This is a genomic window from Sphingobium limneticum, from assembly GCF_008710165.1.
Lineage (GTDB): Bacteria > Pseudomonadota > Alphaproteobacteria > Sphingomonadales > Sphingomonadaceae > Sphingobium > Sphingobium limneticum.
In genome coordinates this window covers 227009-282470 of the sequence record NZ_VYQA01000003.1, presented here as the reverse complement: position 1 = coordinate 282470, position 55462 = coordinate 227009, and the positions used below count along the sequence as shown (strand labels likewise).

61 protein-coding genes and 1 tRNA gene (2 of these 62 cut by a window edge) are annotated in these 55462 nt (G+C 64.3%); 42 read left to right on the top strand and 20 right to left on the bottom strand.

Translation table 11 applies throughout. The features are described from left to right. From mdoH to F4U95_RS06025, 3 genes are all read right to left on the bottom strand, one after another. Positions 1-159 carry the beginning of a glucans biosynthesis glucosyltransferase MdoH gene (gene mdoH / locus F4U95_RS06035; RefSeq protein WP_150424959.1) on the bottom strand. Its footprint begins 1731 nt before the window's first position, so the window shows 159 of its 1890 coding nt (coding positions 1-159); the start codon lies at positions 157-159; its stop codon lies off the left edge, out of view. A 62-nt stretch (positions 160-221) separates the two neighbouring features. After that, positions 222-1715, bottom strand: coding sequence for an OpgD/OpgG family glucan biosynthesis protein (locus F4U95_RS06030; protein ID WP_150424958.1), 1494 nt, complete (start codon positions 1713-1715; stop codon positions 222-224). A 345-nt stretch (positions 1716-2060) separates the two neighbouring features. Next, the gene (locus F4U95_RS06025) at positions 2061-2888 is read right to left on the bottom strand and encodes a flagellin N-terminal helical domain-containing protein (RefSeq protein WP_150424957.1); all 828 of its coding nucleotides are present in this window, start codon (positions 2886-2888) and stop codon (positions 2061-2063) included. Positions 2889-3244: 356 nt separating this feature from the next. Here F4U95_RS06025 and F4U95_RS06020 point away from each other — a divergent pair, with 356 nt between their 5' ends. From F4U95_RS06020 to queE, 25 genes are all read left to right on the top strand, one after another. Beyond that, on the top strand, positions 3245-4516 hold the full coding sequence (locus tag F4U95_RS06020; protein WP_120251855.1) for a sigma-54 interaction domain-containing protein: 1272 nt from the start codon (positions 3245-3247) through the stop codon (positions 4514-4516). A gap of 21 nt (positions 4517-4537) precedes the next feature. Continuing rightward, a complete protein-coding gene (gene fliE / locus F4U95_RS06015) occupies positions 4538-4894 on the top strand; it encodes a flagellar hook-basal body complex protein FliE (protein ID WP_120252319.1) in 357 nt (118 codons plus the stop codon). A 3-nt stretch (positions 4895-4897) separates the two neighbouring features. Continuing rightward, on the top strand, positions 4898-6655 hold the full coding sequence (gene fliF, locus F4U95_RS06010; protein WP_120251856.1) for a flagellar basal-body MS-ring/collar protein FliF: 1758 nt from the start codon (positions 4898-4900) through the stop codon (positions 6653-6655). Beyond that, on the top strand, positions 6648-7664 hold the full coding sequence (gene fliG, locus F4U95_RS06005) for a flagellar motor switch protein FliG (protein WP_120251857.1): 1017 nt from the start codon (positions 6648-6650) through the stop codon (positions 7662-7664). The genes fliF and fliG overlap by 8 nt, the downstream gene beginning before the upstream one ends. Further along, positions 7657-8295, top strand: coding sequence for a FliH/SctL family protein (locus F4U95_RS06000; RefSeq protein WP_246171505.1), 639 nt, complete (start codon positions 7657-7659; stop codon positions 8293-8295). Before fliG ends, F4U95_RS06000 begins: the two co-directional genes overlap by 8 nt. Then, on the top strand, positions 8292-9620 hold the full coding sequence (locus F4U95_RS05995) for a FliI/YscN family ATPase (RefSeq protein ID WP_150424956.1): 1329 nt from the start codon (positions 8292-8294) through the stop codon (positions 9618-9620). The genes F4U95_RS06000 and F4U95_RS05995 overlap by 4 nt, the downstream gene beginning before the upstream one ends. Beyond that, positions 9617-10042, top strand: coding sequence for a hypothetical protein (locus tag F4U95_RS05990; protein ID WP_120251859.1), 426 nt, complete (start codon positions 9617-9619; stop codon positions 10040-10042). The genes F4U95_RS05995 and F4U95_RS05990 overlap by 4 nt, the downstream gene beginning before the upstream one ends. An 8-nt stretch (positions 10043-10050) precedes the next feature. After that, positions 10051-12246 carry a flagellar hook-length control protein FliK gene (locus F4U95_RS05985; RefSeq protein ID WP_246171504.1) on the top strand — a complete coding sequence of 732 codons (2196 nt, stop codon included), beginning with the start codon at positions 10051-10053 and terminating at the stop codon, positions 12244-12246. Positions 12247-12274: 28 nt separating this feature from the next. Next, complete coding sequence (locus F4U95_RS05980; protein WP_150424955.1) at positions 12275-12949, top strand: flagellar basal body-associated FliL family protein; 675 nt, start codon at positions 12275-12277, stop codon at positions 12947-12949. A 148-nt stretch (positions 12950-13097) separates the two neighbouring features. Then, a complete protein-coding gene (locus F4U95_RS05975; RefSeq protein ID WP_150424954.1) occupies positions 13098-13982 on the top strand; it encodes a flagellar motor switch protein FliM in 885 nt (294 codons plus the stop codon). After that, a complete protein-coding gene (gene fliN, locus F4U95_RS05970; RefSeq protein WP_056691458.1) occupies positions 13979-14314 on the top strand; it encodes a flagellar motor switch protein FliN in 336 nt (111 codons plus the stop codon). The genes F4U95_RS05975 and fliN overlap by 4 nt, the downstream gene beginning before the upstream one ends. Before the next feature lie 101 nt (positions 14315-14415). Then, on the top strand, positions 14416-14679 hold the full coding sequence (locus F4U95_RS05965; RefSeq protein WP_120251863.1) for a FliO/MopB family protein: 264 nt from the start codon (positions 14416-14418) through the stop codon (positions 14677-14679). 73 nt (positions 14680-14752) lie between these two features. Further along, entirely contained in the window at positions 14753-15529 is a 777-nt protein-coding gene (gene fliP / locus F4U95_RS05960) for a flagellar type III secretion system pore protein FliP (RefSeq protein WP_150425043.1), read from the top strand. A gap of 105 nt (positions 15530-15634) precedes the next feature. Further along, positions 15635-15907, top strand: coding sequence for a flagellar biosynthesis protein FliQ (gene fliQ, locus F4U95_RS05955; RefSeq protein ID WP_056691450.1), 273 nt, complete (start codon positions 15635-15637; stop codon positions 15905-15907). Further along, a complete protein-coding gene (gene fliR / locus F4U95_RS05950; protein ID WP_120251864.1) occupies positions 15904-16686 on the top strand; it encodes a flagellar biosynthetic protein FliR in 783 nt (260 codons plus the stop codon). Before fliQ ends, fliR begins: the two co-directional genes overlap by 4 nt. A gap of 4 nt (positions 16687-16690) precedes the next feature. Further along, positions 16691-17827 carry a flagellar type III secretion system protein FlhB gene (gene flhB, locus F4U95_RS05945; protein WP_120251865.1) on the top strand — a complete coding sequence of 379 codons (1137 nt, stop codon included), beginning with the start codon at positions 16691-16693 and terminating at the stop codon, positions 17825-17827. 248 nt (positions 17828-18075) lie between these two features. After that, entirely contained in the window at positions 18076-18537 is a 462-nt protein-coding gene (locus tag F4U95_RS05940) for a hypothetical protein (protein WP_150424953.1), read from the top strand. Positions 18538-18695: 158 nt separating this feature from the next. Then, on the top strand, positions 18696-20090 hold the full coding sequence (fliD, locus tag F4U95_RS05935; protein ID WP_120251867.1) for a flagellar filament capping protein FliD: 1395 nt from the start codon (positions 18696-18698) through the stop codon (positions 20088-20090). 18 nt (positions 20091-20108) lie between these two features. Continuing rightward, positions 20109-20507 (top strand): flagellar export chaperone FliS, encoded by a 399-nt coding sequence (locus F4U95_RS05930; RefSeq protein WP_150424952.1) that lies wholly within the window; start codon positions 20109-20111, stop codon positions 20505-20507. A gap of 153 nt (positions 20508-20660) precedes the next feature. After that, positions 20661-21857 (top strand): aspartate aminotransferase family protein, encoded by a 1197-nt coding sequence (locus tag F4U95_RS05925; protein ID WP_150424951.1) that lies wholly within the window; start codon positions 20661-20663, stop codon positions 21855-21857. 101 nt (positions 21858-21958) lie between these two features. Beyond that, a complete protein-coding gene (gene argF, locus F4U95_RS05920; RefSeq protein WP_150424950.1) occupies positions 21959-22885 on the top strand; it encodes an ornithine carbamoyltransferase in 927 nt (308 codons plus the stop codon). A gap of 123 nt (positions 22886-23008) precedes the next feature. Beyond that, a complete protein-coding gene (gene hslO / locus F4U95_RS05915; protein ID WP_150424949.1) occupies positions 23009-23914 on the top strand; it encodes an Hsp33 family molecular chaperone HslO in 906 nt (301 codons plus the stop codon). A 146-nt stretch (positions 23915-24060) separates the two neighbouring features. Next, positions 24061-24486 (top strand): DUF3617 domain-containing protein, encoded by a 426-nt coding sequence (locus F4U95_RS05910; protein WP_425505038.1) that lies wholly within the window; start codon positions 24061-24063, stop codon positions 24484-24486. Positions 24487-24546: 60 nt separating this feature from the next. After that, positions 24547-25239, top strand: a complete 693-nt coding sequence (gene queC, locus F4U95_RS05905) for a 7-cyano-7-deazaguanine synthase QueC (protein WP_120251872.1) — start codon at positions 24547-24549, stop codon at positions 25237-25239. 13 nt (positions 25240-25252) lie between these two features. Next, positions 25253-25900 (top strand): 7-carboxy-7-deazaguanine synthase, encoded by a 648-nt coding sequence (queE, locus tag F4U95_RS05900; protein WP_150424948.1) that lies wholly within the window; start codon positions 25253-25255, stop codon positions 25898-25900. A 13-nt stretch (positions 25901-25913) separates the two neighbouring features. Here the strand turns inward: queE and F4U95_RS05895 are convergent, their stop codons facing one another. The 3 genes from F4U95_RS05895 to lipB form a co-directional block, all read right to left on the bottom strand. Further along, positions 25914-26606 (bottom strand): hypothetical protein, encoded by a 693-nt coding sequence (locus F4U95_RS05895; protein ID WP_150424947.1) that lies wholly within the window; start codon positions 26604-26606, stop codon positions 25914-25916. 87 nt (positions 26607-26693) lie between these two features. Then, positions 26694-26981 carry a hypothetical protein gene (locus tag F4U95_RS05890; protein WP_150424946.1) on the bottom strand — a complete coding sequence of 96 codons (288 nt, stop codon included), beginning with the start codon at positions 26979-26981 and terminating at the stop codon, positions 26694-26696. A 59-nt stretch (positions 26982-27040) separates the two neighbouring features. Further along, a complete protein-coding gene (lipB, locus tag F4U95_RS05885; protein WP_150424945.1) occupies positions 27041-27754 on the bottom strand; it encodes a lipoyl(octanoyl) transferase LipB in 714 nt (237 codons plus the stop codon). An 80-nt stretch (positions 27755-27834) separates the two neighbouring features. On the opposite strand from lipB, the gene F4U95_RS05880 reads away from it, so the two are divergent. Beyond that, positions 27835-28650, top strand: a complete 816-nt coding sequence (locus F4U95_RS05880; protein WP_150424944.1) for a DUF7847 domain-containing protein — start codon at positions 27835-27837, stop codon at positions 28648-28650. A gap of 4 nt (positions 28651-28654) precedes the next feature. On the opposite strand, the gene F4U95_RS05875 is transcribed toward F4U95_RS05880, so the two are convergent. The 3 genes from F4U95_RS05875 to F4U95_RS05865 are packed head-to-tail and all read right to left on the bottom strand — an operon-like array spanning position 28655 to position 30602. After that, positions 28655-29245: a GNAT family N-acetyltransferase gene (locus tag F4U95_RS05875; RefSeq protein WP_150424943.1), complete on the bottom strand. Its 591-nt coding sequence runs from the start codon at positions 29243-29245 to the stop codon at positions 28655-28657. Next, on the bottom strand, positions 29245-30135 hold the full coding sequence (gene hemF, locus F4U95_RS05870; RefSeq protein WP_150424942.1) for an oxygen-dependent coproporphyrinogen oxidase: 891 nt from the start codon (positions 30133-30135) through the stop codon (positions 29245-29247). The genes F4U95_RS05875 and hemF overlap by 1 nt, the downstream gene beginning before the upstream one ends. Further along, entirely contained in the window at positions 30132-30602 is a 471-nt protein-coding gene (locus tag F4U95_RS05865; protein WP_120251878.1) for a tRNA (cytidine(34)-2'-O)-methyltransferase, read from the bottom strand. Before F4U95_RS05865 ends, hemF begins: the two co-directional genes overlap by 4 nt. A gap of 194 nt (positions 30603-30796) precedes the next feature. On the opposite strand from F4U95_RS05865, the gene petA reads away from it, so the two are divergent. The 5 genes from petA (at position 30797) to F4U95_RS05840 (ending at position 35333) form a co-directional block, all read left to right on the top strand. Beyond that, on the top strand, positions 30797-31363 hold the full coding sequence (gene petA, locus F4U95_RS05860) for a ubiquinol-cytochrome c reductase iron-sulfur subunit (RefSeq protein WP_120251879.1): 567 nt from the start codon (positions 30797-30799) through the stop codon (positions 31361-31363). A gap of 11 nt (positions 31364-31374) precedes the next feature. After that, positions 31375-32667 (top strand): cytochrome b, encoded by a 1293-nt coding sequence (locus F4U95_RS05855; RefSeq protein WP_150424941.1) that lies wholly within the window; start codon positions 31375-31377, stop codon positions 32665-32667. A 14-nt stretch (positions 32668-32681) separates the two neighbouring features. Continuing rightward, on the top strand, positions 32682-33533 hold the full coding sequence (locus F4U95_RS05850; protein WP_150424940.1) for a cytochrome c1: 852 nt from the start codon (positions 32682-32684) through the stop codon (positions 33531-33533). 168 nt (positions 33534-33701) lie between these two features. Beyond that, positions 33702-34238, top strand: a complete 537-nt coding sequence (locus F4U95_RS05845) for an adenine phosphoribosyltransferase (protein ID WP_150424939.1) — start codon at positions 33702-33704, stop codon at positions 34236-34238. Between the two features lie 18 nt (positions 34239-34256). Then, entirely contained in the window at positions 34257-35333 is a 1077-nt protein-coding gene (locus tag F4U95_RS05840; RefSeq protein WP_150424938.1) for an endonuclease/exonuclease/phosphatase family protein, read from the top strand. On the opposite strand, the gene F4U95_RS05835 is transcribed toward F4U95_RS05840, so the two are convergent. Further along, positions 35285-35950 (bottom strand): 5'-methylthioadenosine/S-adenosylhomocysteine nucleosidase, encoded by a 666-nt coding sequence (locus F4U95_RS05835; RefSeq protein WP_150424937.1) that lies wholly within the window; start codon positions 35948-35950, stop codon positions 35285-35287. The two genes, F4U95_RS05840 and F4U95_RS05835, sit on opposite strands and share 49 nt — an antisense overlap. 108 nt (positions 35951-36058) lie before the next feature. Between F4U95_RS05835 and F4U95_RS24560 the strand changes: the two genes are divergently transcribed. Next, on the top strand, positions 36059-36196 hold the full coding sequence (locus F4U95_RS24560; RefSeq protein WP_161600373.1) for a hypothetical protein: 138 nt from the start codon (positions 36059-36061) through the stop codon (positions 36194-36196). Positions 36197-36278: 82 nt separating this feature from the next. On the opposite strand, the gene F4U95_RS05830 is transcribed toward F4U95_RS24560, so the two are convergent. Beyond that, positions 36279-36353, bottom strand: a tRNA-Val gene (locus tag F4U95_RS05830). 129 nt (positions 36354-36482) lie between these two features. On the opposite strand from F4U95_RS05830, the gene F4U95_RS05825 reads away from it, so the two are divergent. Then, entirely contained in the window at positions 36483-37814 is a 1332-nt protein-coding gene (locus F4U95_RS05825) for a dicarboxylate/amino acid:cation symporter (RefSeq protein WP_150424936.1), read from the top strand. 23 nt (positions 37815-37837) lie between these two features. On the opposite strand, the gene cpdR is transcribed toward F4U95_RS05825, so the two are convergent. Beyond that, complete coding sequence (cpdR, locus tag F4U95_RS05820; RefSeq protein WP_120251886.1) at positions 37838-38224, bottom strand: cell cycle two-component system response regulator CpdR; 387 nt, start codon at positions 38222-38224, stop codon at positions 37838-37840. A 142-nt stretch (positions 38225-38366) separates the two neighbouring features. Here cpdR and F4U95_RS05815 point away from each other — a divergent pair, with 142 nt between their 5' ends. Further along, positions 38367-39260: an N-formylglutamate amidohydrolase gene (locus tag F4U95_RS05815; RefSeq protein ID WP_150424935.1), complete on the top strand. Its 894-nt coding sequence runs from the start codon at positions 38367-38369 to the stop codon at positions 39258-39260. Positions 39261-39262: 2 nt separating this feature from the next. Here the strand turns inward: F4U95_RS05815 and F4U95_RS05810 are convergent, their stop codons facing one another. Together F4U95_RS05810 and F4U95_RS05805 are read right to left on the bottom strand one after the other, a co-directional pair. Next, a complete protein-coding gene (locus F4U95_RS05810) occupies positions 39263-41116 on the bottom strand; it encodes an acyltransferase family protein (protein ID WP_150424934.1) in 1854 nt (617 codons plus the stop codon). Between the two features lie 485 nt (positions 41117-41601). Further along, complete coding sequence (locus tag F4U95_RS05805; RefSeq protein ID WP_150424933.1) at positions 41602-42618, bottom strand: class 1 fructose-bisphosphatase; 1017 nt, start codon at positions 42616-42618, stop codon at positions 41602-41604. 232 nt (positions 42619-42850) lie between these two features. Here F4U95_RS05805 and F4U95_RS05800 point away from each other — a divergent pair, with 232 nt between their 5' ends. Further along, on the top strand, positions 42851-43636 hold the full coding sequence (locus tag F4U95_RS05800; protein WP_150424932.1) for a TerC family protein: 786 nt from the start codon (positions 42851-42853) through the stop codon (positions 43634-43636). 626 nt (positions 43637-44262) lie between these two features. After that, positions 44263-44607, top strand: a complete 345-nt coding sequence (locus F4U95_RS05795) for a DUF2322 family protein (protein ID WP_150424931.1) — start codon at positions 44263-44265, stop codon at positions 44605-44607. A 177-nt stretch (positions 44608-44784) separates the two neighbouring features. Here the strand turns inward: F4U95_RS05795 and F4U95_RS05790 are convergent, their stop codons facing one another. The 3 genes from F4U95_RS05790 to F4U95_RS05780 all read right to left on the bottom strand — a co-directional run bounded on the left by F4U95_RS05790 (position 44785) and on the right by F4U95_RS05780 (position 47913). Next, positions 44785-46155: a class II 3-deoxy-7-phosphoheptulonate synthase gene (locus F4U95_RS05790; protein ID WP_150424930.1), complete on the bottom strand. Its 1371-nt coding sequence runs from the start codon at positions 46153-46155 to the stop codon at positions 44785-44787. Between the two features lie 129 nt (positions 46156-46284). Further along, positions 46285-46632: a Rap1a/Tai family immunity protein gene (locus tag F4U95_RS05785; RefSeq protein WP_150424929.1), complete on the bottom strand. Its 348-nt coding sequence runs from the start codon at positions 46630-46632 to the stop codon at positions 46285-46287. 42 nt (positions 46633-46674) lie between these two features. Then, on the bottom strand, positions 46675-47913 hold the full coding sequence (locus F4U95_RS05780; protein WP_150425042.1) for a YceI family protein: 1239 nt from the start codon (positions 47911-47913) through the stop codon (positions 46675-46677). 257 nt (positions 47914-48170) lie between these two features. Between F4U95_RS05780 and F4U95_RS05775 the strand changes: the two genes are divergently transcribed. Then, entirely contained in the window at positions 48171-48608 is a 438-nt protein-coding gene (locus F4U95_RS05775; RefSeq protein WP_120251895.1) for an acyl-CoA thioesterase, read from the top strand. 177 nt (positions 48609-48785) lie between these two features. On the opposite strand, the gene F4U95_RS05770 is transcribed toward F4U95_RS05775, so the two are convergent. Continuing rightward, entirely contained in the window at positions 48786-49175 is a 390-nt protein-coding gene (locus tag F4U95_RS05770; protein ID WP_120251896.1) for a DUF983 domain-containing protein, read from the bottom strand. Positions 49176-49267: 92 nt separating this feature from the next. Between F4U95_RS05770 and pabB the strand changes: the two genes are divergently transcribed. From pabB to F4U95_RS05750, 5 genes are all read left to right on the top strand, one after another. Further along, positions 49268-50449 (top strand): aminodeoxychorismate synthase component I, encoded by a 1182-nt coding sequence (pabB, locus tag F4U95_RS05765; RefSeq protein WP_150424928.1) that lies wholly within the window; start codon positions 49268-49270, stop codon positions 50447-50449. Positions 50450-50496: 47 nt separating this feature from the next. After that, positions 50497-51120: an aminotransferase class IV gene (locus F4U95_RS05760; protein ID WP_150424927.1), complete on the top strand. Its 624-nt coding sequence runs from the start codon at positions 50497-50499 to the stop codon at positions 51118-51120. Positions 51121-51260: 140 nt separating this feature from the next. Beyond that, positions 51261-52463, top strand: a complete 1203-nt coding sequence (locus tag F4U95_RS05755; RefSeq protein WP_150424926.1) for a pyridoxal phosphate-dependent aminotransferase — start codon at positions 51261-51263, stop codon at positions 52461-52463. A gap of 302 nt (positions 52464-52765) precedes the next feature. After that, on the top strand, positions 52766-52930 hold the full coding sequence (locus tag F4U95_RS24750) for a hypothetical protein (RefSeq protein WP_170267471.1): 165 nt from the start codon (positions 52766-52768) through the stop codon (positions 52928-52930). A gap of 153 nt (positions 52931-53083) precedes the next feature. After that, a complete protein-coding gene (locus F4U95_RS05750) occupies positions 53084-54199 on the top strand; it encodes a zinc-binding dehydrogenase (RefSeq protein WP_150424925.1) in 1116 nt (371 codons plus the stop codon). 214 nt (positions 54200-54413) lie between these two features. On the opposite strand, the gene infC is transcribed toward F4U95_RS05750, so the two are convergent. Next, complete coding sequence (gene infC / locus F4U95_RS05745; protein WP_120251901.1) at positions 54414-54947, bottom strand: translation initiation factor IF-3; 534 nt, start codon at positions 54945-54947, stop codon at positions 54414-54416. Positions 54948-55077: 130 nt separating this feature from the next. Continuing rightward, on the bottom strand, positions 55078-55462 hold the 3' portion of the coding sequence (gene thrS, locus F4U95_RS05740) for a threonine--tRNA ligase (protein WP_120251902.1). Its footprint extends 1598 nt past the window's final position; only the last 385 of its 1983 coding nucleotides appear in the window; its start codon lies beyond the right edge, outside the window — the gene reads right to left on this strand; it ends in the stop codon at positions 55078-55080.

Sequence of the window (55462 nt, the reverse complement as noted above, 5' to 3'; positions counted from 1 at the left end):
GATATTGAGCGGCCGGCGCATGGTCAGCGCCGGCTTCGTGCCGAAATCCTGCTCGGGCATCGCCAGCGGGGTTTCCGCCGGCACATGTTCAAAGGCGCGCGCCAACGGCTCGCCTTCCGCATCGCCGTGCGGCGCTTGAACGCCTCCGTTCCCCGTCATTCAAAAGACCCGTCCCGTTTGACCCAAGGTGATGGAACCGCTGGGCAGGCCGACGGTTCCCTCTACGCACCCATCGGATAATGGACATATTCGCTGAGCGCGCGATCGCCCGACCGCAATTGCAGCCGGACATCAACCGCTTTACCCTGTGGACGCACGACATCAAGCACCGTGCGGAACAGCCGATCCTGCCCCAGCACCGGATAGCCCGCCTGCTTGGCGATCGTGCCGCCGCTCACATCGACCCAGATGTCGGGCTTGGGATCGGCAGCCACGCCGGCAAAGTCGATAACCAGCTTTTCCGCGCCCTTCTGCTCGCTATGGCCGCGCCACACATTCTGGACGATGGCCAGGCCCGCCGATGCCGGCGCGCGAGCGGCCGACCAGTCGAGATGATAGCTGGCGTCTATCCGGCTGCCCGGCCGCGCCGCCACGTCCGGCGTCCAATAGGCGCAGACATTGTCGGTATATTCGCTGTCGGTGGGGAAAGCGTAGAGCCGCACCTGCCCCTTGCCCCATGGCGTATTCGGCGTGGCCCAGAGCGAAGGGCGACGATCGTAGAAGACGCCGTCATCCTGATAATGGCTGAAATCGCGATCGCGCTGCAACAGGCCGAACCCCTTGGGGCTGACTTCGGTAAAGGCGCTGAAATGCGGGGCGGACGGGTTCACGATCGGGCGGACATGCGCCGTCCCGTCGGCACCGGCGATCGACAGCATGTCATTGTCATGCACGGCCGGGCGCCAATCGGTGCCCTGCGTCCGGTTCGCCTGATTATACCAGAACATGCTGGTCATCGGCATCAGCCCCAATTCCTGGATCGGGCGACGGGGGAAGAGCGCGGCGGTGATATCCTGCTTCACCCCGTCCGGACCCAGGCTGCTGACGAAACGATAGGCGCCGGTGATCGATGCGCCGTCCAGCAGCGCATAGATGGTGACGCTGCTATTGCCGGTGCGCTCCAGCCAGAAATGGGTGAAGGCGGGAAATTCCTCCTTGCCCGGCAGGCTGGTGTTGATCGCGATGCCGCGCGCGGACATGCCGAACTGCTTTTGCGGGCTGGGCGCGCGGAAATAGCTGGCGCCCAAAAATGAGAGCCAGTCGCCATCGCGCTTGGCATTCATGATGCGGAAACCGGCAAAGCCCGCATCCGGCCCCAGCTTGGCGACGGCATTGTCGGCTGGCATGTCGAAAACCGTCGGATCGTAACGAAGGGGCGTAGCGCGCCCGTTCTCGACGGTCGAGATCTGCACCGGCTGGGTCGAATATTGCGACAGGGGAAAGAAGCGTATGCCGGTATCGCCCGGCAGGTCGTTCCATAAGGTGCGCTCGTCGCGGAACCGCGCTTCATGCTGCGCTATATAATCGACCTTCGCCGCACCGGGATGACGCGGCACTTCTTTATAGGGCGTGCGCGACAGGCGCTGCGCCGACGCGATCAGCTTGTCCCAGGAGAAAGCGGCACCTTTTGTTTGCGCCAATAGCGTGTCGGGCAAAAGCAGGGCGGCGGCGGCGGCGGAGGCGGCGATCATCGCGCGCCGATCGATCTGTGTCATGGCGTTCATCATGGACCCGGGAAACGACCGAGCCAAGACTTGTATCCAGGGTTCGTCTGGAAATGCGCGTGACCGCGCCTTTCGAAGGCGGCACCGGCCCTCTCCCCCACCCGGCCACCCAACGGCAGTATCATATGGGTGGCCGGGTGGGGGAGAGGGCCGGTGCGGTTCTGCGCCGACAGGTGCTATAATGAAGAAGCCTCCGCCCGGGGGGACGGAGGCTTCTAATAGCTGGTCGTTCGATCGAAGGTGTGACCCCGGCACGGTGGGGACTGTTGATGTGCCGGGGGCACCATGGTCGGCTGGCGGTGACCAATACCTCAGCCGACCAATTCTGTGTCGGGTTTAGCCGATCAGCTTGAGCACGCCCTGCTGGCTCTGGTTGGCCTGGGCCAGCATCGCGGTGGAGGCCTGGCTCAGGATCTGCTGCTTGGCGAGCGCGGTCGTTTCGGCCGAGAAGTCGGCGTCTTCGATGCGGCTGCGGGCGTCCGTCAGGTTGGTGATGTTGTTCGTCAGGTTGCTGACCGCCGATTCCAGGCGGTTCTGGACGGCACCCAGGTCGGCGCGGGTCGCCGAGATCTTTTCCAGCGCCGTGTCGAACTTGGTCAGGTCGGCGTCGGTGGCGGTCGTCACGTTGACGGCGGCTGCGGTGGCGCCGGCAACGGCCGTGATCGCGGCATCGGTCGATAGACCGTTCGCCTTGATCGTCACCGAGTCGCCTGCATTGGCGCCGGCCTGGATCTTGATGTCGGTGGTGCCGACGAACAGCTTCTGGCCGTTGAACTCGGTGTTGGCCAGCGTGTCGGTGATCTGCGTGGACAGCTGATCCATTTCCGCCTTGATGTTGGTCTTGGCGTCGGTGTCGTTGGTGCCGTTGATCGCCTGGACGGTCAGTTCACGCATACGCTGAACCATGTTGGCGACTTCGCCGAGCGCGCCTTCCGCCGTCTGGGCGAGGCTGATGCCGTCGTTGGCGTTGCGGACGCCCTGGGTCATGCCGCGGATCTGGGCGGTCATGCTGGATGCGATGGCCAGGCCAGCGGCGTCGTCCTTGGCGCTGTTGATGCGCTTGCCGGTCGACAGGCGTTCCATTGCAGTGCCCAGAGCCTTGGTGGCGGCGGTCGAAGCGTTGGCGGAGCGCAGCGCTGCGGTGTTGGTTGCGATAACAGTCATGGTGTTCCCTTTCCAATTCAATATCAGGTCGCTGCCATCAGTCAGAGCGCTTGCGGCCTCGAAAGGGGATAACGGCGGGGTGCGGGAAGCTTTTAGTCGCGACGTCGATTTTTTTCGAAACAGGTGCGAATCATGGGGTTCGCAAAGGCCCTTACGCGGGCGCACCGTGCGTGCGACGCGCGCGGATTAGACTAAGGTGGAAAAAATTGCCGCTTTTGCCGGAAAAAACCTGCCGCACTGCGGCAAGCTGCCGTGTCGCGTTAACTATCTGATAACCACAGAACGGGTATTTATTAACCATCGAAGGGGGTTGGGGCGTGCGGGGGCACAAACCGCCCAAAACATGGGGTCTGTTCATGTCTATGCTTGACGTGAGCCGTGGGGTCTGCGCGCTTCTTCCGGGCTTGCAGCACTGGCTTGAGAATGCCTACTACACCGTTCGTATCGTCGACGCCGCCAGCCCCCGTGAACGGGACGACCGGCGCATATTGCTGGCCACCGAAATCGGTCATGCCACGCATCGCGACATACTCATCAATGTCATCGACGGCGCGCCGTCGCTGATCGCTGCCGCCAACGGCCTGCCGGCCCGGGTCGCATTCGGCATCGCGGACATGGGTTTTGCCTTTGCCCTGATCGCTGAACTCGTTCGCCCGGCATCGGTTCCCGCGGTCGGCGACAGCGGCAGCGCGCGCCTGATGACGCTGGCCGGCCGCGTCGCCCGCAGCGATGCGACCGTCCTCATTCAGGGCGACACCGGCACCGGCAAGGAAGGCATGGCGCGCTTCCTCCACGCCCAATCGGGTCGCACCGCTCACGACTTCATCGCCGTCAACTGCGCCGCGCTGCCAGAAACCATGATGGAAGCGATGCTGTTCGGCCATAAGAAGGGCAGCTTCACCGGTGCGTCCAATGCCTCGGAAGGCCTGTTCCTGGCCGCCGACGGCGGTACGCTCTTCCTCGACGAAATCGCCGAACTGCCGCTCTCGCTCCAGTCCAAGCTGCTGCGCGCCCTGCAGGAAGGCGAAGTCCTTCCCGTCGGCGCGACCCATCCGGTTCCGGTCAACGTCCGCATCATCGCGGCCTGCAACCGCGATCTGGCAGGGGAAGTCGCTGCCGGCCGCTTCCGCGAAGACCTCTACTGGCGTCTCAACGTCATGCCGCTGGAACTGCGCCCGCTGGCCGAACGTCCCGGCGACGTCGCCGCGATCGCCGCCGCCATGCTGCTGCGTCATCAGGATATGGGCAAGGCGCCGTTCGTATGGCCGACCGCCGCCGCCATGGACAAGCTCAGCGCCCACAACTGGCGCGGCAACGCCCGCGAACTGGGCAATGTGCTTCAGCGCGCGCTGGTGCTGCGCGACGGCATGATGATCGAGGCGGACGACCTGCATCTGACCGGCGCGCCCCAGCCGCTGCGCGTCGTCGCGCCGATCATCGCGCCGGCGTCCATCCCGGTCGAGCCGGTCCGCCTGCGCGACGTCGCCCATCACAGCAAACTCGAAGCCATCCGGATCGCCCTGCGCGAAACCGATGGTCATCGCGCCGCCGCCGCCCGCAAGTTGGGCATTTCCGAACGCACGCTTCGCTATCGGCTCGCCGAAATGCGTGAGCTGGCCGCAGCATAAAGGGAGGGTTGAACCATGGCTATCAACGGCGTTTCCCCGACCGACAGCGTGATGGCGATCCGCAACGCCATCCTGCAGAAAAATGCGGCCCTGCGCGATGTCGCATCGACCGGCACGGTCGGCGCGCCCGGCGTCGGCGGACCGCAGGGCACTGCGCCCGGCGGCTTTACCGATGCCCTCAACAGCGCGCTGCAACAGGTCAACGGCCTGCAAAATCAGGCGGGTGAGGCAGCGGCCTCGTTCGAGCGTGGCGAAACCACCGACATCGCCGCCGTCATGCTGGCCAAACAGCAGGCGTCGGTCAGCTTCGAAGCGACCCTTCAGGTCCGCAACAAACTCCTGTCCGCCTATAAGGACATTATGAGCATGCCGGTTTAAACCATGAGCGAGAACGCACTCAGCACCAATGTCGGCGCATCCGCGCCTGCTCTCCCCTCCAGCGCCGCCTTCGGGAACGGAGCCAAGGGCATGGACGCGCTCAAGGCGCGCTTCACCGGCTTCATCAAGCAACCCGCCGTGGCAAAGAGCCTGCCGCTGCTCGGCCTGATCGGCACCGTCGCGGTGGCCGGTGCGGCCTGGCTCGCGCTGCGCGAACCGCCGCAGCGCGATCTGTTCCGCGCCCTGCCCGATACCGACAAGTCGGCCGTCGCGCAGGTGCTGGACCAGAATGGCATCAAGTATGACTTCGACAATAGCGGCGGCATGACCGTGGGCGAAGGCGACTATTTCAAGGCGAAGATGATGCTCGCCGCCCAGGGCCTGCCCAAGAGCGCGCCCGACGGCAACAGCATGATCGACAGCCTGCCGATGGGCGCTTCGCGCGCCGTGGAAGGCGAAAAGCTGCGCTCGGCCCGTGAAATGGACCTGGCCCGCACGATCGAGGCGATCGACAGCGTCGAAACCGCCAAGGTGCATCTGGCCGTCGAACCGCCCAGCGTCTTCCTGCGCGAACGGTCCAAGCCCTCGGCATCGGTCATGCTGCGTCTCGCCAACGGCCGTACGCTCACCGACCAGCAGGTCAGCGCGATCGTCCATCTCGTCGCTTCGTCGATCCCGGAACTCAATCCGGACGATATCTCGGTGGTCGACCAGAATGGCCGGCTCTTGAGCGACAATGACAGCAACGCCGGCGACGATCGCCAGCTGGCGGTGCAGGGCAAGATCGAGGATCGCTATCGCCAGTCGGTGATCGCGCTGCTGACCCCGATCCTGGGTCAGGGCAATTTCTCGACCGAAGTGCATGCCGAACTGAACTTCGCGGAGCGTCAGGCCACCCGCGAAACCTATCCGCAGGACGAAGCGCGCCTGCGCAACGAAACCGGCACCTGGGCTTCCGACCCGCGCGGTCAGGGTACGGGTGAAGCTTCGGGCATTCCCGGCGCGCTCAGCAACCAGGCGCCCGTCAACCCCACCGTCACCCAGACCAATCCCAATGGTCAGGCCGTGTCGCAGGGTCAGACGGCGCAGGGCGCACAGGCTGGCCAGCCCGGCACGCCGCCCAACCCGCTGATGAAGACCGAGGAAACCTTCAACCGCAGCTTCGAGCTGGGCCGTGAAGTGTCCGTTACCCGCGATGCCATCGGCACCGTCAAGCGCCTGTCGGTCGCCGTCGCGCTCGACACCGCGCCCGATGGCAAGGCGCGCACGCCGCAGGAAATCGCCGCGCTGGAAGCATTGGTGAAGGGCGCGGTCGGCTTCGACCAGACCCGTGGCGACGTGGTGGCCTTGTCTTCGCGCAGCTTCCTCAAGACGCAAGACGCGGTCGCCCCCTGGTATGAAGCCGATTGGGTGTCGCCGCTGGTGCGCAACGTGTCGGCGCTGCTGGTCGCGCTGCTGGTCATCTTCGGCATCGGCCGCCCGCTGCTCAAGCGCCGTGCCGCGCCGCAGGACGCTCTGGCCGCGCCGGCTCCCGAGGAAGGTCAGCGCATCGGCCGCGAGATTTCGACCGAAATCACCAAGCAGGCTGCCGTCATCACGCCGGAAGGCGGGGAGCCCAAGGTCACGCTCGACATGATTTCCTCCACCTATGACTATGCCCAGCGCGCCGACCTGATCCGCAACTTCGTGAAGCAGGATCCCGATCGTGCCGCCCTGGTCGTCCGCGACCTGCTGAAGGAGGCTAAGAAGGAAAATGCCTGAGATCGTCCCCGGTCGCCCCGAGGCGCTGAAAGGCAGCGCCGCCGCCGCCGTCCTCCTGATGCTGTTCGACGAGGATGAAGCTGCCCAGATCCTGTCCCGCCTGGAACCCGAAGAAGTGCGTCAGCTTGGCTATGCCATGTATGACGTGCAGGATGTCGATCCGGAGGAAGTGAACGAAGCGCTCGACCATTTCGTCACCAAGGCCAAGAAGCGCACCACCATCGGCTATGGCGCCACCCGCCATATCCGTGGCGCGATGACCAAGGCTCTGGGCGAGGAACGTGCGGAAACCATCCTGGCCCGCATCACCCCGCCGACCCGCTCCACCCAGCTGGAAATGCTGAAGTGGATGGACGCCAAGGAAATCGGCACCCTGATCGAAGCGGAACATCCGCAGATCATGGCGATCGTGCTCGCCCATCTGGAGGCGCCCGTCGCCGCCGACGTGCTGCAATTGCTGCCGGTCGAATATCAGGAAGAGATCGTCTATCGCATCGCCACGCTCGGCCCGGTGTCGAACGAGGCGCTGGAGGATCTGGAGCAGTTGCTGCTGCGTGGTCCGGTCAACAAGCAGGGCGCGGCGTCGCAGCGCGGCGGCACGGTCGAAGCGGCCGCGATCATGAACAATGTCCGCAAGGACAATGAACAGCGGATCATGAAGGCCGTCGCCAAGCGCGACAAGATGATCGCTCAGACGATCGAGGAGGAGATGTTCGTCTTCGACAACCTCATCGACATGGACGACAAGAATCTGGGCACGCTGATGCGCACCGTCGACAGCCAGGTGCTGGTCGTGGCGCTCAAGGGCGCGAACGATATGCTCAAGGCCAAGATCTTCAGCTGCATGTCCGCCCGCGCGGCGCAGGCGATCGCCGACGAGATCGAGGAACGCGGTCCGATCCGCCTCGCCGAAGTGATCGACGCGCAGAAACTCATCATCGCCACCGCGCGCCGCATGGCCGACGCCGGCACCATCATGCTCGGCGGGAAGGGCAACGATTTTGTCTAAGATTTGGGGGGCACAGGCCGTTCAGGACGCTGCGCCCGTCGCGGTCGCGGGCTTCCGTCCCGCAGGCGGCGGCTTCCGCACGCTCTATGCCTCGCCCGAAACCCCGATTGCCGCGACGATGCGCAACGGCGTGTTCGAACCCGAACCGGAAATCGACCTGCTGGAAGAAGCCCGGATGGAGGCCTTTACCCAGGGCTTCGATGAAGGCTGCCGCGTCACGGCCGAAGCCCATGGCGAGGAAGCGGATGCCCGCGCCCGCCTGACCGAAGCGCTGGAGATGCTCGCCCCTGCGCCCAGCGGCATGCTCTCCACCATGCTATCCGCTACCGTCGTCCGTCTGGTCGAACAGATTGTGGGAGAGGTGGAGATCGACATCGAACGCCTCGTCCAGCGCTGCGACACAGTCGCCGCCTTTATCGAGGATAATGAAGGCAAGAACGCGCTTCACCTTCATCCCGAAGACATCAACCTGCTGGAAGGCGAAGCGATCGGCGTCAAGCTGGTGGGCGACAAGGGCATGCACCGTGGATGCGTACGCCTCGAAACCAGCGAAGGCTGGGTCGAGGATGGCCCGGACGTCCGCCTGTCGCGCCTGCGCGCGCTGATGGACGATATGGAGGGCAAGGCGTGATCCGTGCCCAGATCGCCCAGGCCGAAACCCTGTTCGACCATTTGCAGGTCCAGAACCGTGCGCCCCGTCATGTCGGCCGTCTGGTCAGCCATGATGCGGGCATGCTGGAAGTCACCGGTTTCCGCCGTCCGATCGGTTCGGGCGCGCGCGTGCTGGCCAGCGACGGTTCGGTCTGTCGCGCCGAAGTCGTCGGCTTTCGCGGCGACCGCGCACTGCTGGTGCCGCTCGATGCCGACGCGCCGCTGGAAAACGGCATCCGCGTCGAACCGGACAGCCAGGCGAATATGGTGCAGGTGGGTGATGGTCTGATCGGTCGCGTCATCGACGCCATGGGCCAGCCGCTCGACCGCAAGGGGCCGATCATCGCGGGCGGCACATGGCCATTGAACGGCGTGAAGGGCAATGTCCTCGATCGTGGTCGCGTCACCGAAGCCTTCGACCTTGGCGTGCGCGCCGTCAACGCGCTGCTCACCGCCGGGCGCGGCCAGCGTATCGCCATCATCGCCGGCTCGGGCGTCGGTAAATCCGTCCTGATGGGCCAGATGATCGCCGGCGCCGAAGCCGATGTCGTCGTCGTCGGCCTGATCGGCGAGCGCGGTCGCGAAGTCAGCGATTTCCTCGAAACCAAGCTCAAGCACACGATGGGCAAGAGCGTCGTCGTCGCCGTGCCCGCCGACCATCCCCCGGTGCTGCGCCTGCGCGCCGCCGCGCGCGCCACCGCCATCGCCGAATATTTCCGCGCCCGCGGCAAGAAGGTGCTGCTGCTGATCGACAGCCTCACGCGCTGCGCCCATGCCCAGCGTGAAATCGGCCTGGCACTGGGCGAACCGCCCGCGATGAAGGGCTATCCGCCCTCGGCCCTCGCCCTCATCCCCCGTCTGGTGGAGCGCGCCGGTGTGGACGCCCGCACCGGCGGCTCGATCACCGCGCTCTACACCGTGCTGGCCGATGGCGACGATACCGACGATCCGATCGTCGACGCCGCTCGTGCTATCGTCGACGGACATTTCGTCCTGTCGCGCCAATTGTCGGAACAGGCGATCTTCCCCGCCATCGACATCGGCAAATCGCTGTCCCGCGTCATGGCGGACGTCGTGCCGGACGAGCATCGCATGGCGGCTGCCGTCTATCGCCGCCTCTGGGCCGCCTATGAGGAAAATCGCGACCTCATCCTGATGGGCGCCTATCGCCCCGGCAACGACCCCGTCATCGACGAAGCCGTCCGCCGCCGGCAGGAAATCCTCGACTTCATCCGTCAGGACCAGAAAAGCCGCATCGACCTCGACACCAGCACCAACGCGTTGATCGCCGGGTTCGGCGCGTGAAGGGGCTGGTCGGCCGCCGCCAACGGGTGCTGCGGGTGCGCCATGTCCAACATGCCATGGCCGTGGCCGAAACCGCCCGCGCCCGCGATGAAGCCAGTGCTCTGGCCAATAATATCGATCGCCTGAACAAGGTCCGCAGCGAATTGTTCGAGACGGAAGGCATGGCCAGCGGCGCCTCCTTCGCTGCGATGCAGGAACTCGCCACCCGCCTCGAACAGGCCGGTCGTCAGCTCGATGGCGCACTTTATGATGCCAAGCGCAATGTCGAGGCGAAAGAAGGCATGACTCTTGCAGCGAACCGCGAGAAGGAAATCGCCACCCGCCTCAAGGACCGCGCTCGCGCGAACCTGGAGGAGTGGCGAGAGAATAAGCTCGCGGCCTTGCCGCGCTATCGCCGCATGCAGCGGACGGGGGACGTTTGACGATGACGATGCTGACCAGTCTCAAGGCCATGTTGTTTCCGACGCCCGCGCAAACGGGCGTAAAGGGAGCGGCGGTGTCGGCCGAGGGCGGTGCAGACTTCGCGCAACTGCTCGGCAGCGTCGGGACGGCACCGGCCACCGCGCTACAGCCGATCGTGCCGGAACATGCCGTCGCAAGCGATGTCGAAATTCCAGATATCGATGTCGAACATGTTGATGAAGGTGCGTGGCATCCGGCCCTTGCCAATGCGGCTCCCGCTTCGATCCCTGTAGTCCCGGCGGCGCAGGCTGAACAACCGCATTCACCTGTCCAACTCGCTGTATCGTCTCCCGAGCCTGAAGCGGCAATCGCCGCCGCTGAAATGCCCGGCTCAGCGCCGATTGCAGTGGTAAACATACCGGCCGACAGCCCACCCGCCCGCGATATCGAGGCATCTGCTGACCGTGTCCCGGCGACTGAAGCCGAAGCGCCGGCCGCCATCATACCCGTCACCGATCCCGAAACGCCCCCTGCTGCCGAAACGGCGACCGCCGTACGTCTGCCCGAGCAGGCGGACGTGAAGCCTGCGGTGCTGGCGCCGGCGGCCCCTCCGGTCATCGTCACGCCGCCGAACGCTCCTGCCGCTGTCGAGCAGGAATCCAAGCCCGTGTCGGTCAAGGCCCATCCTGCCCATTGGCATGATGCTGTGTCGGCGAACATGGTCGCCCCGCAGCGGCCGGCTGAATCTTCGGATACACCAGCGGCAATCGAGGAACCGTCCAGCGACGATGCGACCTCCGTCGCACAGGATGATGGTCAACGCTCGGCAGAGCCGACCATCACGATCATGGCACCACCTGCGCAGCAGACCCCGCCCATCGTTACTCAAGCCGAACAGGTTAAGGTCGAACAGGCTCCGCTAGAAGCTGTTGGCGTCCGCCCTGCCGCTGTTGCCGCATCGACGATGCGACCGGCCGCGCCCGTCCCGGTCGATAGCGCCGGTGTGCCGACAGTGGACGCTCGAGCACCGCATGTCGCTGCGCCCCCGCCGCCCGTCGATGGCGCCGGCGTTCCGACCGTGAACGTTCGGGAAGCTGCGACGCCACCAGCCGCCGCGATCGTATCGAATGACACGTCGCCCCTGCCGTCGGGCAAGGCTACGGCCCCGGCCCCGGCTGATCTACCAGTCGTCACGATTGTTCCGGACGCCACGCGCTCTGCCGACCAGCCCGCGCCGGCAATGCCCATACAGCTTGCCAATCCGGCCCCCAGCCCGGCACCGACCCCGGATGCGGCCTCGGCACCGGCCGTTGTAGTCCCAATCGCCCAAAGCATCCCGACCGCGCAGGCGCTGCCCGCCGAACCGGACGCTGCCGAAGTCTTTGAGCAACCCTCCGACCTTGCTCAGTCAAGCGCCCACATCGCAGCCGCAAAGCCGCGCGCAGAAGCCGTGTCCCTGCTCCAGCTGGTCCGCGATCATATGACCCTGCACGCGCCACGTCGGACTGAAACCATCGCGCCCGCCCGCGACGCGTCCCCCGACGCTGCGCTGCCGATCGTGCCGGCGGCATTGAACGATAGCGCCCCACCACCAGCCGCGCTCGCCCAGCCGACCGCGCAAACCGTCACCACCATCGCGCCTGCCATCCCGACCGTCGATCTCTCCGCCAGCCTTGGCGCGCAAGTCGTCGACATGGGCGTGTCGGGCCAGTGGATCGACGGGCTGGCCCGCGACATCGCCGCTCTCTCGGCCAACGGCGCGCAGGGCCGCTTCCAGATCAACGCGACGGAATTAGGCCCGGTCGAGGTCAATATTCGCCAGGGCGACGATGGCGCCGCCATCAGCCTGACCGTCGCGACCGAGGCGGCCGAGCAGGCGTTGCGGCAGGATGGCGACCGGCTGAAACTGGATGCCAGCCTGTCGGCCGTGCGCATCAGCGAGGTGAAGATCGAACGGGCGCCCCATGTCGCGGAAACCACCCGCGCCGATAGCGCGACCAACCAGAATACAGCGCAACAACAGTCCAGCGGCAGCCACCAGAATCAGGGTCAGGCGGCCGGCCAGAATATGGGCCAGTCCTCCACCCAGTCGCACATGCAGGGCCGCGGGCAACAGCGAGAAAATATCGCCTTCGGGCATAAAGCAGGGAATGACGGAGCCGTTCTTAACCATATGGACGCCGGCGATACCGCAGGCGGAGCCGTGCGCGCGCGTTACGCGTGACCAGCTTTAATCCCAGGGGACGAGACAGATGAGCGACGAGCCAAAGGCCAAGAAGAAAAAAGGCGGGAGCATGAAAATGATCCTGCTGCTGGTCGTGGGCGTCGTCGTGGGTGGGGCAGGCGCGGCGGGCGGCCTCTATGCCGCCGGCTTCTTCAGCCCCAAGGCCGAAGGGCCGAAGGAAGATCCCAACAAACCCGTGCTGGTGCTGGCCGGTGAAGATGCGCAGGCGATCGCGACCGCCCATGGCTGGGCGGGCGAGGGCGGCGGCGGCGGTGGTGAAGGCGGCGGACATGGCGGCGGCGGTGGTGGCGAAAGCCATGCCGTCTCGGCCGGTCACGCGCCGGGCAAGGGCATCGATCTGCCTTCGCCGACCAACCCGACCGCCTATCAGACCACCTATTTCCAGCTGCAGGCGCCCTTCACGTCCAACATGTCGGACACCGATGCCTTCGCCCAGATCAGCGTCGCTGTGTCGACCTATTATGACTATCGCGTCATCGCGGCGGTCAAGCAGCATGAGACGCCGATCCGCAGCCAGGTGCTGATGATGCTGGCCGAACAGCCGCAGGAAGTGCTCGACACGCCTAAGGGCAAACAGATGCTCCAGGGCAAGATCAAGGGCATTATCAACGACATATTGAAGCAGAAGACCGGCTATGGCGGCATCGATAATGTCTATTTCACGAACTTCGTGATCCAGTAGAATAGACTTCTGAAACATCCTGCGGCTGCGATCGGCGCGAGCGCCGGTTGCAGGCCCATTAACCCCAATTTTACCATTTTCGTTATTAATGGGCCTCGCACCAAAGGATCGGGATGGCCCCTGATCCGCTATGGGGCAGGGGACCAAGATGGACGACGTACAAACCTACGCCTTCGGGCGCGGGGATTCTCAGGCGCCGATCATGCTGTCGGGGCTGGACCGGCTGAGCGAGAAGCTCGGCCGGCGCATGCGCACGCTGATCGAGCCGATCGCGGGCGTGCGCCCCCTTGTCGAGGCGCAGGGCACCCGCGTGCTCGATTTCGGTGCCTGGACGGCCGAAGTCCCTGCCTTTTGCAGCCTCTCCATCTATCGCCTGCTGCCCTTGAAGGGGCAAATGCTGCTGCGCATGGACGCGGCGATGATCTCCACGATGGTGGATTGTTTCTACGGCGGCATCGGCAATCGCCCGCTGCCCGCACGCGGCGAATTCACGCCGACCGAAGACCGGCTGATCGCCCGCCTTTCCGATGCTATCGTCACCCGCCTTGTCGAAACCTGGGCCGATATCCTGCCGCTCGAGCAGGGGCTGATCCTGCGTGAGAGCGCGGTCGGCTATGCCGCTGCGGCGCAGCCCGCCGACCAGATGGTGTTGCAGCGTTTCAAGATATCCATCACGCGCGAACAGGAATGGCCGATCGACCTGGTCTTTCCGCTATCGGCCCTGCGCGGCGTCGAAGCGCTGATGGGGAGCAACCTGCCCGCCGACGAAGAACATGCCGATCCCGTCTGGCAGACGCGGATCGCCCGGCGGATGCGTGACATTCGCCTGCCCGCGCGTACCGTATTGGCGCGCCCCAATCTTTCGCTGGCCGAGCTGATGCAGCTCAAGGTCGGTGACGTCATCCCCGTGACCATCGGCCGATCGCTGCCGTTGATCGTCGGAAACCGCATCGTCGCGCATGGCACGATCGGCGAACAGGAAGGCCGCGCCGCCTTCCAGATTGAAAAGCTTGCACAGGAACCCGATCAATGAGCGACATGAGCGAAGCCCCCCGCATGGAGCGTGGCGAAGATCCGCTGAGCCGCATGACCAACAATCGCCAGTTCAAGCTGCTGGCCGATATCCCGGTCCGCATGTCGGTGGAGGTCGGCTCCACCTCGCTGCGCCTCGCCGAAGTCATGGATCTGGCCGAAGGCAGCATCGTCGAACTGGACCGTCAGGCCGACGATCTGCTCGACATCATGGTCAATGGCGCGTTGATCGCCAAGGGCGAAGTCGTCACGGTGAACGGCCGCTATGGCATTCGCATCGTGGATATCGCCGCGACCGAAAACCGCCTCGCCGGTATCGAACGGCGCGGCTGATGCGGAGCATCTGATTTTGCGCCATCGAATTTAAGCTTGCCTTCCGCCGCGAAACTGCGGATCGCAGGCGTGGTTAACCATAGCTGCGGGCAGGCCATTTCATGTTCTGGTATTTCGTCAAACTGCTGATCCTGCTGCCGCTCGTGGGCGGCATGGCCTTTGCCGCGCTGTGGTTGTGGCGCAAATATCAACCCGGCATGATCACGGGGCAGGGCGATCGTTCCTTGAAGCTGCTCGAAGCGCTGCCTATGGGCGCCTTCGGCAAGCTCGCCGTGGTCGAGTTCGAGGGCAAGAAAATCCTGTTGTCCGTCACCCGCAGCCGGATCGAGAAGATCGCGGAAGGCGATCATGCCCGTCTGCGCTGACTCCAATAGCATCGTCATTCCCGCGAAGGCGGGAATCCACTTGCCGAATGGGCGCCCGCGCAAGGCCTATGGGATGCTCGCGGTCTTCGCGATCCTATTTTTGGCTGCCCTCTTCTTCACTGTGCCGGCCTTCGCACAGGCCGCGCCCGCCGCAGCGCCGCCAGCGGATAATGGTGGCGCGCTAAGCCGCGCCATGGGCCAGATTTCGGGCGACGGCCGCTCGCTCTCGCTCAGCCTCCAGATCCTCGTCCTGATGAGCCTGCTGACGGTCCTGCCGTCGCTCGTGCTCATGATGACCAGCTTCACCCGTATCATCATCGTCCTCTCGCTCCTGCGTCAGGCGCTCGGCCTGCAACAGACGCCGCCCAATCAGGTGCTGGTGGGCCTTACCCTGTTCCTGTCCCTGTTCGTGATGCGCCCCGCGATCGACGCGATTAACGCCCAGGCCTTCGATCCCTATGGCAAGGGGCAGATCAGCATCGAGGAAGCGGTCGGTCGGTCGGGCAAGGTGCTGCACGGCTTCATGGCCAAGCAGACGCGCGAAAGCGACCTCAAGCTGTTCCAGAATCTCGCCAAAGCGCCGGCGTTCAACACGCCGGACGACATTCCCTTCACGATCCTGCTGCCCGCCTTCGTCACCAGCGAATTGAAGACGGCGTTCCAGATCGGCTTCATGATCTTCCTCCCCTTCCTCATCATCGACCTCGTCGTCGCGTCGACGCTGATGGCGCTCGGCATGATGATGCTCTCGCCGACCATCATATCCATGCCGTTCAAGCTGTTGCTGTTCGTGCTGGTCGATGGCTGGGCGCTGACCATGGGGTCGCTGGCGGGGTCGTTCGCGACATGATTCAACCTCTCTGCCCACATCCGTTCAGTTCGAGCATGTCGAGAACCAGCCACCAGGCTTCGTTCTCGACAAGCTCGAACCGAACGGAGAAAAGTAACCGATAATATGGAAAACGCCGATTTCTTCATGGGATTGGCCCAGCAGGCGCTGTGGATCACGGCGCTTGCCGCCGCGCCCGTGCTGATTCCGGCACTGATCGCGGGCGTCATCATCGGCATGGTGCAGGCCGCAACGTCGATCAACGAGCAGACGCTCAGCTTCATTCCCAAGATCATTGTCGTGGGCGGCATGCTGGCGCTGTTCGGCGGGTCGATCATGGTGCTGATCGCCGACTTCACCCGCGAAATTTTCGAGCGTATCCCGGACCTGCTGCAATGATCGCGCCCGGTTTCACGGGCGTGGAAACGCAGCTGTGGATCTGGCTTATCGCGATGATCCGTCCGGGCGCCGCCTTCATCGCCGCCCCGGTCTTCGGCGCGCCGGCCGTGCCGCTGCAACTGCGCCTGATCCTCAGCCTCGCCCTTGGCCTGGCCGCGCTCAACAGCGTCACCATCACGCTGCCGCACGATGGCGTCGCCAGCTTCGAAGGCGTGATGATGGTCGCGGGCGAAGTGCTGGCCGGCCTCGCCCTCGGCTTCGCCGTCCAGATCGGCTATGCCGCCGCCTTTGTCGCGGGCGAAACCATCGGCAACGCCATGGGCCTCAACTTCGCGGCGATGATCGACCCCTCTTCGGGCCAGTCGACCCAGGTTCTGGGCACCTTCCTCTCGGTCCTTGCCACCTTCCTGCTGCTCGGCATGGACGGCCATCTGCTGCTCGCCAGCTTCGTGGTGCAAAGCTATCAAGCGCTTCCGCCCGGTGCCGGCCTATTGTCCAACGACACGGTCTGGCGGCTGGTCACCTTCGGCGGATCGCTGCTGGGCGCTGGCGTCACCGTGGCGCTGCCCGTCGGCTTCGCGCTGGTGCTGGTTCAGATCATCATGGGCATGCTGGCGCGCGCCGCGCCCTCGCTCAACCTGTTCGCGGTCGGCATGCCGGTGGCGATGATGGCCGGCATCATCCTGCTGGCCATCGCCGCGCCGATCATGGCGGAAGGCATCACCGTCTCGCTCAAGGCTGGCCTGGAAGAGGCCCAGTCGATCGCGGAAGGACGCTAGGGCCATGGCGGACAGTCCCGGCGGCGGCGAAAAGACCGAAAAACCGACCCAGAAGAAACTGAGCGACGCCGCCAAGAAGGGCGACATCCTTCAGTCGCGTGAACTGGGCACCGCATTGGTCGTGATGGCCGGCATCGCCTGGCTGGCGATCACCGGCCCTTCGCTGATCGATGCGCTGTCGGACATGCTGGCCGATGCGCTGCGCTTCCGCAGGGAGGATATCGTCGACTTCTCGCCCGCCGCGCGCGGTGCGGCGCTGCTCGGCGCCATCGCCCTCCCGGCCGCAGGCGTGATGCTGGCCACCTTCATCGCCGCGATCGCGGCGCCGGCCCTGCTCGGATCGCTCGGCTTCCGCCCCGGCGCCTTCGCGCCCAAGGCGTCGCGGATGAACCCGGCCAGCGGCATCAAGAAGATTTTCGGAACGCAGGGCCTGATCGAACTGCTCAAATCCATCGCCAAGGTCGGCCTGCTCGGCAGCATCGGCGTCTGGCTGATCTGGGACCGGCTGACGGAAATCACCGCGCTCGGCAAGATGGGCGTTGCGCCCGCCATGGCGGACCTTGGCAACATCTTCATCCTGACCTGTCTCGTCATGGCGGGGGGCCTTTTCCTGATCGCGGGCATCGACGTGCCGGCGCAGATCATGCAGCGGGCCAAGCGGCTGGGCATGAGCAAGCAGGAAGTGAAGGACGAGCATAAGGAGAGCGAAGGCTCGCCCGAACTTAAAGGCCAGATTCGTCGCCGCCAGTTTGAGGTATTGAGCGGTTCCACCCGTCAGGCCGTGGCCGAAGCCAGCGTCATCATCACCAATCCCACGCATTTCGCCGTAGCGCTACGCTATCGACCAGGTGTGGACGCCGCCCCGGTCGTTGTCGCGCGCGGTTGCGACGCCATCGCCGCGTCGATCCGCGAACTGGCGGACCAGAATAGCGTGCCTGTCCTGCAATATCCCGATCTGGCCCGCGCCGTCTATTTCACCTCGCGCGCCGGAGAGATCGTCAATGAAGGCCTCTTCATGGCGGTGGCGACCGTGCTGGCCTTCGTATTTCGCGTGGAAAACAAGATGGCGACGGAAATGGACCGCCCCTTCATCACCGTCCCCGAAGATATGCGCTTCGACGCGAACGGGCAGAAGCAATAAGGGCTATCGTCCGGGCGATCCGCGCGAAAGTGCGACACCGAGTTGGACAGGTGTTTTGCCATGTTCGGATCGAAGAAGGGCGTTGCTTTCCATTGGCCCCGTCCAATGGCGAAGGCATGTTGAACACGGGCGCGCAGCTGTCTCTTTCGCTGTCTCAAGCCACATCGAAAAAAAATTGCGCCATCCATTAAAGTTTAACTGTGGCTGGTCGTAATAGCTGTTGTGGGGATGCATTCTGGTGGTGCGTCATGAACGACTATGTAACTAGGGCCGAACTGCCGCCAGTGGACCGGGCGGTTTCGCGTGCGCCTTCGCCTGTCCAGACGGTCCAGTCTGTGGCAGCCAGTCGTTCCGCCCAGGCTTCCGTTCGCGATACGGCGCAACAGGCTGTGGCAGCGCAGAAGGATCAGGTCGTCGTGGACGATGATCTGGCCAGCGTCGCCGAATATGTGGAGGTTCACGCCCGCATCGCCGATATCCTGGCCGATCTTCAGTCGGGGTCCGGCAGCGTGGACGATGCGGCCGGCGCGATCCAGGCGATGATCCCGCGCCCGATGGTGCTGGTCCCGCTACCGCCCGCCAGCAAGGAGGCGGTCGAACATGCTGCGGTGCTGGCCAAGCGCATCGTGGAGCGGGCATCCTACTCCCATGCCGCCCATGCCCATGTTTCGCGCGGCACGGTCGAACAGGTGGCGACCTCGGCCATCTGATATCCATCGCCATCGGGCGTTCGGGAAAGGCATGATCCGCCGGTGCGGATCGTGCCTTTCCGCGTTTTGGCGTTGTCGCCCGGCAATATGCCATCCCGAAAATCTTTCCTAAAGGTCTTGGCGCTACCGCCGTTCTATCCCCTTGAAAGGAAAACGGCATGACCGCGGTAGGCAGCAGCATTTTGACGGCACTCAATGCCGGATCGGGGATCGACACCTCGGCGCTGGTTTCCAGCCTGGTGAGCGCGACCCGCGAGCCCAAGCAGGCTGCGATCACCGGTCGTCAGTCGCTCAACAGCTCGCGCATTTCCGCCCTCGCTTCCGCGACCAGCTCGCTTAACACCTTTGCCAACGCCCTGACCGAAGTCCTGTCCGGCGCCGCCTATACCGGCGCGGCATCGTCCAACGACGCCAGCATCGCGTCGGTCACGCTGCTCAGCGGTGGCAGCCCCAGCGGCCTGCCCGCTCAGCTGACCGTCGAACAGCTTGCCAGCGCGCGCGTTTACTCCTCCGCCGCGACCAGTGGCGCGACCGGCAGCACGGTGATCGGCACCGGCAGCTTCACCCTGACCAACGCGGCGGGCGAAGCCACCACCATCACGCTGGATTCCACGAACAATACGTTCGCCGGTCTGGCATCGGCCATCAACGCCGCCAATACCGGCGTCACCGCCCGCGTCGTCACCGACACGCAGGGCACCCGCCTGGTATTCAAGGGCGAAACCGGTGCGGCCAATGATTTCACGATCAGCGCCAATGCCGACGATAGCGGCAGCATCCTGGGCGGCATGAGCTTCACCAGCACGTCGAACGCGCAAAATGCCAAGATCACGCTCGACGGCGTTGCCTATGAATATGCCAGCAACACGGTCGACGATGCGATCCCCTATCTGCGGATCGACCTGAACAAGGCATCGCCGGGTACGAACGTGACCCTGTCGATGAGCCAGCCGACGGCCGGCCTGTCGGACCTGCTGAAGGAATTTGTCAGCGCATATAATACGCTGATGGGCGCGCTGAACACGGCGACGGCGACCGGCGCGGATTCGTCCAGCGCGGGTGTCCTGAACGGTGTGTCGGGTGTGCGCGACATGAAGCGGCAGCTGTCCGCCATTACCTCGACCCAATTGGCGTCGACCGGCACCTACAAGACGCTGGCCGACATCGGCGTGTCGACCAATCGCGACGGTACGCTCAAGCTGGATACGGTCCGCCTGGCGGCCGTGATGGAGGCCGATCCGGAAGCCATCACCAACATGGTCAATCCCAAGGTTGCGACTGACGGCAATCCGGGCCTGTCCAAGCTGATGTCGACGGTCCGCGACAATATCGAGAAGGAAGATGGTCCTCTCAAGACGGCGCAGAAGCAATATGACACGCTGGCCAAGGAATTTACCAAGCAGCTCGAAGACCTAGACGAAAAGATGGCCAATTATGAGGACCATCTGACCAAGGTCTACGCAGCGATGGAGACGCGGCTGTCCGCGCTCAAGGCGACACAAAGCTACCTCGAACAGCAGATCGAGGTTTGGAACAATAGCGGCAGCAATTAATCGGGGACGCAACAGACGATGTTTTACAATCAGGGTTATGCAGGCGCCAGCGCAGCACGCCGTTACGCAGCGGTCCATTCGGGCAGCCGTACCGAAGGCGCGACGCCGCACGCATTGGTCAAGATCCTGTTCGATGAGCTGCTGCTCGCGCTTGAAGCGGCGGCGCTGGCCGAACGCAATGGCGACCGGGTGAAGGTGTCGGACAAGCAGGCGCGCGCCATGTCGATCCTCTTTGCGCTCGAATCCAGCCTGGACTTCGACAAGGGCGGCGACATTTCGGTCGGCTTGGCTCAAATCTACCGCGAAGCGCGCCGGCTGTTGCTGGTCGGTGCCCAGGAACGTTCGGCCGAGCCGGTCGAGCAGGCCCGCGACATCGTCGCCGAAATTGCCGAAGCCTGGACCCAGATCGGCCGCTGATTCACGGCGCGAGCGCCCGTCCGGGCGGGGTTGCGCCCCCAACATGCCGCTTGTATAGGCGGTGCTCGCGAAGGGCGGCCCGGCGGGGGCCGCCTTTTTGCGTTCTACCTAATGCGCACAGGACGCGCAGCATCACCCAGAAAGGGAAGGCCCATGTCGATTACGCCGCTCATGCCCGTTTACCCCCGGTGCGATGTTCGTCCGGTGCGAGGCGAGGGCTGCTATCTGATCGGGGAGCGCGGTGAGCGCTATCTCGACTTCGCCAGCGGCATCGCGGTCAATCTGCTTGGCCATGGTCATCCCCGGCTGGTGCAGACCATCGCCGATCAGGCCGCGACGCTGATGCACATCTCCAATCTCTACGGCTCGCCGTTGGGGGAGCAGTTCGCGCAGAAGCTGGTCGATAACAGCTTTGCCGACACCGTCTTCTTCACCAATTCGGGTGCGGAAGCGGTCGAGTGCGCGATCAAGACGGCACGTCGCTATCATTTCGCCAATGGCGAGGCGCATCGGCACAAGATCATCAGCTTCGACAACGCCTTCCACGGCCGCACGCTGGGGACCATTTCGGCCACCAGCCAGCCCAAGATGCGCGATGGTTTCGAACCGCTGCTGCCCGGCTTCCAGGTGGTGCCCTTCAACGATCTCGACGCGGCGCTGGCGGCGATCGACGACAACACCGCCGGCTTCCTGCTGGAACCGGTGCAGGGCGAAGGCGGCGTGACCCCGGCGACCCAGGCATTCCTCAAGGGCCTGCGCCAGGCCTGCGACGAACATGGCCTGCTGCTGATCCTGGACGAAGTGCAGTGCGGCTATGCCCGGACCGGCACCTTCTTCGCCCATGAACAATATGGCATCACGCCGGACGTCATGGCCGTGGCCAAGGGCATCGGCGCGGGCTTCCCGCTCGGCGCCTGCCTCGCCACCGAGGAAGCGGCCAAGGGCATGGTGTTCGGCACCCATGGGTCGACCTATGGCGGCAACCCGCTCGCCATGGCGGTCGGCATCACCGTGCTGGAAGAAGTGCTGGCCGACGGTTTCCTGGACAAGGTGACGGCCATGGGCGCACGCCTGCGTTCGGCGCTGGAGCAGCTCATCCCCAATCATGACGACATGTTCGAGGATGTGCGTGGCATGGGTCTGATGCTGGGCGTCAAGATGAAGGAAGCCTATGATGCGCGAACCTTCGTTGCCCATCTGCGCGACCATCATGGCCTGCTGGCCGTGTCGGCCGGCCAGAATGTGCTGCGCATCCTGCCGCCCCTCGTCATCGAGGAAAGCCACATCGCCGAATGTATCGAGAAGATTTCCGCCGGCGCGCGGACCTTCGCGAACGCCAAGGCGGCTTAAAACCAACCTCCGTTCGCCCTGAGCTTGTCGAAGGGCCGTTCTCTTCAAACGAAGAAGCGGGCTTCGACAGGCTCAGCCCGAACGGCTGTGGGGGTAATGATATGACCAAGCATTTCCTGAATCTCGCCGATGCAGGCGGCGACGCCATCGCTGCGATGATCGCCGACGCCATCGACCGGAAGGCCGCACGGCAAGGCAAGCCCAAGGGCTGGGTGGACGCCGACGCGCCGCTGGCCGGCCATACACTGGCGATGATCTTCGAAAAGAACAGCACGCGTACCCGCGTCAGCTTCGACATGGCGATCCGCCAACTGGGCGGCACGTCGCTGATCCTGGAAGGGGCGACCAGCCAGATCGGTCGCGGCGAAACCATCGCGGATACGGCCCGCGTGCTCAGCCGCATGTGCGACGCGATCATGATCCGCACCGACGATCATGCCAAGATCGAGGAAATGGCCGAATATGCCAGCGTCCCGGTCGTCAACGGCCTGACCGACCTGTCGCACCCGTGCCAGATCGTTGCCGATCTGCTGACCGTGGTGGAACATGGCGTGGCGCTGCCCGGCAGCCAGTGGGCATGGCTGGGCGATGGCAATAATGTCCTCCATTCGATCGTCGAGGCGGCCGGGCTGCTCAAGTTCGACGTGCGCATGGGCATTCCCGAAGGCTATGATCCCGACCCCTCCTTCGCCGACGCGGCGCGGGCGGCTGGATCGACCATCACGCTCACCCGCGATGCGACCGAGGCGGTGCGCGGCGCCGATGTCGTCGTTACCGACACCTGGATTTCCATGGGGCAGGCCCATGCCGAAGCCAAGCTGGCGGCGATGATGCCCTATCAGGTGACGCCGGAATTGATGGCAGGCGCCAAGGCCGACGCCAAGTTCCTGCACTGCCTGCCCGCCCATCGCGGCGAGGAAGTGACAGAAGCGGTGATCGACGGCCCGCAGTCGCTGATCTGGGATGAAGCGGAAAATCGCATCCATGCCCAGAAGTCGGTTCTGCTCTGGGCGCTTGGAAAGCTGTAAGCGGACCTTATATTCGGGCGAAATTTCCCGTTCGCCCTCGAAATCGTCGGGGCCTGTCCTGCGCTGAACAGCGAAGGGCGGGCCTTCGCGGCTTTCGGGGCGGGGGGATCGGAAGGAAATAGCGTGACCAGTCCCCATCTCGACCAGGCCCTTGGCTTCACCATCCCTTCGCGTCATGCGCGCGGCCGCCTCGTGCGATTGGGTCCGGTGCTCGACCAGGTGCTTGCCGCCCATGCCTATCCGCCCGCGATCGAGCGGTTGCTTGCCTCTGCGCTGGTGCTGGCGGCCTTGCTCGGCAGCACGCTCAAGCAGGCCAATGGTCAGCTGACGTTGCAGGCGCAGACCGAAAATGGCGTCGTCAGCCTGCTGGTGGCCGATTACAAGGATGGCGACCTGCGCGGTTATGTGAAGTTCGACGCGGATCGCCTGGCGGAGCAGGGGGCAGATCCCACGCTGTTCGGCCTGTTCGGCAAGGGCTATCTGGCCATCACCTTCGACCAGTCCGTCAGTGGCGAGCGCTATCAGGGCATCGTCCCGCTGGAGGGCCAGTCGTTGGCGCAGGCCGCCGAGCATTATTTCTTCCAGTCCGAACAGATCCCCAGCATCATCCAGATCGACACGCGGCATGATGCCGGCGCCGGCTGCATCGCGGCCGGCTTGCTGCTCCAGCATCTGCCGGAGGGAGAGGTGGGACGCGAACGCCTGCATGTGCGCCACGATCATCCGGAATGGGAGCATGTCCAGGCGCTGGCCCAGACGCTCAAGGGAGAGGAGCTGACCGACGACGCGCTCCCGCTGACGGACATATTGTGGCGCCTGTTCCATGAGGAAGAGGAAGTGCGCGTGTCGGAAGCGGCGCCGCTGGCGAAGGGTTGCCGCTGCGACCTTGGCCATATTCGCGACGTGATCGGTCGTTTCCCGGCCAGCGAGCGGGCTGAGATGGCGGATGAAAAGGGCATTATCGGCGTGGATTGCGCCTTCTGCTCGCGCCTCTTCCCGCTCGCGCTGGACAGTTTCGTCGCCCATTGAAAATAATCGTTTCGCTACCGATATTCGCAATTGGGGCAGCCGCCGCCGCCTACGTTATGAAAATGCCGCAATTGGACGGCATGGGGTCAGGCGAGCGATTGTTGCTCCGGACGGCAGTGAAGTCGGTAACGGGATCGGGCGATATCATGATGAGGGCGGGATGGTACGCGCTCGGCGCGCTGGCGATGGCCATGGCGGCGGCGACCGCATCGGCGGCCGGGGCCGGCGCTATACCGGCAGCCGTGCCAGCGCCCCAGGCGTTGCAAGGGCTGGAAACCGGCGAGTGGGAATTGCGCGACCGGGGTGAAGGCGCGCAGACGCGTAAATTGTGCGTCAGCGACCTGCGCCAATTGCTTCAGGTCCAGCATGGCCGGACATTGTGCCGCAGCTTCACGATCAGCGACAGCGATCATGCCGTCACCGTAACCTATGATTGCGCGGCGGCTGGCAATGGCCGCACCGATTTGCGCGTCGAAACGACCCGGCTGGTGCAGATCCGCTCGCAGGGCGTGGCCGATGGCGCGCCCTTCGCCTTCGCGGCCGAAGGCCGGCGGATCGGCGCCTGTTCATGACCTGCGCCACCAGCCGCCTCATACTTGCACTGCGGCGCAACGAGGCGTAGCGCGGGGCCTATGGTTGCCAATGAAGGAAAATTCGCCGTCGTCCTGCTCTCTGGCGGGCTCGACTCCATGGTCGCGGGCGGACTCGCGCGTGAAGCCGGCTATCGCATCTTCGCGCTGTCGATCGATTATAATCAACGTCATCGCGTCGAATTGCGCGCCGCTGCGCGCATCGCCGAATCGCTCAATGCCATCCGCCATATCGTCCTGCCGCTGGATCTGACCGCCTTTGGCGGATCGGCGCTGACCGCTGACATCGCCGTGCCCAAGAGCGGCGTGGGGGAAGAGATTCCCGTCACCTATGTGCCGGCGCGCAACACGATCTTTCTGTCGCTGACGCTGGGCCTGGCCGAAGTGGCTGGCGCGAGCGACATCTTCATCGGCGTCAACGCGCTCGACTATTCGGGCTATCCCGATTGCCGCCCGGAGTTCATCGACGCGTTCCAGACGATGGCGACGCTGGCGACCAAGGCGGGGGTGGAGGGCCATCCGATCCGCATCCAGACGCCGCTGCAATATATGAGCAAGGCGGATATCGCCCGCGAAGCCGATCGACTGGGGCTGGACGCGGGCCTCAGCTGGTCCTGCTACGACCCCACGCCCGACAACAAGCATTGCGGCCTGTGCGACAGCTGCCGCCTGCGGTCGAAGGGCTATGAGGAAGCGGGCCTGCCCGATCCCACCATATACGCCGCGCGGCCCTGAAAGGCGGACGGCGATGACATATGCGGTCAAGGAAATGTTCCTCACCCTGCAAGGGGAAGGGGTTCAGGCGGGCCGGCGCGCGGTATTCTTGCGCTTTGCCGGCTGCAATCTGTGGAGTGGGCGCGAACAGGATCGGCGCGACGCCGTCTGCAAATTCTGCGACACCGATTTCGTGGGCACCGATGGGCTTGGCGGCGGCAAGTTCGCCGATGCCGATGCGCTGGCGGATGCGGCGCTGGCTTTCTGGGGTGAGGGCGTTGCCGGGCACTATATCGTCCTGACCGGCGGAGAGCCGATGCTGCAAGTCGATGATGCGTTGGTCGATGCGCTCCATGCCCGCGGCTTCACGATCGCGATCGAGAGCAATGGCACCATCGCCGCGCACCCCGGCATCGACTGGATCTGTATCAGTCCCAAGGCGGGCAGCGATGTGGTGCAGCGATCCGGCAATGAATTGAAGCTGGTCTGGCCGCAGCCCGATGGCGGCCATAGCTTGGCCGATGTCGCGGTGATGGAGGGATGGGCGTTCGACCATCATCTGCTTCAGCCGCTGGACGATCCCCATGCGGCCGACAATGCCCGCGCCGCCATCGCTGTAGTCATGGACCGGCCGCAATGGCGGCTGACGGTGCAGGCCCATAAATATCTGGGCCTGCGCTAATATCGTCAGTTGATCAGGGCTTTACGCCGGTCTTGTCGTTCCAGGCCTGATGACAGACCGGCAACAGCACGCCCTTCTTCCAGCATTTGGGATCGAAGGACGGCAGGGCGACGGCATAGTCATAGCCCGGCGTGCCATAAAATTGCTCGCCGGCCGCGACGAGCGACTTCTTGATGGAGGCCAGGCCCGTGCGGCCGACTTCGTTGAGCGCGCCGCGATCGGCGAAGATGGCCTGCCGGCCCACTTCCGCCGTCGCCTGGCAAAAGCCCTTCTGCGCCTGCACGGTGGAATAGCCGGAATAGATGCGGGTATTATACATGTCCGACGCCGACTGGCCCGGCTTGCCCTTGCCCACGGTGCGCTGGAAATAGCCCAGCAGAGCGGCCTGCGCCGTGTCCAGCTCCGCGTCGTGATGCGCGATCATGGCATTGTAATTGCTGGTCGACAGCAGGGTCGGTTCGAACTGGCATTGCAGCGCGGCGACGTTCAGCGCAGCGCGCAGATTCCAGGCCAGGCCAGCCTTGATCTCCGTCGGCGTGGCGCCGGGCAGGCCAAGTGCGGTGGCAGCGGCGGCATCGGTCAGCGGCGGGGCGCTCATGTCGGGCGGGGACCAGAAGAATTGAGCCGAAGCCGGCTGCGCCATCATCGGCGCGATCGCCAGGGTCAGACCGGCGAGCGCGCGGCGCAACGGGAAACGCGAAATCATGAATTCTTGCCTCTCTGGAAGGACGCCAACACCGGCGCCCTCATTCTATCGGGCCTCTTGTACCAATACTGAACGATCGCGCCAGCCCTACTGATCCGACAGGACTTCCGCTTCTTCGGCCGGGGCCTTTTCCGGGGCGGGCTTGGCGGGGGCGCTGCTGTTGCCCGCGCTGTTGTTGTCGGGCAGCGCCACGGCGGTGCCTTCGCTCTGCACGCCGTCCAGATCGGTCATGGCGTCGGTGGCGGTGCCGTCCACGACTTCCATATCCTTCATCTGCACCTTGTTGCCGCCCTCTTCCTTGCCGCCACAGGCGGCCAGCGGCAGGGTTGCCGCGATCAGGGTCAGGGTAAAGACTGTCTTCGCGCCAAAACGCATCCGGATCTCCTTATATGATGGGTGCCCGGCAATTCCCCCGCCCGGCGAAAGCCACAAACCTAACGGCCTGTGTCACATTCCTCAACCCCCGCGCCGCAGCGTTTGAGGTTGCCCAGAAAGGCGGGAAAATGCGCCTTGAGCGCGACATCGAGGGCCGCCATCGACGCGTTGCCATTGAGCGCCGCGATGCTGGTCACCGGAAATTCGCTGATGCCGCACGGCACGATGCCCCCGAAATGGGACAGGTCGGGATCGACGTTGATCGCAAAGCCGTGGAGCGTCACCCAGCGCCGCACGCGGATGCCTAATGCGCCGATCTTGGCCTCTCGCCCCTGCGGGTCGTCGGTCCAGATGCCGATCCGCCCCTCCGCGCGACGTGCCGCGATGCCCAGGTCGGCCAGGGCCGCGATCATCCACCCTTCCAGATGGTGCACGAAGTTGCGGACATCCTTCCCCCGTTCGCGCAGGTCGATGTTCAGATAGCCGATCCGCTGCCCCGGCCCATGATAGGTATATCGCCCGCCACGCCCGGCATCATGCACCGGAAAGCGCGGGTCGAGCAGTTCGGCCGGATCGGCGCTGGTCCCGGCGGTATAGAGCGGCGGATGTTCCAGCAGCCACACCCGTTCCTGCGCCGCCCCTTCATATATGGCGGTGGTCCGCGCCTCCATCTCGGTCAGCGCGGTGGGATAATCGACCAGCCCCGGATCGGCCCGCCATTCGACGGATTCGGGAAACGGCAGGGTAGGTGTATCGGAAGGAACATCGGACATGGGCACTTCCTTGACTTGGGCGGGCCGAGCGATCAAGTCTCGCGCCGCATTTCCAGCATGATAGGGCAGGCAGCATAGATATGGCGACAATGTCGATCGGCAAGGCGTGGGAGGAGGCCGTGGCCTTCGTCGCGCGCGAAGCGACCCTGCTCTTTCCGGTGGCGTTGCTGTTCGTCGCGCTGCCCGGCCTCATCCTGCAGGAAATGATGCCGCCCGAATTGCAGGCCTGGTTCGCCCAGCCCAAGCCGGACGCGATTCCGGCGATGCCGCCCGGCTTCGGGTTGGCGATGCTGCTGACCATCATCCTCATCTGGTTCGGCTCGCTCACCCTGTTCGCGCTGGCGTTGCGCCCCGGCATCAGCGTGGGGGAGGCGTTGCGCCTGAGCTTCGCGCGCCTGCCGGTGCTGATCGGCACGGCGCTGGTCGTGGTCGTCGCCGTTGCCGTCATCTTCATTGCCGCCGCGCTGGTGGGCGTGGTCGCTTCACTGGCGTCGAAGCAACTGGCCGCTGCGGCCGGCCTGCTGCTTGGTTTCGGTCTGGCGGGCATCGTCTTCTTCGCCAGCATCCGGCTCGTGCTGCTCAATCCGGTGGTGATCGACACGCGACTGGGCGTGATGGATTCGCTGCGGCAGGCATGGGCGCTGACGCGGGGCTATTTCTGGCGCCTGTTCGGCTTCCTGATCATCGTCATGCTGTTGTCCACCATCGCCGGATCGGCAGCGCAGGCGATCATCGGCTCGCTGGCGGGCCTCGCCGGCGGGGCAGATGCTGCGCGTCTGGCCGGTGGCCTGGCCGGCGCTGCGGTGTCCAGCATCGCCCAAGTCTATATGCTGGTGATGCTGGCGCGACTCTATCGGCAGGCCCAGCCGCAGGATGTGACGGACATTTTCAGCTGAACGCCTATCGCACGTCCAGCAGCGGCACATGCGGCGCCGCCTCGCGCGGGAGTATGCCGGCCAGTCGCGGATCGGCGAAGATTTCGATTTCGCGTCCATAGGGCGTGAAACCCGACCTGACGTAGAAAGCCAGCGCGGCCGGGCTGTCGAGCGTACAGGTATGGACCCAGAAACGCTCCACGCCCTTGCGCCAGGCAAGCGATTTGGCCTGTGCCATCAGCCAGCGACCCAGCCCTTTGCCATTGAGTTCCGGCACCAGCCCGAAGAAACTCAGCTCGCAATTGGGCAGCGACCGGAAATCCAGTTCCAGCAGGCCGACCTCGGTGCCCCGCGGATCGGTGACGGCATAAATCTCCACCGCCGGGTCATGCAGGATCGCCGCCAGATCCGAATCGGCCATCACCAGCCGCGAAAACCACAGCCATGGCGTGCCCACCCGGCGGAACAATGTGCGATAGGCGCCCAGGTCCGGCTGTTTCCACGGCACCAGCCGCAGCGGCGCGGGCGGGATGGGGGCGGGGCGGGGGCGTTCCAGCATCTCCAGATGCGTGACGACCGTCGCCACCATGCCCGGCTCGACCGGAATGAAGGGCATCAGCTCCAGCTCGCCATCGGCGGCAGGCTCATCAGGATCGCGTCGATATTGCCGCCGGTCTTGAGGCCGAACAGCGTGCCGCGATCATGCACCAGGTTGAATTCTGCATAGCGCCCGCGCCATTCCAGCATGGTGCGATAATCCGCCTCGCTCCACGCCTCATCCATGCGTCGCCGCACGATCGGCGGGAAGGCGTTCAGGAAAGCGTCGCCGACAGCGCGGGTGAAGGCGAAATTCGCGTCGAACGCGGCATCGTCGGCACATTCCAGATGATCGTAGAAGATGCCGCCGACGCCGCGATGCACATTGCGGTGGGGGATGAAGAAATAGTCGTCCGCCCATGCCTTGAAACGCGGATAATGGTCCGGATCATGGGCGTCGCAGGCGGCTTTGAGCACATCATGGAAATGCGCCGTATCGTCTTCGCGCGGCAAAGGCGGGTTGAGATCCGCGCCGCCGCCGAACCAGCTCTTGGTCGTCACCAGATAGCGGGTGTTCATATGGACGGCGGGCACATGCGGATTGGCCATGTGCGCGACCAGGCTGATGCCGGTGGCGAAGAAGGCGGGATTGTCGCCTGCGCCATGGATGGTCTGGGCAAAACCGGGAGCAAATTCGCCGCCCACGGTCGAGACGTTGACGCCGACCTTTTCGAACACCTTGCCCTTCATCACGCCGCGCACGCCGCCGCCACCCTCGCCGGGGGCCTGTCCTTCGGCTTCACGATCCCAGGCCGTGAAGTCGAAACACGCATCGCTGCCCGCTTCCCGCTCGATCGCTTCGAACTCGGCGCAGATCCGGTCCCGCAGCGATTCGAACCAGTTGCGCGCCGCCTGCTGCCGCGCATCGAGCGGGAAAGGCACGGTGGGCACGGGATTGCTGGCGGTCATTCGGGAAACTTTCCGGTCTGGCGAAGGGCTTCGGCGACGGCGATGCCCGTGGAAACGGCGATGTTCAAGGATCGAAAGCCGGGCGCCATCGGGATGCGGATGCGGATATCGGCCAGATCGCGCACGTCGGTCGGCACGCCGGCGCTTTCCGATCCCATCAGCAGCACGTCGTCGGGCTGGAACTGTACCTCCGGCAATTTCTGCGAGGCATGGGCGCTCATCAGTAACAGGCGGCGACCCTGCGCGCGCCGATCCGCATCGAAGGCGGCGAAATTGGCATGGCGGGTGACGTCGGCCGATTCCCCATAGTCCATCGCCGCACGTTTCAGGCGGGCGTCGGAAAAGGCGAATCCGGTGGGCATGATGATGTCGACCGGCACCTGAAAACAGGCCGCCAGGCGCAATATGGCGCCGACATTGCCGGCGATCTCCGGTTGGTAAAGGGCGATACGCATGGGTTGCGCCATAGTCGATCAAGAGCATTTGCAATAGACTAGGTGATATTGCGACTGGCAAAGCGGGCGCAGTGCGGTTATCACGCCCATCGAACCACGCCGGGGGGAGGCGGGTCGACCCTTGGTCGAGTGCCCAACGCCCTTGATAATCAGCGCCGGTAACGGCATTCCGGTGTGACAGGGAAGTCTTGCAAGGGTAGAGGTGCATGGCGAGCGTTGAACAAACAGACGGTACGGGTCCATCCGGCGAAGATGGCGTACGCCGCCGGGATTTCATCAACATCGCTGCGGTCAGCTTCGCCGGGGTCGGCGGTGTCGCCGTCGTCCTGCCGCTGATCGACCAGATGAACCCCAGCGCCGATGTGCTGGCGCTCGCGTCGACCGAAGTCGATCTCTCGGCGATCCAGCCGGGCCAGGCCATCAAGACCACGTTCCGCAGCCAGCCGCTCTTCGTGCGCCAGCTGACAGCCAAGGAAATCGCCGAAGCCGACAAGGTGGACCCCGCCACGCTGCGCGACCCGCAGACGCTGGAGGAGCGGACCGTCGACGGCAAGAAGCAGTGGCTGGTGACGATGGGCGTGTGCACCCATCTGGGCTGCGTGCCGCTGGGCGCGGGCGAGGGTGAGAATCGCGGCGAATTTGGCGGCTATTTCTGCCCCTGCCACGGCTCGTCCTACGACACGGCCGCCCGCATCCGTAAGGGGCCTGCCCCCAAGAACCTGGAAGTGCCGAAGTATAGCTTCACTTCCGACACCGCCATTCTTGTGGGTTGAGGGGGACCATCATGAGCTTTCCATGGGCTGAACAATATACCCCCAAGCATCCCGTGATGCAGTGGGTCGACGAGAAGCTGCCTTTGCCGCGCCTCGTCTACAATGCGGTCGGCGCCGGCTATCCCGTGCCGCGCAACCTCAATTATTTCTGGAACTTCGGCGTGCTGGCTGGTCTGGCGCTCGTCATCCAGATCGTCACCGGCGTCATCATGGCGATGCATTATGGCGCCAATGACCTGGTCGCCTTCGGCACCGTCGAACAGACGATGCGTGACGTGAACGCAGGCTGGCTGATGCGCTACGCCCACGCCAACGGCGCCAGCTTCTTCTTCATCGTGGTCTATCTCCACATCTTCCGCGGCTTGTACTTCGGTAGCTACAAGGCGCCGCGTGAAATGGTGTGGCTGCTCGGCCTCGTCATCTTCCTGCTGATGATGGCGACCGCCTTCATGGGCTATGTCCTGCCCTGGGGCCAGATGAGCTATTGGGGCGCGAAGGTCATCACCGGCCTGTTCGGCGCGATCCCGGTCGTGGGCGAACCGATCCAGACCTGGCTGCTGGGTGGCTTTGCCCCCGGCAACGCTTCGCTGAACCGCTTCTTCTCGCTCCACTTCCTGCTGCCCTTCGTGATTGCGGGTGTCATCATCCTGCACATCTGGGCGCTGCATATTCCGGGGTCTTCCAACCCGACCGGCGTGGAAGTGAAGGGGCCGCAGGATACCGTGCCCTTCCATCCCTATTACACGGCCAAGGACGGCTTCGGCGCTGGCGTCTTCCTGATCGCCTTCTCGATCCTGCTGTTCTTCGCACCCAATTTCTTGGGCCACCCGGACAATTATATCGAGGCGAACCCGCTTTCGACGCCCGCGCATATCGTGCCGGAATGGTATTTCTGGCCCTTCTACGCGATCCTGCGCGCCTTCACCGTGGACTTCTTCTTCATTCCCGCAAAGCTGCTGGGCGTGCTGGCGATGTTCGCGTCGATCCTGCTGCTCTTCTTCCTTCCCTGGCTGGACACGTCGCCGGTGCGTTCGGGTCGCTATCGCCCGACCTTCCGGAAATTCTGGTGGATCCTGCTCGGCGATGTGGCGGTGCTGGGCTATTGCGGTGGCGCACCTGCGGCAGAACCCTTCGTGATGATCTCGCAGATCGCGGCGGCTTATTATTTCGCCCATTTCCTGATCATCCTTCCGCTGATCGCGCGCTTTGAAAAGCCGCTGCCGCTGCCCGGTTCGATCACCGAGGCCGTGCTGGCGACATATGGCAAGACCGACGGTGAAACCGCCGCGGTCCCGGCCGAATAAGGGGTAGAGGTAACATGGTACGCTATGGTGCAATCGCCGTCGGCCTCTTCTTTTCAGGTTGGCTGTTCATATCCTTCCTCGTGGGTGGTTATTCCTACGTCACGGAACCACCGGCAGCCACGGTGGAGCATGAGTTCCACCTGGCCCCCAAGCATGTCGCCTTCTCGTTCGACGGCCCCTTCGGCAAATATGACAAGGCGCAGCTGCAGCGCGGCTTCCAGGTGTTCAAGGAAGTCTGCTCGGCCTGCCACAGCCTGAAGTTCGTGGCTTTCCGCGATCTGGAAGCGCTGGGCTATAACGAGGCCGAAGTGAAGGCGATCGCCAAGCAGTGGGCGATCAAGACCCCGTCGGTCGACCCCGCCACCGGCGAAGCATCGACCCGCGATCCGGTCCCGGCCGATCACTTCCCCAAGCCCTTCGCGAACAATGTCGCGGCGGCGGCGGCGAACAACAATGCGATCCCGCCAGACCTGTCGCTGATGACCAAGGCCCGCCATCATGGCAGCGCCTATGTCTATTCGCTGCTGACGGGCTTCCAGGACCAGCCGGCCGAACTGCTCAAGCATTTCCCGGACGCCAAAACGCCGGAGGGGCTACATTACAACCCCTATTTCGCCAACCTGAACCTTGCCATGGCGCCCCCGCTGTCGGCCGAAGGTCAGGTGACCTATGGCGACGGTACCAAGGCGAGCGTGGACCAGATGGCGCAGGACGTTTCGGCCTTCCTGACCTGGACCGCCGAACCCAAGCTGGAAAACCGCCATCGCGCGGGTCTGGCGACGATCATCTTCCTGCTGATCGCCACGGGCCTGGCCTATATGTCCTACCAGAATATCTGGGCGGACAAGAAAAAGGCCGCGGTCTGAAATCTGGCGGTCTGAGACAAAAGGCCATATTTCATGAAGAATGGGCGTGGTTCCTTGAGGGGACCGCGCCCATTCTCTATTTGTATGGATGCGTTTTCTTAACCGGCGGATGATTGGCTTCGCCGAACTGCGTTTCCATCCGCCTCGAAAACGCTCTATGGAGGCGTCATGAGCATCGACAGCCTGACGGCCCTGATCCGCACCATCCCCGATTTCCCCAAGCCGGGTATCATGTTCCGCGACGTGACCACGCTGCTGGCCGACGGTCCCGGCTTTGCCGAACTGGTCGATCGGCTGGTGAATGTCGCCCGCCCTCTGGACGTCGATCTGATCGTCGGGATCGAGGCGCGGGGCTTCATCCTGGGCGCCGCATTGGCCCATGCGCTGGGCAAGGGCTTCGTGCCGGTGCGCAAGAAGGGCAAACTGCCGGGCAAGGTGGTGGGCATCGACTATGTGCTGGAATATGGCACCGACCGGCTGGAACTGCATGAAGGGCAGGTGCCCCAGGGCGCCCGCGTCATCCTGGTCGACGATCTGATCGCCACCGGCGGCACCGCGCTCGCCGCCGCGCAGTTGTTGCGCGAGCAGGGCGCGAGCGTCCTCATGGCGCTGTTCGCGGTCGACCTGCCCGATCTGGGCGGCAAGACGGCACTGGAGGCCGACGGCGTCGCATCGCAGGCGCTGATCGTCTTCGAGGGCGAATAGGCCGGATAGGGGCGGGCGATGCCGGCGCGACAGCGATGGATCTGGAGCCTGCGGACCGCGGCACTTGGCCTAGCCATGCTGGCGACCGGTTGCGCCACGCCGCTTCCCCGCAGCGCTATGACTTGCGCGGAGGCGGCCCCGCCCATCCTCGCCGCGCCGGACCGGGAGCGGGTGACCACCACGCTGACGGTCCTCACCTATAATATCGAGGGGCTGGGTTGGCCCGCCCGCTCCGGCCGCGCGCCGTCCTTGCGCGCCATCGGCGAACGACTGGCCGCCCTGCGTACGGAGGGGCGGGCGCCCGATATCGTCCTGTTCCAGGAAATGTTCAGCGGCGCGGCCAAGCGGGCGATCGCCGCCACCGGCTATCCCGCCATCGTCACCGGCCCGCGCCGTACCACCCGTGCGGAAGGCGTGACGAAGGAATCGCTCCCCGGCCGATCGCACATCAAGCGCGGCGAGCTGGGCCTGCATTTCACCGGCAGCGGCCTTGCCATCGCCTCACGCTATCCGATCGTCCATGTCGATATGCATGCTTATGGTCGTCGCTCCTGCGCCGGGATCGACTGCCTTGCGAACAAGGGGATCATGCTGGCACGCATCGCCATTCCCGGCGTGCCGACGCCGATCGACATATACGACACGCATATGAACAGCCGTGGCGCATCCCGCGCGCCGGCGCACCGCAATCTTGCCGCCCATGATCGCCAGTCGCTCGAAGCCTCCGCCTTCATCGACCGCAGCCATGAGGACGCTTATCCGCTGATCTTCGGCGGCGATTTCAACATGCGCCATTCCGAAGATCGATGGGAGAATTTCTCCCGTTACCAGTCGCTCAACCTTGTCCATCGCGTCTGCGCCGATCCGGCATCGGGTTGCGACGTGCGCATGTCATGGGACGGCGACGAACCGTGGATGGATACGCAGGATCTGCAATTTTTCTGGCCGGGCGATACGGTGTCGGTCCACCCGATCCGTGTCGAGGCCATGTTTGACGGCGGGCCCAGCGGTCCCGAACTGTCCGACCATGACGGCTTTCTGGTGACCTATATGCTATCCTGGTCGCGCAGCGCCGCCAGGACAGGCGGCTGCTGACGGCTTAGCGCATCCGGCAGCAGATCCACGACCTGCGCCAGCCGCTCGTCGATCAGGCCCAGCAATTCCATCCATCCATGGATATGCTCCAGTTCGCCCGGCCCATCCGATACGCCACGCAGACCCATGAGCGGCACATGGAAGCGCTCGCAGGCCCGCGCCACCGCGAATGTCTCCATGTCGACCATATCCGCATCGATCGCGGCATATTCCTCGCCACCCACCACATTGGCACCGGTCGATAGCCGAACAGAGGGCAGGGCAAGCGGCGTTACCAGCGGCACATCGACCGGATGCTCGCTCAATGGCGTCACGCCCTTGGTAAAGCCCAGGCGTGATGCATCCATGTCGCGCCACGACACGCTGGCGATCTGGAAAATCTCGCCCAGCGGGCAAATGCGCGATCCGGCCGACCCCAGACTTACGACCAGATCGGGCCGTGCCTGTTGCCGCTGCAATTCCTGCAACGCCATGCCGGTGGCGAGCGCCGCCTCGATCGGTCCGACCCCGGTCAGCAATGGCGTGAAGCGTGCGCGCAGATGCGGGCCATATTCGGCGTCCACTGCCATGACGAACAGCACACGCTGCCCACCGATCATCTCGCACGCTATCGTCATTCCCGCTCCGATCCGGCGCATTGCCGGTCTGTAATGTTCAGGACACTCCCGTGACATCCGCGCAACCTATAGTCGAGCCTGTGTCTGTCTGCTGAGTTGGCCCGCTTCATGTCCGTTCTGATGTCCCTCCCCATCCGTTCTTTTGATGACGAGACGATTACCCCGGCCGATATCGTCGCCTGGGCGAAGGTCGAACGCGCCCTGTCGGCGAAGCGCGAGGCATGCCGCAAGCGGCGCAAGGGCTAAGGTAGCCACCTGTCGATCCGGTTCTGACAAGTCTGGAAAAAGAGAAAGCCCGCCGCTTCGTATGAAGCGACGGGCTTTGTCATGGTGGGCGTGGCAAGGATTGAACTTGCGACCCCTGCGATGTCAACACAGTGCTCTACCACTGAGCTACACGCCCGCCGTGGAGGGGGCCAATAACGGGGGGTGATGAATCGCGCAAGCAGGAAATTGCATAATCTCAACATTCTTCTGGACAGGGGTGGGGTCGCCCATATGCTGCCATGCAAACAGGGGGACGCCGACCATCATGCTGCCATCGCCAAATTCGCCGGTTCAGGCGACGCCACGGCTGCCTTTCTACCGTCAGCTTTATGTTCAGGTGCTGGCCGCGATCGCTCTGGGTGTGTTGATCGGCCATGTCTGGCCGGACGCCGGCAAGCAGCTGAAACCACTGGGCGAAGCCTTCATCAAGCTGGTGAAGATGGTCATCGCCCCGGTCATCTTCCTGACCATCGTCACCGGCATTGCCGGCATGAAGGAATTGGGCGCGATCGGGCGCGTCGCGGCCAAGGCATTTGCCTATTTTCTGACCTTCTCCACGCTGGCGCTGATCGTGGGTCTGATCGTCGCCAATCTCATCCAGCCGGGCGCTGGCCTCAACATCGACCCCGCCACGCTCGATGCCGGCAAGGTCGCCGACTATGCGCATCAGGCGCATGAGCGCACGCTGACCGGCTTCCTGATGAGCATCATCCCATCGACCATGGTGTCGGCGGTGGCGGACGGCAACATCCTTCAGGTGCTGTTCGTCGCCATTTTGTTCGGCATCGCGCTCACCCTGATCGGCGACAAGGCGCAGCCGCTGATGACGGTGCTCGAATCGGCCAGCCATGCCGTGTTCAAGCTGGTATCGATCCTGATGAAGGCGGCGCCGATCGGAGCCTTTGGTGCCATGGCCTTCACTATCGCGGAATATGGTGTCGGCACGCTCGCCAATCTCGCCGGGCTGGTCGCGACCTTCTACCTGACGTCGCTCTTGTTCGTGCTGGTCGTGTTGGGCACTGTCGCCTGGGCGGTGGGTTTCAACATCCTGCACCTGATCCGCTATCTGAAGGCGGAATTGCTGCTGGTGCTGGGTACATCCTCATCGGAAGCGGCGCTTCCCAGCCTGATCGAGAAGATGGAGCGGGCGGGGTGCCGCAAGTCGGTGGTCGGGCTGGTCGTGCCGACCGGCTACAGCTTCAACCTGGACGGCACCAATATCTACATGACGCTGGCGGCGCTGTTCATCGCGCAGGCGTGCAATGTCCATCTCAGCCTGGAGCAGCAAATCTTGCTGTTGCTGGTGGCGATGATCTCGTCAAAGGGCGCGGCGGGCGTCACCGGCGCGGGCTTCATCACCCTGGCGGCGACGCTGTCGATCGTGCCGTCGGTGCCGGTCGCGGGGATGACGCTGATCCTGGGCGTCGATCGCTTTATGAGTGAAGTGCGTGCGCTCACCAACTTCGTCGGCAATGCCGTGGCGACGGTGGTGGTGTCGGTGTGGGAAAAGGGGCTGGACCGCGAACGGTTCAACGCTGCGATGGCCGGCCGTCCGCTCGATCCCACGCCCGATATGCAGGAAGTGGTGCCCGATTAAGTCGGGCACCGTTCATATGGCGATCAAGGATTGTCGGTAGACGCCGGCACGCTCTCGCTGCCGAACATCCGTTCGACCTCCAGCACCAGATCGCGCAGGTGGAAGGGCTTGGACAGCACTTTCGCCTGCGGCACGGCCTTCCCGGCCTTCAACGTCACGGCGGCAAAACCGGTGATGAACATGATGCGCATGTCCGGCGCGACCGACGCGGCATGCTGCGCCAGTTCGATGCCGTCCATTTCGGGCATTACGATGTCGGTCAGCAACAAATCGAACCGATCCGATTCGATATGCGGCACGGCTTCTCGTCCAGTCCCGACCGACACGACCTCATAACCCGACCGTTCCAGCGCGCGGGCCAGATAGACCCGCATGCTCTCGTCATCTTCCGCCAATAAAATGCGAACCATTGCCCCCAACATTCCCACTCGGCCGTCCCTCGGCCCTTGGCGCCGATCCGACAGGGTGGCGCGAAGTCCGCATATATGCGACAAGGTTTAAATATTTGCCAGCCGGGTAACCTTTTTTGGCGCGCCGGTGAAAGGAGCCGCATTGGATCAGCCTGCGCCGTGTTTCCCGACGTTTAGCGAGACAGCGTTCGACCTTTATGGCCCGGCCCTTCCCGACCGGCCGATCATCCTGTCCGTGCCCCATGCCGGACGCGCCTATGATGCGGATCTGCTCTCCGCCGCTCGTGTTCAGCCGGAAATCCTGCGCCGGCTGGAGGATCGCTGGGTCGACCTGCTCGCCCATCCGCTGATCGCGCGCGGCTTTTCCGTCGTCATCGCCCGCGCGCCACGCGCCCTGATCGACCTCAACCGGCATGAGCGGGAAATCGACCCCGGCATGATCGCGGACCTGCCGCGCGATGCGACGTTGCAGAGCAGTGCCAAGCTGCGCGGTGGCCTTGGCCTGTTTCCGCGCCGCCTGCCCGGCGCGCATGAATTGTGGCGCGGCCCGATGCGCTGGGCAGAGGCGCGCCGGCGGATCGAGACGCTGCACCGGCCCTATCATGCGATGCTGGCCGACATGCTGGCCGCGGCGCGGCAGGCGCATGGCCATGCCATCCTGATCGACGTTCATTCCATGCCGCCTCTGGCGCCGCCGGCCGCCGGTCAGCCGGCCCCGAACATGGTGCTGGGCGACCGGTTCGGGCGCAGCGCATCGACCCGGCTGATGACGCTGGCGGCCGATGTGGCGACCGGCCATGGTTTGATCGTCGCGCAAAATCATCCCTATGCCGGCGACCATATGGTGGATCGCCATGGGCGGCCGGAACAGGGCATCCACGCGTTGCAGGTGGAGATCGACCGGGCGCTCTATCTGGACGTGACGCTGGACCGGCCGGGGCCGGGCATCGCGCGGATGCAGGCGGTGGTCACGCGCATGGTCGAGGCGCTGGCGGCGGAGCTACCGCGCTCCGACTATGCGCTCGCCGCCGAATAGATTTATCGCGCGTCCGTGACCAGTTGCGCGCCCGCAACGCTCAAATGGTGCGAATCGAAATAGAGCGGCCGTCCGGCTTGTTCGATGGCGCAGCGTCCGGTGGCGCATAGCGCGGCGATCGGGTCGATCAGCCGCACGCCCTTCGCCTGCCATCGCGCGAACAGGGCGCGCAGATGCACGGTCCGCGCCTCTACCCAGGTTCGATCGACGCCATGCGCCTCCGCCAGATGCCCGGCCCGCGCCAGATGGGCGAGGTGGCGCGGTACGTCGAAGGGCTGAGGTGGCACCGGGCCGATCAGCACGACCTCTCGCCCTTCCGCACGGATCGCGGCGATGGTGCGGTCCAGCTTGGCGACGAAGCCTGGATCGTCGAAATCGCCATTGGCCCAGAAGGCGGCGAGGTAGATGCGCTTGAGGCCCCGATCGGCACGGATCGCGTCGAAGGCGGCGCGGTTGGCGGCGGCGCAGCGCGGATCCTTCGCATCATAGCCCAGCACGGGCGGGCAACTCGACGTCGTGCGCTCGATCAACGACCGCCCTTGTGCGCGCGCTGCCAGCGAGAGGGCATAGGCGAGTTCGACGCCATGGCTGTCGCCCCACAGCATCGCATCGGGCGGCACGTTCGCGCCCAAGGTGCAGGGCCGGGCGCCGCGCATATAGCTGTCGTGACACTGCTTGCGTGAGGGGGCGAAATCCGTCTGCCCCGCCATCTGCGCCAACACCTGCGGCGCGAAGCGGGAGGGCCAGCCGCCCATCGCCACCAGGCCGAGCGACAACAGACAGAGCAGCGCCATGGCGCCGCCAGTGAAGCGGAAGATGGCGCGGGCCGGCATCCGCTGCGCGTCGCGGAAGGGACGCTCGACGAAGCGCCAGGACGCTGTCCCCGCCAGCAGCGCCGCGCCGATCACGATGACTCGCGTGCCGCCTGACAACGGCAGGTCGGTCGCATATTCGGTGAAGACGATCAGCGGCCAGTGCCACAGATAAAGCGAGTAGGAGATAAGGCCCACGCCCACCATCGGCCCCCAGCCAAGCAGCCGCCCAATGGCGGTACCTGGCGCTGCATGGATCAGGGCCGCCGCGCCCAGCACTGGCGCTAGGGCGGTAACGCCCGGAAAGACGGTGTTGCGATCGTAAAATATGACAGCGAGTGCGACAGCAGCAAGGCCGATCCACGCCACCAGTTCACGCAACCAGCGCGATCGCAGGGGCGGCAGGGCGCCCAGCGCCAACAGCGCGCCGGCGAACAATTCCCACGCGCGGGTCGGCAGCAGATAGAAAGTGAAGCCGCTAGTGTCGCGCTGCATCGCGATGGCGATCGCCAGTGACAGCGCCGCGATCCCCGCCACCACCATCGTGCGCCAGCGCGGCGCGAAGCGGGCGAGCAGCATCAGCAGGATCGGGAAGCCGATATAATATTGCTCCTCCACCGCCAGCGACCAGGTGTGGAGCAGGGGTTTCACATCCGCGCCGCCGGAAAAATAACCGGTGTCGGTGAAGAACCAGAGGTTGGATGCGAACAGGGTCGCGGCCAGCGCCGATTTCGGTACGCCTTCCAGATCGCCGGGCAGATAGAGAAAAGCCGCCGCCGCCAGCACCGCCAGGATCATCAGCGACAGGGCCGGCATGATCCGGCGGAAGCGGCGTTCGTAGAAACGGACGAGCGAGAAGCGCCCTTCATCCACTTCGCGGGCGATGATGCCGGTGATCAGATAGCCCGAAATGACGAAGAAGATATCGACCCCGACATAGCCGCCCGAAAAACCCGGCACATGGGCGTGGAACAGCAGCACCGGCAGGATGGCGAGCGCGCGCAGGCCGTCAATGTCGCGGCGATAGCGAATCGCGCTGGTCATATGGGGGGCGGGGCCGTGCATCGGAGCGGCTTAGCGGCCAAGCCCTGATATTTGCTTAGCGTCGCGACTCGGGAATGAATGCAGGCTGACACCCCGGACGGCAATGGATTGCGTTTCGTGCAACCATGGTTCCGCCCTTCGCATTTGCGCGGAATCGGTCGCCGAGGCAAAAAGACTGTGCCTTTCAGGCATCCTCTCCTAAAAACTTTCGGGCCGGTCTTGCGATCGGCCTTTTTTTTGTCATCGCGCTGGGCTAGAGCGGCATCGCTGTTTGGCGCGCCATAAAACAAGTTTCTGGAGAGGAGCCGCCGGTTAAGACCGGCACGGCGAGCCGAAGCAGGGGGGATCGAGCGATATGCTCTCCCCCCTTTTTTCTTTTCCGACGCTATGCCTGCATTTCTCGGCCAGCATGTGTCGCCTTCGCTTGAAACGAACGGAGGGGACGATGCCTCTCGCCACCTCCGTTTCAGATCAGGCGCTCCAGATCAGGCCGCGGCCATTTCCGCGCCATAGGCGACGACCGCCGCCACTTCCGCGCTGTCGCCCAGCACCACGCCGACCCGCTGGTGCAGGCCCTTGGCAGGCACGTCCATGATCGGGATGAAGCCGTCCGTCGCCGCGCCGCCGGCCTGTTCGATCAGGTAGCTCATCGGATTGGCTTCATACATCAGGCGCAGCTTGGCCTTGCCCGGCGTGCGGTGGTCGTAGGGATACATGAAGATGCCGCCGCGCTTCAGGATGCGATGCACGTCCGCCACCATGGAGGCGGTCCAGCGCATGTTGTAATCCTTGCCGCATGGGCCGGCGGTGCCGGACACGCGTTCCTCGACATAGCGGGCGATGGCCGGCGACCATTGGCGACGGTTCGACATGTTGATCGCAAATTCGCATTTGCCCTGCGGCATCTTCATGTCCGGATCGGTCAGCACCCAGCTGCCGACTTCGCGGTCCAGCGTGAATTCGAACACGCCCGTGCCGACGCTCAGCACCAGGATGGTCTGCGGGCCGTAGATGGCGTAGCCGGCGGCGACCTGCTGGCGACCGTCCTGCAGGAAATCCTCTTCGGTCACATCGCGGCCGGCGCAGCCGTCGGGCGCCTTCAACACCGAAAAGATGGTGCCCACGGACAGGTCGACGTCGATATTGCTGGACCCGTCGATCGGATCGAACAGCATCAGATATTCGCCCTTGGGATAGCGGTTGGGGATGGGATAGATCGTCTCCATCTCTTCCGACGCCATCGCCGCCAGATGGCCGCCCCATTCATTGGCGTCGAGCAGCAGTTCGTTGGCGATCACGTCCAGCTTCTTCTGCACTTCGCCCTGCACATTTTCGCTGTCCAGGCTGCCCAGCACTTCGCCCAGTGCGCCCTTGCCCACCGAATGGCTGATCGTCTTGCACGCGCGGGCGACGGTTTCGATCAGCAGGCGCAGCTCGCCGGGCAGGGCATTGGCCGTGCGTTGCTGCTCGATCAGGAAACGGGTCAGGGTGGTACGAGCCATGAAACGCCTTTCGTCAGATGGACGGAATGTCGCGACCGTGAAGCCGGACGGAAAAGAATAATGCCAGTCTCGCTAGGGCAGCGGCGCGGCCTAGTCCAGCGGCAGGCAATGTCATCCGTGGCTTGTTAGCGCTGTCATGTGACAAACAATGTCTGTTGGAACAGGCGGGCCGTCCCATCGTTGCGATACCGTGCCAAATGGCCCAATATGGGCGTTGGCCAAGAGGAGCGTCATGGACAGTCTGATCACCGCCTTTACCGACCCCACAGCCCTGGCCGCGCTGATCGCGCTGGTGGTGATGGAGGTCGTGCTGGGCATCGACAATCTGGTGTTCATTTCCATCCTGACGAACAAATTGCCCGAGGCGCAGCGGCCCAAAGCGCGCAAGATCGGCATCGGCCTGGCGCTGATCATGCGGCTGATCCTGCTGTCGATGATCGCATGGATCGTCGGCCTGACGCAGCCGGTCTTCAACCTGGGTTTCTCCGGCCCGCTGGACCAGCATGGCGCGCCGACGTTCGAAACCGATTTTTCCTGGCGCGACCTGATCCTGATCGCGGGCGGGCTGTTCCTGATCTGGAAGGCGACCAAGGAAATCCATCATAGCGTCGACCCGGCGCCGGCCGACGGCGTGCTGGACAAGAAGGGCGTGGCGACCATGACCTTCGGCGCGGCGATCGCGCAGATCATCGTGCTGGACATGATCTTCTCGCTCGATTCCATCCTGACGGCGGTGGGCATGACGGACAATCTGGCGGTCATGTATATCGCCGTGATCGTGGCGGTGACGGTGATGCTGATCGCGGCCGATCCGCTGGCCAATTTCATCGCCCGCAACCCGACCGTGGTGATGCTGGCGCTGGGCTTCCTGCTGATGATCGGCGCGGTGCTGATCGCCGACGGTTTCGGCGTGCATGTGCCCAAAGGCTATATCTACGCGGCCATGGCTTTCTCCACATTGGTCGAGGTGCTGAACATCTTCGCGCGCAAGGCCAAGCAGCGGGCCGGCAGGGCGTAGGTCGCGACGCGCCTGCGACGCGACAGGGGCGAAGTTCACACCGTTGTCGGCTTTTTTCGGTTCGAAGCGCTCGCGAGGCTCTCGCGAAGCGTCCCCTGCGCGACATTGATGCGACAGGTGGATCACGGGTGGGCGCCATTTTTGCCGCTGTGACGCGACGGTTGCGCGACACCTGCGCGACAGTCGGGGGACAGCCACGCGCCACGCACGCGGCGCTGATGCGACAGAGGCGCGCCGTGCGCGCGACGGCGATGGTGGGGGCGGGCGCTGATAGGGGCGGTGATCCATTTATCAGGGTGGATCAGATAAAATCCTACATTGGAAGGGTGTTGGATTTGTGGGCGCTCCTGTTACCCTCTCCCGCCTTTGCGGGAGAGGCAACGGAGACTTGGCAGCTTGCTGCCTAGTCGATGTCGGTGAGGGTCTTTCTTCTTTCTGGACAAGCATTTCCTGCCAGCAAGAAGAAAGACCCTCACCCAACCCTCTCCCGTGAAAACGGGAGAGGGCTAAGATAAGCTGCCAGTCCCCTAATCACCCATCCCTGCCTCCGCCCAAGGGCAGCCGATTGCAGCAGGCGCCATAAGATGCGAGAGGCGCCGCGATCTATCAATGCGGGAACATGACATATGCTGGCAACCATCGAACCGGGCGCAATTTTCAAGGATAATCTGGCGCAATTGCCGTCGATCGACGGGCTGGCGCGGGTCGACCTGACCGACGCGGACGGCGCGATCGTCGCCACGATCGAGAACCAGCCGGGCAAGCAGGGTTCGCTGGCGCTCTATCATTATCTGGGGCAGGCGTTCGGGGCGCTGGACGCGGCGGCGGCAGAGCATGGGCTGGCGTTGTTCGCCGAGCATGTGGCCGATGCCCGCAATCGTCCGGGGGCGCACCCCAATGTCGATCGGCTGATCGCGATCGCGCAGGGCGGCGCTGCGCTGAATATCGTGGTGGTGGCAGCGGAAGGCTGACGGGGCGTAGTAACCCTAAGCGTTCCCCGGCGCAGGCCGGGGGCCAGGTCCACGCGCTGAACTGGACCCCGGCCTGCGCCGGGGAAGGGTTTTTTTCGGCGGCTTCATGGCGTCAAAACTCATGAAGGACGCAGGGTAAAAAAAGGGCGGGATCATGCGATCCCGCCCCTTTTTGCGTCAGGCCGCGGCGCGGCGTTCCTTCAGTTCTTCGTTGAGCATTTCGGCCAGCAGGAAAGCCAGCTCCAGGCTCTGCGCCGCGTTCAGACGCGGGTCGCAATGGGTGTGGTAGCGATCGGCCAGACCTTCGTCGGTGATGGCGATGGCGCCGCCGGTGCATTCGGTCACATTCTGCCCGGTCATTTCGGCATGGATGCCGCCGGCGATGCTGCCTTCGGCCCGATGCACGGCGAAGAAGCCGCGCACTTCGGTCAGGATGCGCTCGAACGGGCGCGTCTTGTAGCCATTGGCCGCCTTGATGACGTTGCCGTGCATCGGGTCGCACGACCAGATGACCGGATGCCCTTCGCGCAACACCGCGCGCACCAGCTTGGGCAGGCCCGCCTCGATCTTGTCATGCCCATAGCGGGTGATGAGCGTGATGCGCCCGGCTTCTCGTTTCGGGTTCAAAACATCGAGCAGGCGCAGCAACGCGTCCGGCTCCAGGCTGGGGCCGCATTTCAGGCCGATCGGGTTGCCGATGCCGCGCAGATATTCGACATGGGCCGACCCTTCGAAGCGAGTGCGGTCGCCGATCCACAGCATATGCGCCGACGTGTCATACCAGTCGCCGGTCAGCGAATCCTGACGGGTCAGCGCCTGTTCGAACGGCAGCAGCAACGCTTCATGGCTGGTGTAGAAGCTGGTGCCGCCAAGCTGGGGCACCGTGTCCGCGGACAGGCCGCAGGCGCGCATGAAGTCGAGCGCCTGGCCGATCTGGTCGGCCATCGCCTCGAACTTCGTGGCCCAGGGCGAGCGGCCCATGAAATCGAGCATCCAGCCATGGACGCGATCCAGCGACGCATAGCCGCCGGTCGAGAAAGCGCGCACCAGGTTCAGCGTTGCCGCCGACTGGTTGTACGCCTGCACCATGCGCTGCGGGTTCGGCTCGCGGGCTTCGGGCGTGAAGGCGATGTCGTTGACATTGTCGCCGCGATAGCTGGGCAGTTCCACGCCGCCGATCGTCTCGGTATCGGCCGAGCGGGGCTTGGCGAACTGGCCCGCCATGCGGCCGACCTTCACCACCGGCAGCTTCGACGCGAAGGTCAGGACCACCGCCATCTGCAGCAGCACGCGGAACGTGTCGCGGATATTGTTCGGATGGAATTCGGCAAAGCTTTCCGCGCAATCGCCGCCCTGCAACAGGAAGGCGTCGCCGGTCACGACCTTTGCCAGGTCCGTCTTCAGATTCCGTGCCTCGCCCGCAAAGACGAGGGGCGGAAACTGGCCAAGCTGGGCCTCTACCGAGGCAAGCGCCTCTGCGTCCCTGTAAAAGGGCATCTGAATGCCCTTATGCTCCCGCCAGCTTTCCGGCGTCCACTTCGCCGCCACGTCGAGTCTCCTTCGCACTAGATAAAATAGGGGCCGCCCCTACGCTTTAGCGGGAGGCAAGGCAAGAATGTACCAGTTAGGCCATGGATGCGCGCAATGAATTGTCGCGATCACCCTGATCGGCTCACTCTATTTCGTGCAGGGCCAGCGCTCGTTCAAGGCCACGCTGACGAGGACCGAGGCCGGCGCCTTGCGCTGGTCGGGCCAGCGTTCGAGATAGGCGATGACGGTCTTGCGCGCATCGTCCGCGCTCATCCGGTCGGGCCAGCAGACCGGGCGCGCGCGGCCGATGAACATGTCCTTGCGGATGCCATCCACCACACCGACGATATAGGCGGTGCAGGCGAGCGCATATTCGGGCGCCTTGTTGCGGCATTTGCCGAGCAGCGTGGTGCCGGTTTCGAACATGAACGCTTGGCTCCCGACCGGGGCGGGGGATGTGGCCGCGAGGACGACGGGGAGGAGCAAGAGGCGCATGCGCCAAGACTATATCACACCCCATACAGCGCGAACGATGTTTTAGTCCTTCCGCTTCGCCGTGAAGGCGAATGTCACTGCCACTTGCGGGGCCAGGCCATTGCTGCTGTCGCCATTGCCCAGGCCAAAGGGCGCGCGGGCGATGGTGGCGCTGCCCGTTATCTTGCGGGTGGCGTCCTTGCCCGACAGGGTGAAGCGGATGCTCTGCGGCTTCGACACGCCCTTGAGCGTCAGCGTGCCGCGGGCGCGGTAGCTGTCGGGGCCGGTGGCTTCCGCGCCCTTGGCGACGAAGGTTGCGGTGGGATGGGCGGCGGTGCCGAAAAATTCGTCGCCCGGCAGCATGCCGTCCTTATAGGCGTCGCCCACGCTGGCCGAGGCCATGTCGATCGTCACCTTGATATCGGCGCTGTCGGGATGGTCGGGGTCCATGACGATGGCGGCGGTCCATTTGGCGAAGCTGCCGCTGATCGTGTCGCCATCATTGCTGACCGAAAAACCGATGCGGCCGCCGGGCTGCACGGTCCAGGCGGGGGGCGGGCCGGCGGGTTCTTCCGCAACGGCCTCGCCGGCGTTGGCGGCGGCATTGTCGGCAGGCGCGGCGACGTTGGTGGCTTCCGCCACATTGGCCTCCGGTTCGACGGCGTTGTCGGCCTCTTCTACTGCGACAGGCGCGGGGGTGGCGGATTGTGGCGCAGGCAGGATCGCGCGGCCGGCAAGGAAGCCGACGGCGATCAGCGCGGGCAGGCCGACCAGCAGGATCGGCGATCGGCCCGGTATCATCCGCCAGATCAGGCCATCGCCCATCATCACATGATGACGCAGCGCACCCGCTACATGCAGCAGGAACAGCGCGATGCCGAGCCAGGCGAGCAGGCCATGGCCGTTTTCGGCCAGCGCATGGCTCGCCGCCGGCAGCGGCAGATGGGGCAGGGGGAGGATGCCGAAGAGCAAAGTCGGCACCGTGACCTTCGCGGTCGATACCAAGGCCCAGCCGGTCAGCGGCGCGCCGAGCATGAAGGCGTAAAGGCCCACATGCACGGCCGAGGCGAGTGCGCCCTGCCAGCCGCCCTCCAGCTTCGCCGGGCGCGGCTTCCAGTAACGCACCGCGATGCGGGCGATCGTCAGCGCCAGGATCAGCATGCCGACGGACTTGTGCCACTGATAGAGGAAGAAGCCGTGCGACCCCAGATCCTCCAGCGCCCAGCCGACGGCGATCTGGAAAGCGAGCAGGGCGGCGATGGCCCAATGCAGGAAGATGGCGGCGCGGCTGTAGCGTTGCATGGTCGTTTCCCTTGGCGCGTCGCCACGGCCGATCCGATGGACCGATACGCGCGATGCCTGATCGGTTATCATATCGATCGCGAAACTAGGCGGGCGCGCGGCCCGAGTCCATTGGGCGTGCCGGAAACGCTTCGTTGCCGCATATCCGCCCTATGTGTCCAAAAGGCCGCACCAGCGTCACTTTTTGCGGGTATGATTGCATCACCCGCCATCCGGGTTAAGAGGCTAGAAACGATCATAATAAGGAATTGCAGGACATGGCCAAACCCGAATCCTGGCGTCTGAACCCGCAAGCCTATCGCTTCGTGACCAGCATCGACACGCGGTTCCAGGATCTCGACACCATGGGCCACATCAACAATGTGGCGATTTCCGGCATTTTCGAAACCGCACGCATCCGTTTCCATCATCATATGGGCCGCCATCCGCAGGAACAGGGCGTACGCTGGCTGGTGGCAAACGTGAACCTGAACTTCGTCGAGGAATCGCATTTCCCCTATCCGTTCGAAGTGCATTGCGCGATCGGCCATATCGGCCGCACCAGCTGGACGATCAGCTCGGCCGGTTTTCAGAAGGGCGTATGCGTCGCCACCTGCGACACCACGGTCGTCACCCATGGCGCCGAAGGCCGCCGGTCGATCGACGACACGCTGCGCGAAGCGATGGAACTGAACTTCCTGCGCCAGCCGGACTGACTGCCGCGCAATCCCATGCTCCGTTCGTCCTGAGTAGCCGCTGAGCTTGCCGAAGCGGCGTATCGAAGGATAGCGCACATGCTTCGATACGGGTCTTCGACGTTGCTCAGCCCCTACTCAGCACGAACGGCTGTTGTTTTTGGCGGTTGCGCGAATCTACTTTCGTCTGGCCCGCTCTCAGCGGAAACCGGCCATGCGCCGGCTCCACTGCACGGCGATGACCGCGCCCTTGACCGGCTGGATCATCGCCAGCGCCAGGATGATCGCCAGGCCGGGCCAGATCAGCGCCTGCCAGCCCAGCGGTATGGCCAGCGCGCTGTTCACCTCTATCATCAACGGCACCAAGATATGACCCAGGAGAAGGATCACGATATAGGCGGGGAAATCGTCCGCCTGATGCCCGTCCAGCGCGAGGCCGCAATGCGGGCAGGCCGATGCGGGTTTCAGGAAGCGCGCGAACATCCGTCCTTCGCCGCAGGCCGGGCAACGACCGCGCAGGCCGTGGGCGATGGCGGGGCCGACCGGGCGTTCGCCGGAACTGTCTTCGCGGGGCGTCGGATCGGTCATGACCCGTCCGCTACGGGCTTTGAAGACCCGGCGCAACGTCCCATCGCCGCCATAGCGCCTTCCGCTGATCGTAAAGTCTGTTAGGAAGCGCCATGCGCCTGCCCGGTCCTCATGAAGAATTTTGCCTGTTCGACGATGCCCGTCCGCGCGGCGCGGCGGCGCGCCTCTATCGCGATCCGGTGGAGGTCATCGCCGCGCAGACCATGGGCGATGTTCAGCCTGCGCTGGACCGACTGGCCGAGGCGCGCGAGCAGGGGCTGCATGTGGCGGGCTATATGGCCTATGAAGCGGGGCTTGCGCTGGAGGATCGGCTGGCGCCGATCGCCCATGCCCGATCCCATGCCGGGCAGGGCGGCGCGGCCGGCCCTCTGCTCTGGTTCGGCCTGTTCGAAGGGGTCAGGCTGATCCCGTCGGCCGACCTGCCCGGCCTGCTGCCCGATCCGTCGGGCGCTACGGTCGGTTCGTTGCAGCCGCTGGTCGATGAGGCCGCCTATGCCGCCGCCTTTGCCCAGGTGCAGGATTATATCCACGCCGGCGACATCTATCAGGTCAATCTGACCTTTCCCTGCGACGTCGCGCTGTCCGGCGATCCGATGGCCCTCTATGCCGCGATCCGGCCGCGCGCGGCGGCGGGCTATGGCGGCGTCATCCGCACCGGCGGGCAGTCCATCCTGTCCTTTTCGCCCGAACTCTTCTTCACCCAGGTGCGCGGCCAGCTGACCGCCCGGCCGATGAAGGGCACCGCGACCCGCGCCGCCGATCCGGCCGAGGACGAAGCGCAGATGCGCTGGCTGGAAAGCGATGCCAAGCAGCGCGCCGAAAATCTGATGATCGTCGACCTGCTGCGCAACGACCTGTCGCGCGTGTCGCAGGCCGGCAGCGTGACCGTTCCCGACCTGTTCAAGGTCGAAACCTATCCGACCGTGCATCAGCTGGTGTCGACCGTGCGCGCGCGCATCCTGCCCGGCCTGTCGCCGGTCGATGTGCTGCGCATCCTCTTCCCCTGCGGCTCCATCACCGGCGCGCCCAAGGTGCGGGCGATGGAGATTATCGACGCGGTCGAGCCGCACCCGCGCGGCGTCTATACCGGCACGATGGGCTGGATCGATCCGGAGGGCGACGCGGCGTTCAATGTTGCCATTCGCACCCTTTGCGTCAAAGAAGGCGCAGGGGTGGGGCGCCTTGGCCTTGGCTCGGGTGTCGTCGCGGATTCCGACTGCGCGTCGGAATGGGCGGAGTGTCTGGCCAAGGGGCGGTTCCTTTCACTCCTATGATCTTTGGGGCGCTTGACTTTTGGCGCTGTGGGGCTTGAGAAGTTTCAATGGCATTGGCTGACGGACGGTTCGACCTGTTGGAAACCATGGCTTTCGATCCACTCGAAGGCATCAGGTTGCTGGACCTGCATCTTGAACGGATCAAGGCGAGCGCCGACGCGCTCGGCTTTCAGTTCGATCGCCATGATGTGCGCAACGAATTGCAGGCGGCGACCTTCCGCCTGCGCGAACGCAGCCGGGTGCGGCTGATGGCGTCGCGCGGCGGATCGCTGGCGATCGAGGTGCGCGATCATCGGACTTGGCCCGACGCGATCATGAGGGTCGCCGCCGTGCCGCGTCATGCGCCGGCCGATGACCAGCGCCTGCTGCACAAGACCAGCGACCGCAGCCTCTACAAGGATGCGCTGAAACGAGGCGGCACTTATGAGGTCGTGCTGATCGACGCGGCCGGCTATCTCACCGAAGGCTGCTTTTCCTCCATCTTCGTGGAGCGTGGCGACAAGCTGGTGACGCCGCCGCTGTCGCGCGGCTTGCTGCCGGGTATATTGCGCCGCAGCCTGATCGAGATGGGCGAAGCGGTCGAGGGCGACCTGCGCGTCCATGATCTGGAGCGCGGCTTCTTCATCGGCAACGCCTCGCGCGGCATGGTCGCGGCGACATTGCAGCACTGATTGGGGCGCGATAGCCACACTATCCTGCCGTAAAGCCAATAAGCGGCCAGTGGCCGGTTGCCGGATCGTCCGTTGCGCACTAAGGCGCTCCGCGTCCGCCTTATTGCGGGCCTCGGGGATTCTTTCGAAAGATTATTACCATGAGCCAGACTTCCGCTGCCCTCGGTCGCATCCAGCCGTCCGCCACGCTCGCCATGAGCGCCCGCGTGAACGCGCTCAAAGCCGAAGGTGTGGACGTTATTGGCCTGTCCGCCGGTGAGCCCGATTTCGATACGCCCGATTTCGTGAAGGAAGCGGGGATCGAGGCCATTCGCAAGAACCTGACCCGCTATACCGACGTGGACGGCACTGCCGACGTCAAAGATGCCGTCGCCTTCAAATTCAAGCGCGACAATGGCCTGATCTACAAGCGCAGCCAGATCAGCGTCAATTCGGGCGGCAAGCACACCTTGTTCAACGCGCTGGTCGCGACCGTCGATGCGGGCGATGAAGTCATCATCCCGGCGCCTTACTGGGTCAGCTATCCCGACATCGTGAATTTCGCGGGCGGCAAGCCGGTCTTCATCGAAGGCCCCGCGTCGCAGGGTTACAAGATCACCGCCGCCCAGCTGGAAGCCGCGATCACGCCGCGCACCAAGTGGGTGATGCTGAACTCGCCGTCCAACCCGTCGGGCGCGGCCTATTCGGCCGATGAGCTGAAAGCGCTGGCCGATGTGCTGCTGCGCCACCCGCATGTGCTGGTGATGACCGACGATATGTATGAGCATGTCTGGTACGCCTCCACCCCCTTCGCCACCATCGCACAGGTGTGCCCGGAACTGTATGACCGCACGCTGACGGTCAATGGCTGTTCCAAGGCCTTTTCCATGACCGGCTGGCGCATCGGTTTTGCCGGTGGTCCCGAATGGATCATCAAGGCGATGAGCAAGCTGCAATCGCAGTCGACCAGCAACCCCTGCTCGATCAGCCAGGCCGCCGCCGTCGCCGCGCTGACCGGCCCGCAGGATTTTCTGGAAGAGCGCAACAGCGTGTTCAAGAAGCGCCGCGACATGGTCGTCGCCATGCTGAACGACGCGCCGGGCCTGGACTGCCCGACGCCCGAAGGCGCCTTCTACGTCTATCCCGACGCCAGCGGCGTGATCGGCAAGACCACGCCCAAGGGCGTGCTGATCGACAGTGACGAAACGCTGATCGGTTACTTCCTGGACGAAGCCAAGGTCGCGGCCGTGCATGGCGCCGCCTTCGGCCTGTCGCCGGCCTTCCGCATCAGCTACGCGACCTCGGACGAGGTGCTGAAAAAGGCCTGCACGCGGATTCAGGAAGCCTGCGCCGCGCTGAAATAAGCGTCTGCCACTTCGCATCTGCGACACGGGAAGGACCGGCGTGAAAGCGCCGGTTTTTTTCCGATATGTCATAAAATGGAAACGGTGTTTTTCGCGCCGCACCGTCTTGCGATTGACGCGGCATGGCTTATATGCCCGTTGCATAGAGAAACTGATTAAAAGGCTGCATCCGTTCGTCGTTCTATCGCTGGCATTGGTCGAAACCCGCTCAAGGGCAGGTGGCCGTTCAGTCAGGGGCAAGACGCATGGAGCTAGTCGGCAGGTCGAGAAGGCCTGAAAGATATATGAGAAAGGCGTCTGCCATGTTGGCATTCCTGAAGTCCGACCTGTTCCTGCGCTTCCTGGGCGGGTTCGCCATTGGCGCAGTGGGCATGTTCATGCTCCAGCCGAAGGATTCTCCGGTGCTCGGGTCGACCGCCATCGCGGCGACCTCGACCAGCGCTGCCGGCAACGGCCAGGCGCTCTGATCGCGCGGCGCTGAATATCCGGGCGGCGATGATCGTTGCCGTCCTTTTGCCTGACATCATGATATGCGCCGCAGCCCGATCGAAACCGGTCGGGCCTGCTTGCACTCGCGCGCCGAGTGCCTACCTGCCTTCCATCATCACGGGAGCAGCAGCATGACCGACACGCACGGCCTCAAGATAATATCCACCCTGACGGATGACGGGCGACTGGTCGTCGAACTGGCGGAGGAAAGCCTGCCGCCGCCGCAGGGGCACGAGATACTGATCCGGGTGGAGGCGGCGCCGATCAATCCGTCGGACCTGGGCCTGCTGTTCGGGCCGGCCGATGTGGCCGATGCCGATTATGGCGAGGGTCGTATCGTGGCGCAGATGCCCGATGGCGCGCGCCGGGCGATGGCGGCGCGGGTCGGGCAGGCGATGCCGGTCGGCAACGAAGGCGCGGGCACGGTGATCGCTGCGGGCGATTCGGCCCAGGCGCAGGCGTTGCTGGGCAAGCACGTGGCCTGCGTGCCGGGCGGCATGTTCGCCCAATATCGTGTCGTCGACGCCAAAACGGTCATGCCCCTGCCGGATGAGGCCACCGCCGAGCAGGGGGCGTCGGCCTTCGTCAATCCGCTGACCGCGCTGGGCTTTGTCGAAACCATGCGCCGCGATGGGCATGGCGCGATCGTCCACACCGCCGCCGCCTCCAATCTGGGCCAGATGCTGGTCCGAATCGCGCGGGAAGATGGCGTGCCGCTGGTCAACATCGTGCGCAGTCCGGCGCAGGTCGCGATCCTGAAGGACGTGGGCGCCGATCATGTGGTCGACAGCAGCAGCGAGACGTTCGGCGAGGATTTGCGCGTGGCGTTGCGGGCTACGGGCGCGACGCTGGCCTTCGATGCGATCGGCGGCGGGGCGCTGGTGGGGCAGATATTGCACGCGATGGAGCAGGTAGCGTCGGAGGGGCAGGCCTATAGCCGCTATGGCTCCAACAGCGCGAAGAGCGCCTATATCTATGGCGCGCTCGACACCGGGCCGACCATCCTCAATCGCAATTTCGGTTTCAGCTGGAATGTGGGCGGCTGGCTGCTCTTTCCCTTCCTGCAAAGCGCGCCGGCCGAAGTGGGGGAGCGGATGCGGACACGGGTGCGCGACAGCCTGACCACGACCTTCGCCAGTCCATATAAGGCGCGGATTTCGCTGAAGGACGCGCTGACCCGCGAGGCCGTGCTGACCTATAATGCGCGGCGTACGGGCGAGAAATATCTGCTGGTGCCCAACGGATAGAGGGGCGGGGGGCGCGCTCTACGTTCGTCATCCCGGACTTGATCCGGGAGCCCGCTTCTTCTGCCGCCATGTGTGTTTGATCCTAAGAATAGCGGGATCCCGGCTCAAGGCCGGGATGACGGTCTTGGTGATCAACATCCATTCCCACCAAACCAAAAAGGGCGGGGTCTGCATCCAGACCCCGCCCTTTTTGCGGTTCGTATGATCGAACGGCTTATTTCGGTGCCAGCACCATCAGCATCTGGCGGCCTTCCATGCGCGGATAGGCTTCGACCTTCGCGATTTCGCCGACATTTTCGGCCACGCGCTGCAACAGGGCCATGCCGAGCTGCTGGTGGCTGAGTTCGCGGCCGCGGAAGCGCAGGGTGATCTTCACCTTGTCGCCGTCGCCGATGAAATCATGGACCTTCTTCATCTTCGTATCATAGTCATGATCGTCGATGTTCGGACGCATCTTGATCTCTTTGAGTTCCTGCGTCTTCTGGGTCTTGCGGGCGATATTCGCCTTTTTCTGGGCTTCGTACTTGAACTTGCCGATGTCCAGAAACTTGCAGACTGGCGGATCGGCGTTCGGGGAGACTTCGACTAGGTCGAGGCCCACATCGGCCGCCTGCTCGATCGCTTCCTGCGTAAACATCACGCCCAGATTTTCGCCTTCGTCGTCGATCACGCGCACCTTGGGCACGGTGATGAACTCGTTATACCGGGGGCCGGACTTCGGCGGCGGCGCCAGCGGGCGGCGCATCATTGGGGGACGTATAGCAGTATCTCCTACGGTCGTTTCAAAAACGGATGGCTCTTAGCGGCTTTTTGGCAAAGCCGAAAGGGGTCCGTGCCCTCGCGCAAGCGAAATCACGAACCCTTGTGGCATTGCTGCCTCACTGCATATCGGGTGCGCGCGCCTCGATTGCAAGACGCGAAATGACATCGTCGAGCGAAAGGATGCTTTGCCCGTCCTTGCCCAACTCGCGCAGCGCCACCGTGCCTTCGTCCGCCTCGCGCCGGCCGACGACCAGCAAATTGGGGACTTTGGCCAGGCTATGTTCGCGCACCTTATAGTTGATCTTCTCGTTCCGGACGTCGATTTCGGCACGAATGCCCGCCGCGCGCAGCTTTTCCACCGCCGCCTTGGCATAGTCGTCGGCGTCCGACACGATGGTCGCGACCACCGCCTGCACCGGGGCGAGCCAGAGCGGGAATTTGCCCGCATAATGTTCGATCAGGATGCCGATGAAGCGTTCATAGCTGCCGAAGATCGCCCGA

What these genes read in the sequence shown, in the direction of transcription:
- F4U95_RS24560 (WP_161600373.1), top strand. Translation starts at nt 36,059, where the DNA reads ATGTCCGTTCTGATGTCCCTCCCCATCCGTTCTTTTGATGACGAGACG.
- petA (WP_120251879.1), top strand. Translation starts at nt 30,797, where the DNA reads ATGGCGAGCGTTGAACAAACAGACGGTACGGGTCCATCCGGCGAAGAT.
- F4U95_RS05835 (WP_150424937.1), bottom strand. Translation starts at nt 35,950, where the DNA reads ATGACGATAGCGTGCGAGATGATCGGTGGGCAGCGTGTGCTGTTCGTC.
- F4U95_RS06025 (WP_150424957.1), bottom strand. Translation starts at nt 2,888, where the DNA reads ATGACTGTTATCGCAACCAACACCGCAGCGCTGCGCTCCGCCAACGCT.
- fliD (WP_120251867.1), top strand. Translation starts at nt 18,696, where the DNA reads ATGACCGCGGTAGGCAGCAGCATTTTGACGGCACTCAATGCCGGATCG.
- F4U95_RS05840 (WP_150424938.1), top strand. Translation starts at nt 34,257, where the DNA reads ATGCCGGCGCGACAGCGATGGATCTGGAGCCTGCGGACCGCGGCACTT.
- F4U95_RS05985 (WP_246171504.1), top strand. Translation starts at nt 10,051, where the DNA reads ATGCTGACCAGTCTCAAGGCCATGTTGTTTCCGACGCCCGCGCAAACG.
- F4U95_RS05880 (WP_150424944.1), top strand. Translation starts at nt 27,835, where the DNA reads ATGGCGACAATGTCGATCGGCAAGGCGTGGGAGGAGGCCGTGGCCTTC.
- F4U95_RS05755 (WP_150424926.1), top strand. Translation starts at nt 51,261, where the DNA reads ATGAGCCAGACTTCCGCTGCCCTCGGTCGCATCCAGCCGTCCGCCACG.
- flhB (WP_120251865.1), top strand. Translation starts at nt 16,691, where the DNA reads ATGGCGGACAGTCCCGGCGGCGGCGAAAAGACCGAAAAACCGACCCAG.
- F4U95_RS05785 (WP_150424929.1), bottom strand. Translation starts at nt 46,632, where the DNA reads ATGCGCCTCTTGCTCCTCCCCGTCGTCCTCGCGGCCACATCCCCCGCC.
- F4U95_RS06030 (WP_150424958.1), bottom strand. Translation starts at nt 1,715, where the DNA reads ATGACACAGATCGATCGGCGCGCGATGATCGCCGCCTCCGCCGCCGCC.
- infC (WP_120251901.1), bottom strand. Translation starts at nt 54,947, where the DNA reads ATGATGCGCCGCCCGCTGGCGCCGCCGCCGAAGTCCGGCCCCCGGTAT.
- hemF (WP_150424942.1), bottom strand. Translation starts at nt 30,135, where the DNA reads ATGACCGCCAGCAATCCCGTGCCCACCGTGCCTTTCCCGCTCGATGCG.
- F4U95_RS05750 (WP_150424925.1), top strand. Translation starts at nt 53,084, where the DNA reads ATGACCGACACGCACGGCCTCAAGATAATATCCACCCTGACGGATGAC.
- F4U95_RS05975 (WP_150424954.1), top strand. Translation starts at nt 13,098, where the DNA reads ATGGACGACGTACAAACCTACGCCTTCGGGCGCGGGGATTCTCAGGCG.
- F4U95_RS05865 (WP_120251878.1), bottom strand. Translation starts at nt 30,602, where the DNA reads ATGGCGCAACCCATGCGTATCGCCCTTTACCAACCGGAGATCGCCGGC.
- queE (WP_150424948.1), top strand. Translation starts at nt 25,253, where the DNA reads ATGACATATGCGGTCAAGGAAATGTTCCTCACCCTGCAAGGGGAAGGG.
- F4U95_RS05810 (WP_150424934.1), bottom strand. Translation starts at nt 41,116, where the DNA reads ATGACCAGCGCGATTCGCTATCGCCGCGACATTGACGGCCTGCGCGCG.
- fliG (WP_120251857.1), top strand. Translation starts at nt 6,648, where the DNA reads ATGCCTGAGATCGTCCCCGGTCGCCCCGAGGCGCTGAAAGGCAGCGCC.
- F4U95_RS05965 (WP_120251863.1), top strand. Translation starts at nt 14,416, where the DNA reads ATGTTCTGGTATTTCGTCAAACTGCTGATCCTGCTGCCGCTCGTGGGC.
- F4U95_RS05910 (WP_425505038.1), top strand. Translation starts at nt 24,061, where the DNA reads ATGATGAGGGCGGGATGGTACGCGCTCGGCGCGCTGGCGATGGCCATG.
- argF (WP_150424950.1), top strand. Translation starts at nt 21,959, where the DNA reads ATGACCAAGCATTTCCTGAATCTCGCCGATGCAGGCGGCGACGCCATC.
- F4U95_RS05825 (WP_150424936.1), top strand. Translation starts at nt 36,483, where the DNA reads ATGCTGCCATCGCCAAATTCGCCGGTTCAGGCGACGCCACGGCTGCCT.
- F4U95_RS24750 (WP_170267471.1), top strand. Translation starts at nt 52,766, where the DNA reads ATGTTGGCATTCCTGAAGTCCGACCTGTTCCTGCGCTTCCTGGGCGGG.
- fliN (WP_056691458.1), top strand. Translation starts at nt 13,979, where the DNA reads ATGAGCGACATGAGCGAAGCCCCCCGCATGGAGCGTGGCGAAGATCCG.
- F4U95_RS05845 (WP_150424939.1), top strand. Translation starts at nt 33,702, where the DNA reads ATGAGCATCGACAGCCTGACGGCCCTGATCCGCACCATCCCCGATTTC.
- F4U95_RS05925 (WP_150424951.1), top strand. Translation starts at nt 20,661, where the DNA reads ATGTCGATTACGCCGCTCATGCCCGTTTACCCCCGGTGCGATGTTCGT.
- lipB (WP_150424945.1), bottom strand. Translation starts at nt 27,754, where the DNA reads ATGTCCGATGTTCCTTCCGATACACCTACCCTGCCGTTTCCCGAATCC.
- F4U95_RS05760 (WP_150424927.1), top strand. Translation starts at nt 50,497, where the DNA reads ATGGCATTGGCTGACGGACGGTTCGACCTGTTGGAAACCATGGCTTTC.
- F4U95_RS05875 (WP_150424943.1), bottom strand. Translation starts at nt 29,245, where the DNA reads ATGCCCTTCATTCCGGTCGAGCCGGGCATGGTGGCGACGGTCGTCACG.
- queC (WP_120251872.1), top strand. Translation starts at nt 24,547, where the DNA reads ATGGTTGCCAATGAAGGAAAATTCGCCGTCGTCCTGCTCTCTGGCGGG.
- F4U95_RS05850 (WP_150424940.1), top strand. Translation starts at nt 32,682, where the DNA reads ATGGTACGCTATGGTGCAATCGCCGTCGGCCTCTTCTTTTCAGGTTGG.
- fliQ (WP_056691450.1), top strand. Translation starts at nt 15,635, where the DNA reads ATGGAAAACGCCGATTTCTTCATGGGATTGGCCCAGCAGGCGCTGTGG.
- F4U95_RS05940 (WP_150424953.1), top strand. Translation starts at nt 18,076, where the DNA reads ATGAACGACTATGTAACTAGGGCCGAACTGCCGCCAGTGGACCGGGCG.
- F4U95_RS05795 (WP_150424931.1), top strand. Translation starts at nt 44,263, where the DNA reads ATGCTGGCAACCATCGAACCGGGCGCAATTTTCAAGGATAATCTGGCG.
- F4U95_RS05980 (WP_150424955.1), top strand. Translation starts at nt 12,275, where the DNA reads ATGAGCGACGAGCCAAAGGCCAAGAAGAAAAAAGGCGGGAGCATGAAA.
- F4U95_RS05930 (WP_150424952.1), top strand. Translation starts at nt 20,109, where the DNA reads ATGTTTTACAATCAGGGTTATGCAGGCGCCAGCGCAGCACGCCGTTAC.
- F4U95_RS05895 (WP_150424947.1), bottom strand. Translation starts at nt 26,606, where the DNA reads ATGATTTCGCGTTTCCCGTTGCGCCGCGCGCTCGCCGGTCTGACCCTG.
- pabB (WP_150424928.1), top strand. Translation starts at nt 49,268, where the DNA reads ATGCGCCTGCCCGGTCCTCATGAAGAATTTTGCCTGTTCGACGATGCC.
- F4U95_RS05770 (WP_120251896.1), bottom strand. Translation starts at nt 49,175, where the DNA reads ATGACCGATCCGACGCCCCGCGAAGACAGTTCCGGCGAACGCCCGGTC.
- F4U95_RS05800 (WP_150424932.1), top strand. Translation starts at nt 42,851, where the DNA reads ATGGACAGTCTGATCACCGCCTTTACCGACCCCACAGCCCTGGCCGCG.
- F4U95_RS05780 (WP_150425042.1), bottom strand. Translation starts at nt 47,913, where the DNA reads ATGCAACGCTACAGCCGCGCCGCCATCTTCCTGCATTGGGCCATCGCC.
- fliF (WP_120251856.1), top strand. Translation starts at nt 4,898, where the DNA reads ATGAGCGAGAACGCACTCAGCACCAATGTCGGCGCATCCGCGCCTGCT.
- cpdR (WP_120251886.1), bottom strand. Translation starts at nt 38,224, where the DNA reads ATGGTTCGCATTTTATTGGCGGAAGATGACGAGAGCATGCGGGTCTAT.
- fliP (WP_150425043.1), top strand. Translation starts at nt 14,753, where the DNA reads ATGCTCGCGGTCTTCGCGATCCTATTTTTGGCTGCCCTCTTCTTCACT.
- F4U95_RS05890 (WP_150424946.1), bottom strand. Translation starts at nt 26,981, where the DNA reads ATGCGTTTTGGCGCGAAGACAGTCTTTACCCTGACCCTGATCGCGGCA.
- F4U95_RS05775 (WP_120251895.1), top strand. Translation starts at nt 48,171, where the DNA reads ATGGCCAAACCCGAATCCTGGCGTCTGAACCCGCAAGCCTATCGCTTC.
- F4U95_RS05855 (WP_150424941.1), top strand. Translation starts at nt 31,375, where the DNA reads ATGAGCTTTCCATGGGCTGAACAATATACCCCCAAGCATCCCGTGATG.
- F4U95_RS05805 (WP_150424933.1), bottom strand. Translation starts at nt 42,618, where the DNA reads ATGGCTCGTACCACCCTGACCCGTTTCCTGATCGAGCAGCAACGCACG.
- F4U95_RS06020 (WP_120251855.1), top strand. Translation starts at nt 3,245, where the DNA reads ATGTCTATGCTTGACGTGAGCCGTGGGGTCTGCGCGCTTCTTCCGGGC.
- fliR (WP_120251864.1), top strand. Translation starts at nt 15,904, where the DNA reads ATGATCGCGCCCGGTTTCACGGGCGTGGAAACGCAGCTGTGGATCTGG.